This is a genomic window from Marinobacter sp. CH_CUG1437-1 (genome assembly GCF_037029655.1).
Classification (GTDB): Bacteria; Pseudomonadota; Gammaproteobacteria; order Pseudomonadales; family Oleiphilaceae; genus Marinobacter; species Marinobacter salsuginis.
Genome location: NZ_JAYMEW010000009.1, coordinates 1 through 57,671, shown reverse-complemented (window position 1 = coordinate 57,671; position 57,671 = coordinate 1). Strand labels below are relative to the sequence as shown.

The 57,671-nt window shown below is 51.6% G+C and carries 48 protein-coding genes and 4 pseudogenes (1 of these 52 running past the window's edge); 22 read left to right on the top strand and 30 right to left on the bottom strand.

Annotated elements, in window-relative coordinates; all coding sequences use genetic code 11:
* The 6 genes and pseudogenes from trmB to WA411_RS17940 all read right to left on the bottom strand — a co-directional run.
* Positions 1–84, bottom strand: partial view of a tRNA (guanosine(46)-N7)-methyltransferase TrmB gene (gene trmB, locus WA411_RS17965; protein WP_136630829.1) — the beginning only. It extends 648 nt beyond the left edge of the window; only the first 84 of its 732 coding nucleotides appear in the window; its start codon is at positions 82–84; the stop codon falls past the left edge of the window.
* A gap of 71 nt (positions 85–155) precedes the next feature.
* Positions 156–1,502, bottom strand: a complete 1,347-nt coding sequence (locus WA411_RS17960; RefSeq protein WP_418766816.1) for a YifB family Mg chelatase-like AAA ATPase — start codon at positions 1,500–1,502, stop codon at positions 156–158.
* 516 nt (positions 1,503–2,018) lie between these two features.
* A complete protein-coding gene (locus WA411_RS17955) occupies positions 2,019–5,774 on the bottom strand; it encodes an SIR2 family protein (RefSeq protein WP_291910119.1) in 3,756 nt (1,251 codons plus the stop codon).
* Between the two features lie 490 nt (positions 5,775–6,264).
* Positions 6,265–6,561: pseudogene (locus tag WA411_RS17950) on the bottom strand (integrase core domain-containing protein); the annotation flags it as partial.
* A 16-nt stretch (positions 6,562–6,577) separates the two neighbouring features.
* Positions 6,578–7,657 (bottom strand): IS110 family transposase, encoded by a 1,080-nt coding sequence (locus tag WA411_RS17945; RefSeq protein WP_069185208.1) that lies wholly within the window; start codon positions 7,655–7,657, stop codon positions 6,578–6,580.
* Between the two features lie 275 nt (positions 7,658–7,932).
* A pseudogene (locus WA411_RS17940) lies at positions 7,933–8,532 on the bottom strand (IS3 family transposase); the annotation flags it as partial.
* Positions 8,533–8,590: 58 nt separating this feature from the next.
* On the opposite strand from WA411_RS17940, the gene WA411_RS17935 reads away from it, so the two are divergent.
* Positions 8,591–9,760: an IS30 family transposase gene (locus WA411_RS17935; protein ID WP_014575753.1), complete on the top strand. Its 1,170-nt coding sequence runs from the start codon at positions 8,591–8,593 to the stop codon at positions 9,758–9,760.
* Here WA411_RS17935 and WA411_RS17930 read toward each other — a convergent pair.
* Positions 9,737–10,036, bottom strand: a pseudogene (locus WA411_RS17930) (transposase); the annotation flags it as partial. The gene WA411_RS17935 and the pseudogene WA411_RS17930 sit on opposite strands and share 24 nt — an antisense overlap.
* Positions 10,037–10,323: 287 nt before the next feature.
* On the opposite strand from WA411_RS17930, the gene WA411_RS17925 reads away from it, so the two are divergent.
* A complete protein-coding gene (locus WA411_RS17925) occupies positions 10,324–11,010 on the top strand; it encodes a response regulator transcription factor (RefSeq protein ID WP_014575751.1) in 687 nt (228 codons plus the stop codon).
* A gap of 124 nt (positions 11,011–11,134) precedes the next feature.
* Here WA411_RS17925 and WA411_RS17920 read toward each other — a convergent pair whose 3' ends face one another.
* Entirely contained in the window at positions 11,135–11,863 is a 729-nt protein-coding gene (locus WA411_RS17920) for a TorF family putative porin (RefSeq protein WP_041644866.1), read from the bottom strand.
* 535 nt (positions 11,864–12,398) lie between these two features.
* Complete coding sequence (locus WA411_RS17915) at positions 12,399–12,629, bottom strand: hypothetical protein (RefSeq protein WP_014575748.1); 231 nt, start codon at positions 12,627–12,629, stop codon at positions 12,399–12,401.
* Positions 12,630–12,976: 347 nt separating this feature from the next.
* Here WA411_RS17915 and WA411_RS17910 point away from each other — a divergent pair, with 347 nt between their 5' ends.
* Positions 12,977–14,299, top strand: a complete 1,323-nt coding sequence (locus tag WA411_RS17910) for a sensor histidine kinase (RefSeq protein ID WP_041646046.1) — start codon at positions 12,977–12,979, stop codon at positions 14,297–14,299.
* Between the two features lie 87 nt (positions 14,300–14,386).
* On the opposite strand, the gene WA411_RS17905 is transcribed toward WA411_RS17910, so the two are convergent.
* Genes WA411_RS17905 through WA411_RS17895 form a run of 3 tightly spaced genes read right to left on the bottom strand, consistent with a single transcriptional unit; the run spans position 14,387 to position 20,088 of the window.
* Positions 14,387–17,584, bottom strand: a complete 3,198-nt coding sequence (locus tag WA411_RS17905) for an efflux RND transporter permease subunit (RefSeq protein WP_014575746.1) — start codon at positions 17,582–17,584, stop codon at positions 14,387–14,389.
* A gap of 14 nt (positions 17,585–17,598) precedes the next feature.
* Positions 17,599–18,846 carry an efflux RND transporter periplasmic adaptor subunit gene (locus tag WA411_RS17900; RefSeq protein ID WP_062785126.1) on the bottom strand — a complete coding sequence of 416 codons (1,248 nt, stop codon included), beginning with the start codon at positions 18,844–18,846 and terminating at the stop codon, positions 17,599–17,601.
* Between the two features lie 24 nt (positions 18,847–18,870).
* Positions 18,871–20,088 (bottom strand): TolC family protein, encoded by a 1,218-nt coding sequence (locus tag WA411_RS17895; protein ID WP_041644864.1) that lies wholly within the window; start codon positions 20,086–20,088, stop codon positions 18,871–18,873.
* 417 nt (positions 20,089–20,505) lie between these two features.
* Here WA411_RS17895 and WA411_RS17890 point away from each other — a divergent pair, with 417 nt between their 5' ends.
* The gene (locus tag WA411_RS17890; protein ID WP_041644863.1) at positions 20,506–22,647 is read left to right on the top strand and encodes a TonB-dependent receptor family protein; all 2,142 of its coding nucleotides are present in this window, start codon (positions 20,506–20,508) and stop codon (positions 22,645–22,647) included.
* A 424-nt stretch (positions 22,648–23,071) separates the two neighbouring features.
* Here WA411_RS17890 and WA411_RS17885 read toward each other — a convergent pair whose 3' ends face one another.
* From WA411_RS17885 to WA411_RS17865, 5 genes are all read right to left on the bottom strand, one after another.
* Positions 23,072–23,416 (bottom strand): P-II family nitrogen regulator, encoded by a 345-nt coding sequence (locus tag WA411_RS17885; protein WP_014575742.1) that lies wholly within the window; start codon positions 23,414–23,416, stop codon positions 23,072–23,074.
* Between the two features lie 17 nt (positions 23,417–23,433).
* Positions 23,434–26,541: an efflux RND transporter permease subunit gene (locus WA411_RS17880; protein WP_014575741.1), complete on the bottom strand. Its 3,108-nt coding sequence runs from the start codon at positions 26,539–26,541 to the stop codon at positions 23,434–23,436.
* 14 nt (positions 26,542–26,555) lie between these two features.
* Positions 26,556–27,740: an efflux RND transporter periplasmic adaptor subunit gene (locus WA411_RS17875; RefSeq protein WP_014575740.1), complete on the bottom strand. Its 1,185-nt coding sequence runs from the start codon at positions 27,738–27,740 to the stop codon at positions 26,556–26,558.
* Between the two features lie 49 nt (positions 27,741–27,789).
* Complete coding sequence (locus WA411_RS17870) at positions 27,790–29,091, bottom strand: TolC family protein (protein ID WP_041644862.1); 1,302 nt, start codon at positions 29,089–29,091, stop codon at positions 27,790–27,792.
* Positions 29,092–29,417: 326 nt separating this feature from the next.
* The gene (locus WA411_RS17865) at positions 29,418–30,668 is read right to left on the bottom strand and encodes a DcaP family trimeric outer membrane transporter (protein WP_014575737.1); all 1,251 of its coding nucleotides are present in this window, start codon (positions 30,666–30,668) and stop codon (positions 29,418–29,420) included.
* 336 nt (positions 30,669–31,004) lie between these two features.
* Here WA411_RS17865 and WA411_RS17860 point away from each other — a divergent pair, with 336 nt between their 5' ends.
* Both WA411_RS17860 and WA411_RS17855 read left to right on the top strand, forming a co-directional pair.
* A complete protein-coding gene (locus tag WA411_RS17860) occupies positions 31,005–31,301 on the top strand; it encodes a hypothetical protein (protein WP_041644860.1) in 297 nt (98 codons plus the stop codon).
* A 186-nt stretch (positions 31,302–31,487) separates the two neighbouring features.
* The gene (locus WA411_RS17855) at positions 31,488–32,801 is read left to right on the top strand and encodes an ATP-binding protein (protein ID WP_014575735.1); all 1,314 of its coding nucleotides are present in this window, start codon (positions 31,488–31,490) and stop codon (positions 32,799–32,801) included.
* Positions 32,802–32,831: 30 nt separating this feature from the next.
* Here the strand turns inward: WA411_RS17855 and WA411_RS17850 are convergent, their stop codons facing one another.
* The 6 genes from WA411_RS17850 to WA411_RS17825 all read right to left on the bottom strand — a co-directional run bounded on the left by WA411_RS17850 (position 32,832) and on the right by WA411_RS17825 (position 39,685).
* Entirely contained in the window at positions 32,832–34,370 is a 1,539-nt protein-coding gene (locus WA411_RS17850) for a hypothetical protein (RefSeq protein WP_014575734.1), read from the bottom strand.
* A gap of 73 nt (positions 34,371–34,443) precedes the next feature.
* Positions 34,444–35,850, bottom strand: coding sequence for a hypothetical protein (locus tag WA411_RS17845; protein WP_014575733.1), 1,407 nt, complete (start codon positions 35,848–35,850; stop codon positions 34,444–34,446).
* Between the two features lie 248 nt (positions 35,851–36,098).
* Positions 36,099–37,088, bottom strand: coding sequence for a porin (locus tag WA411_RS17840; RefSeq protein WP_227514626.1), 990 nt, complete (start codon positions 37,086–37,088; stop codon positions 36,099–36,101).
* A gap of 47 nt (positions 37,089–37,135) precedes the next feature.
* Entirely contained in the window at positions 37,136–38,326 is a 1,191-nt protein-coding gene (locus WA411_RS17835) for a saccharopine dehydrogenase NADP-binding domain-containing protein (protein WP_291910141.1), read from the bottom strand.
* Positions 38,323–38,898, bottom strand: a complete 576-nt coding sequence (locus WA411_RS17830; RefSeq protein WP_041644859.1) for a hypothetical protein — start codon at positions 38,896–38,898, stop codon at positions 38,323–38,325. Before WA411_RS17830 ends, WA411_RS17835 begins: the two co-directional genes overlap by 4 nt.
* A 319-nt stretch (positions 38,899–39,217) precedes the next feature.
* Positions 39,218–39,685, bottom strand: a complete 468-nt coding sequence (locus WA411_RS17825; RefSeq protein ID WP_041644857.1) for a hypothetical protein — start codon at positions 39,683–39,685, stop codon at positions 39,218–39,220.
* Positions 39,686–39,850: 165 nt separating this feature from the next.
* Here WA411_RS17825 and WA411_RS17820 point away from each other — a divergent pair, with 165 nt between their 5' ends.
* The 7 genes from WA411_RS17820 to WA411_RS17790 all read left to right on the top strand — a co-directional run bounded on the left by WA411_RS17820 (position 39,851) and on the right by WA411_RS17790 (position 45,221).
* Complete coding sequence (locus tag WA411_RS17820) at positions 39,851–40,747, top strand: cation transporter (protein ID WP_014575728.1); 897 nt, start codon at positions 39,851–39,853, stop codon at positions 40,745–40,747.
* Positions 40,748–40,751: 4 nt separating this feature from the next.
* The gene (gene lspA, locus WA411_RS17815) at positions 40,752–41,267 is read left to right on the top strand and encodes a signal peptidase II (RefSeq protein ID WP_062785137.1); all 516 of its coding nucleotides are present in this window, start codon (positions 40,752–40,754) and stop codon (positions 41,265–41,267) included.
* A gap of 97 nt (positions 41,268–41,364) precedes the next feature.
* Positions 41,365–42,273 (top strand): cation diffusion facilitator family transporter, encoded by a 909-nt coding sequence (locus WA411_RS17810; protein WP_041644856.1) that lies wholly within the window; start codon positions 41,365–41,367, stop codon positions 42,271–42,273.
* Positions 42,274–42,348: 75 nt separating this feature from the next.
* Complete coding sequence (locus WA411_RS17805; RefSeq protein WP_014575725.1) at positions 42,349–42,921, top strand: hypothetical protein; 573 nt, start codon at positions 42,349–42,351, stop codon at positions 42,919–42,921.
* Between the two features lie 176 nt (positions 42,922–43,097).
* Entirely contained in the window at positions 43,098–43,736 is a 639-nt protein-coding gene (locus WA411_RS17800) for a DsbA family protein (protein WP_014575723.1), read from the top strand.
* A gap of 22 nt (positions 43,737–43,758) precedes the next feature.
* Positions 43,759–44,601 (top strand): cytochrome c oxidase assembly protein, encoded by an 843-nt coding sequence (locus tag WA411_RS17795; RefSeq protein ID WP_014575722.1) that lies wholly within the window; start codon positions 43,759–43,761, stop codon positions 44,599–44,601.
* Positions 44,598–45,221, top strand: coding sequence for an SCO family protein (locus WA411_RS17790; protein ID WP_014575721.1), 624 nt, complete (start codon positions 44,598–44,600; stop codon positions 45,219–45,221). Before WA411_RS17795 ends, WA411_RS17790 begins: the two co-directional genes overlap by 4 nt.
* 61 nt (positions 45,222–45,282) lie before the next feature.
* Here WA411_RS17790 and WA411_RS17785 read toward each other — a convergent pair whose 3' ends face one another.
* Positions 45,283–45,690 carry a MerR family transcriptional regulator gene (locus WA411_RS17785; RefSeq protein WP_041644855.1) on the bottom strand — a complete coding sequence of 136 codons (408 nt, stop codon included), beginning with the start codon at positions 45,688–45,690 and terminating at the stop codon, positions 45,283–45,285.
* 69 nt (positions 45,691–45,759) lie between these two features.
* Between WA411_RS17785 and WA411_RS17780 the strand changes: the two genes are divergently transcribed.
* The 7 genes from WA411_RS17780 to WA411_RS17750 all read left to right on the top strand — a co-directional run bounded on the left by WA411_RS17780 (position 45,760) and on the right by WA411_RS17750 (position 50,812).
* Positions 45,760–46,485, top strand: coding sequence for a cation diffusion facilitator family transporter (locus WA411_RS17780; RefSeq protein WP_062785141.1), 726 nt, complete (start codon positions 45,760–45,762; stop codon positions 46,483–46,485).
* Positions 46,482–46,916, top strand: coding sequence for a disulfide bond formation protein B (locus WA411_RS17775; protein WP_014575718.1), 435 nt, complete (start codon positions 46,482–46,484; stop codon positions 46,914–46,916). Before WA411_RS17780 ends, WA411_RS17775 begins: the two co-directional genes overlap by 4 nt.
* Positions 46,913–47,590: a DsbA family protein gene (locus WA411_RS17770; protein ID WP_014575717.1), complete on the top strand. Its 678-nt coding sequence runs from the start codon at positions 46,913–46,915 to the stop codon at positions 47,588–47,590. Before WA411_RS17775 ends, WA411_RS17770 begins: the two co-directional genes overlap by 4 nt.
* 80 nt (positions 47,591–47,670) lie before the next feature.
* Positions 47,671–48,393, top strand: a complete 723-nt coding sequence (locus WA411_RS17765; protein WP_041644854.1) for a cytochrome c biogenesis CcdA family protein — start codon at positions 47,671–47,673, stop codon at positions 48,391–48,393.
* 57 nt (positions 48,394–48,450) lie between these two features.
* Positions 48,451–48,807: a DUF3703 domain-containing protein gene (locus WA411_RS17760; RefSeq protein WP_014575715.1), complete on the top strand. Its 357-nt coding sequence runs from the start codon at positions 48,451–48,453 to the stop codon at positions 48,805–48,807.
* 17 nt (positions 48,808–48,824) lie between these two features.
* A complete protein-coding gene (locus WA411_RS17755; RefSeq protein ID WP_041644852.1) occupies positions 48,825–49,451 on the top strand; it encodes an SCO family protein in 627 nt (208 codons plus the stop codon).
* 641 nt (positions 49,452–50,092) lie between these two features.
* A complete protein-coding gene (locus tag WA411_RS17750) occupies positions 50,093–50,812 on the top strand; it encodes an HNH endonuclease family protein (RefSeq protein ID WP_291910154.1) in 720 nt (239 codons plus the stop codon).
* A gap of 607 nt (positions 50,813–51,419) precedes the next feature.
* Here WA411_RS17750 and WA411_RS17745 read toward each other — a convergent pair.
* From WA411_RS17745 to WA411_RS17735, 4 genes are all read right to left on the bottom strand, one after another.
* On the bottom strand, positions 51,420–51,827 hold the full coding sequence (locus WA411_RS17745; protein WP_291910157.1) for an antitoxin Xre-like helix-turn-helix domain-containing protein: 408 nt from the start codon (positions 51,825–51,827) through the stop codon (positions 51,420–51,422).
* Between the two features lie 47 nt (positions 51,828–51,874).
* Positions 51,875–52,156, bottom strand: coding sequence for a HipA N-terminal domain-containing protein (locus WA411_RS19115; protein ID WP_366674208.1), 282 nt, complete (start codon positions 52,154–52,156; stop codon positions 51,875–51,877).
* A 173-nt stretch (positions 52,157–52,329) separates the two neighbouring features.
* Positions 52,330–53,727: a DEAD/DEAH box helicase gene (locus tag WA411_RS17740; protein WP_291910159.1), complete on the bottom strand. Its 1,398-nt coding sequence runs from the start codon at positions 53,725–53,727 to the stop codon at positions 52,330–52,332.
* Complete coding sequence (locus WA411_RS17735) at positions 53,724–54,275, bottom strand: hypothetical protein (RefSeq protein ID WP_291910161.1); 552 nt, start codon at positions 54,273–54,275, stop codon at positions 53,724–53,726. The genes WA411_RS17740 and WA411_RS17735 overlap by 4 nt, the downstream gene beginning before the upstream one ends.
* A gap of 117 nt (positions 54,276–54,392) precedes the next feature.
* On the opposite strand from WA411_RS17735, the gene WA411_RS17730 reads away from it, so the two are divergent.
* Entirely contained in the window at positions 54,393–54,623 is a 231-nt protein-coding gene (locus WA411_RS17730; RefSeq protein WP_291910163.1) for a helix-turn-helix domain-containing protein, read from the top strand.
* Positions 54,624–54,907: 284 nt separating this feature from the next.
* Positions 54,908–55,369: pseudogene (locus WA411_RS17725) on the top strand (IS3 family transposase); the annotation flags it as partial.
* Between the two features lie 152 nt (positions 55,370–55,521).
* Here the strand turns inward: WA411_RS17725 and WA411_RS17720 are convergent.
* Both WA411_RS17720 and WA411_RS17715 read right to left on the bottom strand, forming a co-directional pair.
* On the bottom strand, positions 55,522–57,012 hold the full coding sequence (locus WA411_RS17720) for a tyrosine-type recombinase/integrase (RefSeq protein WP_291910165.1): 1,491 nt from the start codon (positions 57,010–57,012) through the stop codon (positions 55,522–55,524).
* Entirely contained in the window at positions 57,002–57,523 is a 522-nt protein-coding gene (locus WA411_RS17715; RefSeq protein ID WP_291910167.1) for a hypothetical protein, read from the bottom strand. The genes WA411_RS17720 and WA411_RS17715 overlap by 11 nt, the downstream gene beginning before the upstream one ends.
* Positions 57,524–57,671 lie beyond the last annotated feature (148 nt).

Sequence of the window (57,671 nt, the reverse complement as noted above, 5' to 3'; positions counted from 1 at the left end):
AACGAAGCTACGCACACCGCGACGGGTCGTGACCGGGGAATCGGCGGAATCTTTGGGATCTTGCGGTTCTTTCTGGTCTGTCATCTGCAATCCTTAACCGCAGGCAGCGGGTCTGTTTAACGGTATTTGCCAACAGTTTACCAGAGTGTCGTCGCTCAGGCGGATACCACCGAGTTGCGGCCCTGTTGTCGGTCCAGTTGCCGGTAACCCAGCGCTTCAACCAGATGGCTCTGGCCTAGCTCTTCACAGCCCTCCAGATCCGCAAGCGTTCTGGCAACCCGCAATATGCGGTGCAACGCCCGGGCAGAGAGGCCCAGCTTTTCCATCGCACCGGTGAGCAGTCGTTCACCGGTGCCATCGAGTCGGCATGCGGACTGCAGATCACGCCCGGACAGTGCGGCATTCAGGCAACCCCGCTCTGCTTGCCGGGCCCTCGCAGCCAGTACACGCTCCCGGACGGTGGCACTGGTTTCGCCGTCGCCGCCCTGCCGCATCAGTACGTCCCCACCCTGCACAGGCACTTCAACGTGGAGATCGAACCTGTCCAGAAGCGGCCCGGAGATTTTCGACCGGTACCGCGCGACCTGTTGTGGCGTACACTGACACTCAATGGTGGGATGACCGCTATAACCACAGGGACAAGGATTCATTGCACCCACCACCTGAAATCGGGCCGGAAAATTCACCTGCCGCGCCGCGCGACTGATCGAAATCTCGCCGGTTTCCATCGGTTCCCGCAACACCTCGAGCACTCGACGCTCGAATTCTGGCAACTCGTCGAGAAACAGTACGCCCCGATGCGCGAGGGAGATTTCACCGGGCCTCGGGCTGCTTCCACCGCCCACCAGAGCGACGGCCGATGCGGTGTGGTGAGGCGATCGGAACGGCGGCTCCCGCCAGCCCCCGGAGCGAATCGGAAGCCCGGCCACCGAATGGACGCTGGCCACTTCCATGGCCGCTGCATCCTCCAGCCCCGGAAGAATGCCGGGCAACCGACTGGCGAGCATACTCTTGCCGGTTCCCGGTGGACCGAAGAACAGAAGATTGTGGTTGCCAGCCGCAGCGACCTCCAGAGCCCTTCGGGGTACCCGCTGGCCACGCACATCCGACAGATCCGGCACCTCACCCTGAGTGGCCGGCGCCTGTTCCAGCGAGGATCGCGGCACTGGCACCAGGCGGGCGCGGCCACCCAAATGCTCGCACACCGCCAGCAGGTGGCCGGCCGCCAGAACGTCACCCTGGCTGGCCAGGGCCGCCTCCTCGGCATTGCCATGCGGAACCAGCAAACTCCGCTGATCTTGCCGGGCCGCCAGCACAGCCGGCAATACACCCTTGAGCGGCCTCAATGCACCATCAAGGGACAATTCGCCCAGAAATTCGCAATCGGAAAGACTCTCCACCGGGATCTGTCCCGAGGCTGCCAGAATGCCCAGAGCGATGGGCAAATCGAACCGACCTCCCTCCTTGGGAAGATCGGCAGGCGCAAGATTAATGGTTTTCAAGACTCCAAACAAAATCTGTCAGTAAAAACCAATCACTGTCATGCCCTGGTTTGACAAAGGGAGACCAAAACATAAATTAATCTCTAGCGTTAACTCACATATGGAGATTAATAAACTGGGTAACCCTGAAGGAAGAGTATCGTTGCTGCCACCATCATCAGTACCTCACACTTTTCACACCTGTATATAAAGTGGTGCTCCTAGAGGATACGCCCTAGGGCCTATGTTGACGATTGAGTCTGACCCCATATCAGGTACACCCAGAGTCGGAAAAATCCAGCTCCAACAGCAGGAGATTGAAGATGGGGTCACCAGAAGATTACATCACTTATTTACAAGATAAGTTCAGTTTACTCCTCACTCAATTCGCCAGCTCGATGCAAATGGCTCTTGCAGAAGCAGGCCGAGAGTAACGTGAAACGAAGATTCTAGTTGGAGACGCGGATAGCGAAAATCCTCACAGAGCTTGAGGCAGCCTCTTGTTCGTGGTGGCCAGTGGATAGTGCCGTCAAAGCCCTAGGTACTCTCAACTAAACCCTGCAACCTTAGGAACCTCCCATCACCAGCCAACTCCGAACTAGCCTCCTCGATTAAATCAAGTATTTGTGCGAGCTCATAAGGAGCGCGTCTCGTGTGTCGAGAGAAAAGCAATGCGAGCAGCTCTAATACCCCCTCCGGGTATTTCATAGTCAATGGTGCTCCTCGCGCAGCGCGGCTAAACGAATATAGCCAATGGCTTTCCCGCTCGACAGGGACGAGAAACTTTCGCAAAGTCCTAAGGGTAAGTAAGAAGCTGTCTCCTGTGCGCTCAAGAAGAGAAACCCAAGCCATCGTTAGGGTGGCTGTTTTTAAACGAACATCCCTGGGCCAAACATTTTCGATAAACGGGATGACACTTGTAGACCAAGCACCCTCAGACTCCACACCTACCCGGCGCAAGTGTTCAACAGCATCTTTTCGATTCTGATTTGTCATATTGCGTATGCAATGACGCGCCTCTTTTGGTTGCAAAAGAGCCTCTCCGCCGCTCCTCTTAATAGCCAAAGCTACCACCATCTGAGAGGCAATCCTGGTGGCACCATCTTCCCAATGCCAGGCGTAAATTCTGGGAAATAGATCTTGAAAGGTAGGCTTTAGCCGCATCATTAAATCACTATTAGGAATGTGAGCTGAGCTAAGAAAACCATGCCAACTAGCTGAGGAATGTGGATGCTCGAACTTCATGCGGGGCATAAGATGCTGAAAAACCCAAGCTGGCGAAAGAAGATAGAGTTGAGAAATACTATGAGCTAAAACCGCAGCTGCACTCTCACCACTTTTCGCTGGCGCATCAAGCAGCAATTCAAGGCGCTCACTAAACTCCTCGTGTATTCCCCCTTTCTCGAGCCGTTCTCTTGATGAAACAAAGCGGACAAGTGTTTGAGCGAGAATCCCAACAGGATGATTAGTCGCGTGAGAATGGGGGCTTTTGATTCTGTCGGTGTTATGACCAACACCCGGATCGTCTTGATTCTGAGCAGCTTCAAGAATCCCGTGCATTAAGTGGTCGAAAACCCTCAACATGCGATCTTCGCTGCTTCGAAATCCAAAACCAAACCATTTTTCCAACCATCGCGCAAATGGATCCTTAATTTCTACCACAAAATTTTCGGGCAGCCTTGCTAAACGTTCCGCTAGAACACCAGTCAGACGAAGAGACGCTGCCTCCGGCCAGTGCCTTAACAACGCAGCCCAAAGTAGTTTGGGGTAATTTCCGTTTTTAGACGCATGCGATAACGCAGCCAACGCTTTTCGAGGGTTTTCTTTTACCAGCCCATCAAATGGCCGTGGATCCAAACCTGAGAAATAGTCAGCGCGCTGCATCGATATAGCTCGGTCGGTGATAGCATTAATTGGCAGATCGCTGAGACTCTCGGTGCTTTCATCAGCCTCAACATTGATAGCAAGGAGCCCGTCGTAATTCGTCAGATTTTCCGCGAACGTTTCATCCCAATCAGGTATCTCAGCAATCTTTCGCCTAAAAGACTTCAGTATTATCTTTGGCAGAGCTTTTCCTTGAAGGAGTAACCACTGCAGATAGAGCAGGCCTCGATCCTTTTCCAGCCGCGAAGCATATCGATTTTCGTCGCCTCTAACCTCGTCTGGCCCTTGCAAAAGTAGTTGAGCAACCTCAGTACGCTGCTCTGAAGTAAAATCGTCCCAACGATCACCCAAATAAAAGAGCACTTCTCTACAGATGTCGTGCTCCCAGAAAATTCCGGAGGAAACGAATGCTGGCAATACTTCATATGACTCAGGAGCTGAAAACAAAGCGGGCTGATTGAGCGAGTAGGCTTTTAGTCGTCTGAAATAGTATGAGTATTCCGTGGGCCAGAGGAGCGACCTTGCTATCGCATTTCCAGGGAAAAGGGCGACCAACCTATCGAATAACTCAAGAAACCAGTAAAACGTTCCATGATCTTCGCGGAGCTCCCCTTCTACCTCCCTATTCGGGTAACACGTCGGATTCGAAAAAAAGATCTGCTTAGTCTCCTCCAACAAATTTTCTGCCATTCGCAAACTACCCTCGAGAATCTCAATGGTACTTATCAGTGACTCGTCTGGGATCGTTAGCTTTTCCCCATGCCATTCGGGGAATTTCACTTCCCACCTCGCTATGTCCGAGGGAGAGGTTTCATCCCAGGTCTGGAGTGGAGGAAGGTCATTTGGCAATGGTTTCTCACAGATAAGAATCGGTGCGACCACTTCCTGTAACAGCCTCAGTGAACTCAAAGACCAACCATCTCTTCGAATCTTGTCTTTGAGATCAAAACATCCTCTTCGCGTGCTCCAAGCCGCCCCCCTATCATCTGAAGCGCTTAGGAAAAACAGCTCCCAAAGCCTTCTTGCTTCACTATTGAGATCGTCATCTCTGGAGACCTTTTGCTTCAAAATCTCCATGAGTCTTGGGTTTACGTTATTCTGTCGAACCATCCACCAAAGGCAAACCGGGCTATTTGCTTGTTCGGCTATCCATCTCGCGAGGTTGAAGAGCCTAGGAGGCAACTCAGTCCATTGTTCAGGCCACGGTCTGGCTAAGTCGTAAGTACTGTGAGACGCAAAATCTCCACGACACCACTCAAGAACCCCACCATCGCCTGAACCTTCTTCTGTGTTCTCGTTGACAACGGTTTCATCGTCATCAAGGCCATAGTGCTCAGATGCCGTTACAGTGTTTCCTGATTTACTTACCCTGTACCGGCTGTCAAAGACACATAGCCACTCCGCTGGAGGCCCAGGGTCAGCTTTAGCAAAGGTTCGGGCTCCCGCCGCAGTGCGAACAAGATGAACTACCTGGCCTCGCTCGTAATCAGCCAACTCACGCGGGCCTCGCAATGCCATATCAACAACTCGAGACCGCCATAACTTGGGGTCATCCGCTCGCTCAGCCCAGGCTTCTAGCGATTGCCATAGGTCCGGGAAGTCGTTAAACGCGATGCCAGTCACTCCACGATCAAACCACTTATCGCAAACATCTTCCTGTGATCCTCGATCGAACGCATAAAGTCGTGAGCGATCAAATGAACCATCATGATTAAGCCCTTGTAAAAGATACTTAATCGGCGGATCTTCAGCTTGATACCCGACAAGGACGACGGTGTATTGATCTAACAGCGAACGCATAAATCTGGTAGCCCACGCCTCGGACAAGTACGCCCTCCCAAAATCGGAACTACTCAGTACATAGTCGTGCGTTCCTTCGCTCTCCCGCTGAAGACGGCCATGGAGGTAAGTTATCCCAGATACTGGAACCCCAACATTAATATCTGGAAAAGCGGGTGGCGTGTGAAACTCCAAAGGCTTGCCAACGGGGATCTGCTCGAAAAGTCGATCAAAATTAGTGGTTACGATTTGTGGATTGCGCTCTTGATCAGCAGACAGTCGAGAAATAATTTGGTGCTCTTCACTCACTTCACTGGGGGTACGATCAAGGAGCCGTGCAACAATGCTTCGAACTTCGTCTCGACCAAACTCCTGGTAGAGTAGTTGGAATATTTGATCGAGAGGAGCACTCTCTTTAAACGTACCGTCATTGCCCCACGTGTACTTTTCAGTCAGGGGACTGGTTTGAGCCGGATCAAAAAACTCAATTACTTGGCCAGTCAATTCGGAAAAGTTGGGCAGTCCCGCTCCCACGGATACGCCTGCACCGCAAAGGAAAACGACCCTGCCTTTATCTCTTTGCTCAAGTAACAGATCTGGAATGTTCGGACCATTTGGAAAAAAGCGCACACATCCTCCCTGAAGTCGTTTTGATCCACCCTAAAAACGAGAAGAACGCTCATGCTAGTGTTGGACTGGAGCCTACTCCAAACCCAAGGTCTCCAACGAAGGAGACTAGCACTAATTGAAACTCAGGCCTCTATGGAGCACCATTCATTTTTTGGGGCCCGGCGATTTCGCTGCATGAACTTACATCTATGATACAAGCTTGGTGTCTTTGATTTCCTTGGCAAACTTTGGGCGCGAGGGCTTGCCAAAAAGAAAAATCATTTCCTTGCTCCGCGCTCCCAAGCCCAAGCCAACGGACCCACATGTTTTGTTCCCCAAAAAGTGCGACCATTCGGTAAATTGCCCTTGGGAGATATCGGAACGAGCTATTTTCTGGTCGGTAAGGTCGCAAAGCGGATATTCAGACAGATAGACCAAGACTCTCCCTAGAAGAAATTCGGACTCTTTTTAGAAAGGTGCGCAGTAACGGGGTAGAACCCCTTTGTAGTGGTCAACTAATCCCGGACAGTATTTTAAGGTTTTCCTCTGCTGCAACGGGAGAAATGCCGCCGTTGAACGTATGAGGTCTTTGCTGGTTGTAGTAGTCCATCAGATAGCCACCAACATCTTTTTTGGCCTCAGGCAGATTTCGATATCCCAGGGCCGGTATCCATTCAGATTTCAGACTCCGGAACAGCCTCTCCATCGGTGCGTTGTCCCAGCAGTTGCCACGTCGGCTCATGCTTTGTGTCATTCGATAGCGCCAGAGCCGCTGACGGAACTTTCGACTGGCATACTGGCTTCCCTGGACGCCCTTCTAAGAGTCAAGCAGCAATTCTCGACTGGCCAATCTCACGTTGCCGGTGGCGTAAAAGATAGAACAGCTCTCGCGCTATGTAACGTTTTAGACAACGGATAGCTTCCAACTTTGAATGCCCTTCTGTTAGTCGTCTTGCAACGTACTCCTGGGTTTTAACATCAAGCCGAAGCCTGCCGATCGCAATTATGTGCAGTGCACTGTTGGCTGCGCGATCGCCTCCTCGGTTAAGCCTGTGGCGCTGCGTCTTTCCGGAAGATGCCGGTATGGGATTGACCCCGCAAAGCGCAGCAAAACTGGCTTCGGAGCCAAGTCGATCAGGGTTGTCACCTGCGGTAATCAACAGCTGCGCCGCCGACTCATAACCGACAGCTGTTCTTGCAACCAAGTCGGGCGCAAGTTCGTCCACGATGGCCTTGATCATGGTATCCAAGTCCGCGATCTCGTCATGTAGCTCTACATATCGGCGAGCGAGGGACTTCAGGGCTATCCGATAGGCCGTCATGACGTCTCGGTATCCGCCTAGATCGGGACGCGATGATGCCAACGTCCGGATAAGTTGCATGCGCGTCATGCTCCTGAGCTGGTCCCGTAACTCCTCCGGTGCGGAGACAATCTGGGTTTGAATCATCTGAAGCGCTACCCTGCGGGCTGCGATCGCTGTCTTTCGACAGACTTTCAGAACACGCAAGGATTCAACCATGCCGTCACGTGTCTTCGGTGTTACCGTACGAATGCCCGCAAAGGCCGCGTGCGCAGCATTCTCAGCATCAATGCTGTCGTCTTTGCCCCGCTTGCGGCGGACGGATTTATCGGGACTTGTAACCTCCAGAGTCGTGATGCTGGCCTGCTGTAAATAGCGCAACAGACCCGCGCCATAGGTTCCTGAGCATTCAATCCCTATTCTGGTGACGTCGCCAAAGCTGCGCATCCACGCCAACATGGTTTTATAACCATGGCGCGTCGCTGGAAAGGTGTTTGTTCCGAGAACCTGGTCATGACCATCAACCGCGGCAGCAACATGCAGATCTTTATGGGTATCAACACCACCGACAATCACCGGGCGAACATCCTGCTGTAAAGACATGACGAAGCTCCTGGCTATCTATTTGAAGATGGCTTCACCATGCACGATAGCCTGGACACGACAGTAACGAGACAGGCTGTCAGGCCCTTCTTGAGTCACATGCATCGGCGGGGTGAAACCCCTGCCGCTAGGTGTTCTCGGAATTCCGACAGGTCCAGGGAAAGACACATATCTGGGTCGATCGGAGTGCGGGTCAGGAAACCCGAGAACACTTGCGACACCCAGTATTTCAAGTTGAGCCAAAATCAGAAATACCCGGCACTGACAGTATTACTATCCGAGTGGAACATGACTTTTTCTGGTTGACCACGCTGTTCCCAGGAGTGGTCTAGAGCTTTGACCACCAAATCGGCATCGGGGCTGGATGACATCGCCCAACCAACGACGCGTCGGGCATATAAATCCAGAACGACAGCCAGATAACTCCACCGCTGGCCGCTCCATACGTGGGTGATGTCACCACACCACGCCTGATTCGGCCGGTCTACCGTAAACTCACGAGCCAGATGGTTCGGGATATCCGGTCGCTCAACGGTCGCCTGCTTGTAGGCGTGAGGACCCGGCTGCTTACAGATCAGCCCCAGCTCACTCATCAATCGTCGAACCTTGAAGCGCCCGATGACAACGCCGTCGTCATTGAGCATGCCCTTGATCGTTCTACTGCCGGCAGAGCTGCGGCTCTTGGTAAATAGGCGGTTTACCTGAGCCTTTAGGGCCAGACGCTCAACATCCACGTGCTTCCGCCGTTGGCGGTACTCGTAATAGCTGGAACGGCTTATATCAAACGCATTGCAGACCATTTCAACAGGCATTTGCTCACTCAACTGGTCTATCAGCGCGTACGATTCATGTCGTCCGACATCAAGAGAGCGGTGGTAGATTCAACCGGTCAGTGCAACATAATGCACACTGGTAACTATCGGGGCTTTCAGAATGTCGCAGCAAGTATTAAAGACCAGAGGGCTGACCTACCAGCAGAAGCAGGAGCTATGGGCTCGATGGAAGAAAGGACAGTCGCTTAGCGAGATTGGCAGAGCCCTTGGGAAGCATGCTGGATCGATTACTGGAATGCTCGCCATACATGGCGGCATTGCCCCTCTGAGACGTTCCAGGTCGGCGAGGGTGCTTAGTAGCTCTGAGCGCGAAGAGATTTCAAGAGGCATCTCAGCGGGACTGACATTGACTCAGATTGCCGACTCGATGGGACGGTCTGCCTCAACCATCAGTCGAGAGGTCAGTCGTAACGGAGGAAGAAGTCGGTACAGGGCGAACGTGGCAGATCGGCGTGCCTGGACCCAATCAAGACGTCCGAAAAAATGCCTTCTCGCATTGAATGAGCCCCTCCGTGCAGCCGTTGCCGAAAAGCTGAGCCTTGACTGGTCTCCAGAGCAAGTAGCAGGCTGGCTAAAACGCCAGTTCCCGGACGACAAGTCGATGCATGTGTCCCATGAAACGATTTACCGAAGTCTCTTTATTCAAGCCCGAGGTGTTCTGAAGAAGGAACTTATCAAACACCTCCGATCAAGACGCGGTATGCGTCGATCACGGCACAGAAGCTCTGAAGAGGCAGAATCCCGCACCAGCATCACAGATTTAGTTTCTATCCGTGCTCGGCCAAAAGAGGTTGAAGGCAGGGCTGTTCCTGGCCATTGGGAGGGAGACCTGATATCCGGATCCAAGAACTCACATATTGCGACGCTAGTAGAGCGGCAGTCCAGATTTACGATGCTCGTTCATGTCGGCGGAAAAGATACGGAAAGCGTTGTTTCGGCGCTTTGTCGGGAAGTCGGCCAACTCCCCGAGGAGTTGAAGAGAACCCTGACCTGGGATCGAGGAGGTGAGCTGGGTAACCACAGGAAATTTACGCTTGCGACCGACATGCAGGTTTATTTCTGTGACCCGCAGAGCCCCTGGCAAAGAGGCAGCAACGAGAACACCAATCGTCTGTTGCGCCAGTACTTCCCGAAGAAGACCGATTTATCGGGCTATTCCCAGAAGCAGTTAAATGAATTTGCAAGGAAGCTGAATGAACGACCGAGGAAAACACTCGACTACCTAACACCTGTGGAGAAGCTACAAAGTATATTTGCGTTGACCGGTTGAACTCATAGTAGCCTTTTTTAGTATGTCTTTCTCCTGCTCAAGGCGCTTGCAGCGGGCTTCCAGCTCCTGAATACGGCGCTGCTCCGGGGTTAACGCCTTGCCCTTCGGGGTGACACCGTCACGCTCCTCGGTCAGTTGGTTAACCCAGCGCCGGATAGCGCTTTCACCAATTCCCAGGGACACGCTCGTCTGGGGAATCGTGTAACCTTGATCCAGCACCAGGCTGGCTGCTTCCTGTTTGAACTCCGGAGAAAAAGAACGTCGCTTTCTGGTCATCAGACACCTCGTTTATGGTGGCGATATTACCACCTACGTTGGTGTCCGGAATCATTGAACCACTACACTTGGTGCATCTGTCACGATAAACGGTGGAAGACCAACTTGCCTCAGCCCATGCTTTGTGGATTGCCAACCTGTCCGAAAGGTAATGTGCTTTTCAAGCTGAATTCAGGTTCGTCTGTTGAAATGCCGCGTCGCTTGAAATCCATTTTTGAGCTATTTTGATTTGCGCACGAGATAGGTGGCGACCAAAATCATCCAACATCCAGAAACGGCGTTCATAGATGAAAGTTCTAATTGTCGAGGATAACGCGATACTCGCAGAAAAAATTTCTGGTTGGCTTGCGAAGGAACACTTTACTGTTGATGTAGCCAAAAACGGCGCAGAGGCCAATTCTTTCGTAGAAACATGCAGTTATCAGGCGATTATACTCGATATCGGACTGCCCGACCAGAACGGACTTTCCTTGATGCAGAAGTGGAGAAGCGGTGGCAAAGATGAGGCTATTCTTATTTTAACTGCTCGCTCCAACTGGACAGAGAGAGTTGAGGGCTTGAATGCCGGCGCAGACGATTATCTTCCAAAACCCTTCGAATTCGATGAACTAAAAGCTCGACTTAGCGCCATAATACGAAGAAAAGACGGGCGAGCAACTGATAAGATTATCGTGGATGGCTTTCAACTTAATGCAACCTATAGAACCCTAACAACTCCCGATCATAAAGAGTTCAGACTAACCGCAACGGAGTACCGCCTTTTACAATGCCTTCTTCGCTCTCCTGACAGAGTCTTCTCGCAGGACGAACTTGTTGAAGCACTCTATAATATCGAAAGGTGCCCAACCAGAAATGTCGTTCAAGTCTACATAGCTAGGCTCAGAAAGATACTCGGTAAAAAACGAATAAAAACATTGAGAGGACAAGGATATTTCTTTGCAAGAGATCCTCTTCAAAAAGGGGTTGAAGGTTAAATTATTTTACTGTGATTTAACCATTTTTCCTCAAGGGCCAAGGCTCGCCAGATAAATGCGCTGGCCCAAAGACCGGGCCAGCTTTCTCAATGTTTAACCGTTTCGGTGAAAAATACCAAATAGATTAAAAGGACTTAGTCCAGCCCAGCCAAAACTTCGGGTCGTCCGAATTGACCGAACCAAGTGCGTTACTTGAATCGATATCAGCGTACTCCAGATTAACACTAAAAGCTCCAAAGCTCTCCGCATCTTTGGTGATGTTGACAGCTGCATGTCCGTAGCTCGCCTCGCCAATAGACGCCTTGCTATCATCAGTGAAATCATAATAGCCAATCAAAACACCTGTGCTGAAATCGTCTTCCAGCGGCACATCAACAGATGCGTAATAATAGATATCGCCTTGAACGAACAGCCCATCGCCGCTTACGTCGCTGTTTGCTGTGTAAGCAACACCTATAGATGCAATGCTGTAATTCAACTCTCCGTATATTTCGCCAAAATCAATAGATTCAGGAGCATCAGGGTAAGAGTAATAAATGTACCCAACATCGTAACCAATATCCTCGATTGCACCGGAGAAGCCAGCATAAAGATCAAGCTCATAGCTCGTCCCATCGCCGAAATCCACATTGGAGCCCCAGCCGCCAAAATAAAGCCCCGACGCATGTTCGTAGTCAAGCCCGCCTTGCGTCGCCGTTGAGCCATCTGTTTGTGTCACACCACGAAATAAGTAGTTGCTTGTTACACCTAAATTTGCACTTACATTAGCGTTGGCAATTAACGGGACCGCTTGGAGGGTTACGAGCAAACCAACACTTAGCAAACAATCCTTAGTCGAGATACGTCTTTTCATCGTTTTCACCTTAAATTTTGACAGCTTAGTTATTCGCGCATCGAATAACGCATCTACAATGACTGCATATTTTGCGCCAACTTTTAGAGACTTAGTTTATGAGCAATTATTGTCAAATCAGGTCCATAGTTAATAAAATCCGTTGAATATTTAATCATTCAATGCAATGAACATTTTGCTTCATAGTTTCGCATTGCTCGACGATAGTGCACTCATTAATAATGCGCACCAAATAGGAACAAAAACTGAAATAAAAATATCACTAAAGTAGAATATTTTTAACGCAAAAATTCGAGATAAGATATGGTTCTATTAGGAAAATAGAGGTAGGTCTTAATTGGTCATGAATACTACTAAAAAAACTCTGAGTAAAGAATGCAAATTTCCAACTTTTTGCACTCTGTCTTTTTTTCGAAATTGATCAGCCTTAAAGCGCGACTTTCGCCGTTTTTGGAAAAATTAACAAAATCTATCATCAAACTAATCTTGGAGCCACGCAATTGCGCGCCTGGCTCCAAATAAACAACGATAAATGTTATTGCTTTGCCAAAAGATCCCCAATCAACTCTTTAATCAATCTATGTTCTTCCTTCAGTTTTTTGATGGTCTCGATCTCTTCCACACGATACTGGGAGGAACGTTCATCTATGCTCTTATTAGGATAGGTTCTTGCCTCGTTGTATCTGTCCGCTTGCCCTCCTGCGAGGGCTATTGAAGCACCACTTGCCAGGAAAGAAGCTACTAGAATCATGGATACTTTCTTCATAAAACGGCTCCGATATTTATTCCAATTAGACCGACAAAATTCAATGGCCTCGGATGATCAGTAGAACATCGAAACTTTAAACACACTTGAAAATCTATGGTGATGAAACGTTTTTTTAGCGTTTACCCCTAGCTCAAAAGCCATTCAGGTCGGCTTTGATGACACTAAACCTAATTTTTCAATGCCTGAGAAAATAAGACTAGGCCAGACCTATCTGAAGGCCAGAGCCGCCCTCCCTCAGGTTCGCACCCGTTGCGGCACGCTTCGATTCCAACTATGCTTTCGGACCGGAACACCTCTGTTTGCTTTCAACTGAACCCTTCCGCTCAATCGACAAAAGCACCCTCATGACAGCGCAGAAAAGCATCCGAAAAACTGCACTCCAATATGGCATGGTTTTTAGCATCCTGTATTTTCTGCTTATTTTTTTCTCACACACCTATGTGATAGAGGAGCTTTCGAACGAGTCCAGAAAACATCGTCTTGACAAAGAGGTGGAGAGTTTTCAAACCATCATTGCAAACGAAATGCCGACGGCCGACGAGATCGGAAGCATGATCGATCAATTCCAATTGCTACTGGAACACGCCCTCATTGTTGAAATGAAAGATGGAAGCGTCATTGCCAGTAACAACGTAAATCAAACGAAGTTGCGTATGATCTCAGAAAAGCCGGCGGGCTTTGTCGAAATATCCCACGGTGCGGATCGCCTTCTCGGATTAAAACGTGGTGTCGGAATTGATAGTTCGCTTTCGTCAATCACCATCTTGGAAATGGAAAGCGGACTAGCTGAGCGATCCAGTGGGGCTCACCTGACCTTGCTGGCTGCCTCCGCAATATTACTTGTTGTTCTCTTGGCTCTGGTAGGCACCACTACTTACCTGGCTTTGAAACCGATCGAACACATCAAGGAAGACATGAGGAGACTGCAATCTGGCAAACAACCTCGTTTGAATCCTGACGCACCAGAGGAGTTCAGTCCGCTGATCAAACAGTTCAATAACCTACTTGAACTAGCAAGTCGTCGCCTTGACCGCCATCGCCGCCTCAATTCCGATCTTTCTCACATGGTCAAGACCTCGATCTCTGCCAATCTCGCAATCTTGTCAGACACTGGTTCATTACCTCCGTCCCGCGACGACATAGAGTTCATGACCTCCAACCTAAAGGATCTAAGCCGGTCCTTGAACTACCGCATGAGCAAGGCAGATATCTCCGGCAGGCAGATGGGGCAAACATGTTTGCCGATTGAAATAGCGAACAACGTCATTTCTGTCATGGAAAAAATCTTTCCCGATAAGAGTTTCCGTATTAATACATCCTTGCCGAATAACTTCAGTTGGCCCATGGAGCGTCAGGACCTATCAGAGTTATTCGGTAACCTGCTCGAAAACGGCGGGAAGTGGAGTCAGGCTGAGATTGACGTTTCAATAAGCCAGACCGATTCCGGGCTAACGATAGAAGTTGCAGACGACGGCCCTGGGATTACTCCAGAAGCGGCCTCAAAAGTGATGGATAGAGGTTCCCGGCTTGACGAAACCGTTTCTGGATTTGGATTGGGACTGTCCATCGTGTCCGAAATACTAGAAGACAATTTCGGACGGATGAACATTGGCCCCTCAGAAACGGGGGGCGCCAGAATTACAGTTGTGCTTCCTTTCCCAGAGTAGAGCACAACCATAATTCCTCCGCCCCGCTATGACGGAGGGACTACCCTCCCCTGCTCGCGATCAAAACTGTGTATTTCCACCTCTTTTCTACCGTTGCATATCATCGAGTTTAGCCCTTGAGAAGCGCGTGAATAGAGCCGGCAAAACAAAAAGCGTTAGGAAAGTCGCAGTCACGAGACCACCTACAATCACGCTGGCCAATGGCTTCTGGATTTCCGCACCCACGCCCGTCGACAATAGCATCGGTATCAAACCGAGTGCCGAGGTTATTGCTGTCATCAAGACAGGACGCAAACGGGAGACGGCACCTTCAAACACCGCGGCATCCACGCTTAACCCATCCTGTATTCGCTGATTGATGCTTTCGACCATAACGACTCCGTTAAGCACCGCCACACCAAACAGTGTGATAAATCCAACGGAACTGGGCACGGAAAGGTACTGGCCGGAGATCCAGAGTGAAAAGACGCCACCAATGACAGCAAGCGGTACGTTGACAAGAATCAGCAGCGCCTGACCAACCGAACTGAAAGCAAAGTACAACAACAACGCAATCAGACCCAAGGATACAGGAACCACAATGGCCAATCGCTTCTGAGCTCGCTGCTGGTTTTCAAATTGACCACCAATATCCACCGAATAGCCGGGGGGAAGGTTCACTTCTGACGCGATGGTATCTTGAATATCGGCAACCACACTGCCCATGTCACGACCCTGCACATTGGACTGAATGACCACACGGCGCTGCACGTCATCGCGGCGCACCTGAGGCGGGCCGGACTCAATAGACACATCGGCCACATCACCGAGTCTCACCCAGGCCCCGGACGGCGCTTGTAACCTGAGATCGGCAATGGCATCCCGGTCCTCCCGGAAACGTTTGGCCAGACGCACATAGATATCGTACCGCTCATTTCCGTTGATGATCTGGCCTGCGGCGGCACCACCCAGTCCATCCCGGACGACACTCATCACATCAGACACGGCGAGTCCGTACCGGGAGAGTGCCTGACGGTCAGGCTGAACCACCAACTGCGCTTCACCAGCAATCTGCTCCATGGCGACGTCTCGTGTTCCCTGAACTGTTCGGACCGCCGCTTCAATCTGCTGGCCTTTCTCCGCCAGTACGTCGAGATCCGGGCCAAAGAGTTTGATGGCCAACTGCGCACGAACACCTGACAACAATTCATCAACCCGAGTCGCGATAGGCTGAGAAAAGTTAAACAGTAGCCCCGGGTGCTGTTCGAGCTTCTCCTCAAACAGGGCCTGCAATTCGTAGCGATTACTGGCGCTGGTCCACTCCGAAGTTGGCTTTAAGCCAATATAGATCTCTATGTTGTTGACGGGCTCCGGGTCGCCCCCTATTTCTGCTCGACCAGCCCGGGACAGAGCGTAAGTCACTTCTGGAAATTCCATCAACATGGCTTCCAGTTTTGGCGCAACTTCAATCGCCGTATCAAGGCTTGATGAAGGGGCCAGCGTCACCCGGAGGTTGATCGTCCCTTCTTCCAGTTCAGGGACAAACTCAGTGCCGAGTCGCGGCACGACCAGGGCCGCCAGCACCACAAGAACAGCGGCAGCACCGACAACAGATCGGGTGTGTTTCAGCGACCAGTCAAGGCCCTGGCGATAAAGCTTCTCAAGAGGTTTTAAAACGAAGCTTTCCCGTTCCCGGATACCCTTGCGAAACACAAACGAAGCCAACGCAGGCACGACGATCAGAGCAACGATCACAGCGGACACAATGGCCAGCATGATGCTGATCGCCATTGGCTGGAACAGCTTGGCTTCCACACCTTCAAAGCTGAACAGAGGCATGAAAACGACCAAGATAATCGCCGTGGCGAAAAAGATGGGGCGCGCCACTTCCCGGCCGGCTTCCTGGAGTCTGAGCGCAATGCCATGATCATCGTGTGACGCGTCCAACGGATCGGGGTCGTTTTCAATCAATTCATCTCGATGGGCGTCATGCTCAGCATCGGGATGCGTCAGATGTTTGAACATGTTCTCGACCATAACAACAGAGCCGTCCACCAGCATGCCAATTGCCACAGCAATGCCGCCCAGAGACATCAAGTTGGCCGAGAGACCGAACCAGGCCATGATCATCAGGGCAATACCGATGGAAATCGGTATTGAAAGCAGCACGAGCGTTGTTGCTCGCAGATTCATCAGGAAGAGAGCAAGCACAATCGCAATAAACACAAAAGCCAACAAAAGCGCATTCGTCACCGTCTCTACTGCCTTGGTCACCAGATCCGCCTGGTTGTAATAGGGCTCAAAACGAACCCCACTCGGAAGCGCCTGATTTATGCGCTCAATGCGAGCCTCGATGCCGTCGATGGTGGCTTTTGTGTTGGCCCCCATTCGTTTGAGTACAATGCCAGAAACCACTTCACCCAGTTGTTCAACTTGACCGTCTTCGTCCTTCCGGGTCATGGTCACCGCACCCTGGCGAATTTCAGTGCCAAGTCCCACCTGAGCGACATCGTCCACGGTTACTGTGATGCCGTCACTGGTTTTAACGGGTACCTGACGGATCTGCTCCAGCCCCTGCTCGCCATTGCCCAGCCATCCCATACCGCGAATAACCAACTGCTCCTGTCCGCGGCCCATATACCAGCCCCCAACATTGGAGTTGTTGTTTTCCAGGGCATGCATGACGTCATTCTGTGATAAGTCATAGGACAACATTCGAGCCGGATTCAGGTTCACCTGGTACTGGCGAACTTCTCCGCCAAACGACAGGATTTCTGTAACCCCTTCGGCCGGTATCAGCAACAGTTTGACCAGCCAGTCGTGCAAGCTGCGCAATTCCATTGCGTCGTACCCCGAATTCGGGTCCGCTATCAACAAGTACTGGTAGACTTGGCCGAGACCGGACGTATTCGGGCCCATTTCAGGCACCCCGACCCCGTCCGGAATCAGCTCCCGCGCGGCCTGCAACCGCTCGAACACCAGTTGACGCGCGAAATAGATATCCGTGCCCTCTTTAAAGACCACGGTGACACCGGACAACCCGGTTTTGGAAATGGATCGAACCTCCTCAACATCCGGCAACGCATACATCACCGCTTCAATGGGATAGGTGATCAGCTGCTCGACCTCCTCAGCCGCAAGTCCGGGCGCCTCTGTGTTAACAGCGACCTGGACGTTTGTAACGTCAGGGAAGGCATCAAGATTCAGTTTTGGGATCTGAAACGCGGCCGTGGCGATAAGCACTGCTAGCGCAATAAGAACCAACAGGCGGTTCTGAACCGCCCAGTCGACAACTCGGTTGAACATAATGGCTCCCGGAATCAGTGGTTGTGTGGGTCAAAGCCGCCTTTGGCAATTTCAGAGGCCACAAAAAATGCGCCCCGCGAAACAATCCGCTGGCCTGCAGTCAGGCCGGAAATTTCACGGAGTCCGCCAATTGAGCGGCCCAGTTCCACTTCCACAGGCTCATACTCCCCTTCAGCCTCTTCCACATAGACCGTCCAGTCGCCATCGGCCCTTCGCATCAAGGCGCTCTCCGGCACCGCAAGTACCGGCTCCTTGGTTTTAAAAAGGAAATACACATCTGCAAACATTCCGGGATGAAAACGATCTTCAGGATTGTCCAGCTCCAACCGAACAATCCGCGTGCGGGTCACAGCGTCAATGGTATGAGCTTCTTGGGATACCGTTGCCACAGCTACACGACCTGCAACTCTTACTTCCGCTTCTGCTCCTTGCTTAAGGACAATGTCGGAGTTTGCTGGCAGGTGAGCCTCTACCCAAAGTTCGCTTTCATTAGCCAGAGTCACCAGCGGTTGGCCTGCCTCAACTCTTTGTCCTTGCTCAAACTCATCGGTCAGCACTGCGCCGTCCACGCGAGCCCTGAGCGTGTATTCACCGAGACTACCTACGCCGCTGGCCTTCAACGCACCAATGTCATCATCGTTTAGCCCATAAGCAAGCAGAGTCGCCCTCGCCGCTTCAATATTGGCTTTCGCGGTATTGAACCGTTGATCACCCACCACGGAACGACCCAGCCCGCTGATTCGCTCCCATTCAGGAAAAGCCTTCCTGTAATCAGCCTGCGCCTGTGCCACCGTCTCACTGAACAGGGTTACCAGCGGCTGACCTTTGGTTACGTGCTCACCCAATTCCACGTGACGTCTCAACACCACCGAGGCAACTCGGGGGGACACGTGATAGCTGGTATAGCCGTTGGTCAGCAGCTCACCGGGAGCGTAAATTTCATAGTCAACGCGCTTGCTCTCGAGGGTTGCTACTTCAATGCCGGCAAGCTCTTTTTGTTTGGCATTGATGCTTGCGGAGGTTGCTTCTTCATGACCACCATCGCTCTCCTCTTCGTGGCCATGACCTTCTTCTTCATGCTCACGTTCTTCAGCATGTCCGCCCTCATGCTCATCCTCTTCACCGGTGCCTTCTCGATGATCGTCGCCACCGGCGGCATGATCGTGGCCCGCCTCGTTATGAGCATCTTCCTCGGCCTGCACCAGTGAAGGGGGAGCTATAAACAGCGTCAAAACAAATACTGAAATCAGAGTTTTTTTCATGATGAATATCCAGTTTCCAGAATATTATTGGAAGGGGGTGATCAGTTCGCCAGACTGGCTCAAGAGCTCAATCAGGCCCAGCTGCGCCAGCTTTTCCAGTTCAATACCGGTTTTCAGACTCTCCGCGCGCTGGCCCAGCGCCTGGAGATACTCAGAGGTGGAGAGGTCGCCGACCTGCCACTGCTTCTCAAGCAAATCGGCACTTCGCTGTACACGCCCCTGGGATAGTTCTTTCCATCGACGGAGTTGCTTGTCGTATCGCTTCCAGGAAGCGCGAGCGCCTGCCAGGTCATATTGTCGTTTCCGGTAGAGCGCCTGAAACCGCGCTTCCGCCTCCAGAGCCCGTCGATTCGCAGCCCGGGTTTCAGCGCTGTAGTTATTACGGACGTTCAGAGGGATCGAGAATGTCAGGCCAACCACGTTCTCGCCGCCGTCACGCCCTCCGCTCAGCCCTACTGTCGGCGATGCTGTGGCTTTGCGTCTGGCAACCTCTGCCTCACTTTTCAGCACCTGCCACTCGGCTCGAGCGGCAGCAATTGACGGGTGTGCCAGCAGATCAGCATCACCAATCTCGGACTCCAGCGCTGACCATATATACTCGGGGATTCCCCCATCCTGAGGCCTCCAGTCCGGCAGACGTTCTCTAACTTGAGTTTCTGCTCGATCAACTGCGGCCTTTGCCTGGGCGACTTCGCTCAACTGACGGGATAGATTTAAAAACAGAAGCTCTGCGTCGGCACGCCCCAGATCACCTGCCTGCTGGCGCTGTTCAACCTGGTCCAGCAAGGCATCCAGGCGCTGCTGTTGGGATTCAGCAATTTCCTCTAACAGCGTAGTGGTGCGCCACTCGACAAGCGCAAACAATGATTCAGACGTTTGTGTCAGGACTGCTTCGCTCAAGCCAGCTTGCGCAGAAAGCCTGATCAGCTTTGCCTTCTCCTTTAATGCGCCCTGTTGATCAGACCAATCGATCGTTTGTGACAGCCCTGCCTCAAAGTTATTCTCACTGCCCGTTCTGTCTGCTCCCACGGATAACTCCGGGTTATACAGCGGTTGTTCGCTTGCCTGAGCGTCCTCTTTCCGCGCTGCCGCCTGCTCTGTCGCTGCCAGTACCTCCGGGTGCTTACTTATCTGGCCTGTGAGCCAATTCGCCCAATTGACAGTCTCCGCTTGACCTAACAGAGGAATGGACAATAGTACTGAACACAGCAACGCCCGAGGCGAGTGCTTGCTTGCCTTCATCATCGTTCTCCCGAAGCAATTAGTAGCCAAAAATTATGGGCGGTAAGAAGCCCGTGACGAGGTAGGAAGTGATCGGAATCTTAAGTGTGAACTTTGAAATGAGTTTGAATTTGCAGCCTATTTTAGAAAAATCGCCTAGGGCCTGCGCGACATAAGCTTTTGACCTGCCATGTTTTGAACCGGTTCATCGCCCGACTGGCCAGCAGGTCAACCGGGGCGCCAGGATGGCTCACGGCATAACCCTCAGACCGAGTAATCAGGGAAAGGCTGTTAACCGTTTTCAGCCTGGTGACACCTTCCCGCACCATGAGCATTGACTATTGACTCGATAGTTACAGAGCCGTAAAGTTTATAGACAGAAATGCGAATTGTTTGCACCTGCATTACCACCAGCAAATGATAACGGAGAATAACCACATGTTTAAACCTTGCCGACTATCACTGGCCGTGGCAATCAGCCTTGCCCCGGGTCTGAACTGGGCCGCCGGAGATAACCAGCCCCAGATGCTTGAACCCATGGAAATCATTGGCGATGCTTCTGCCGTCCAGACCTTGCCAGGGTCAGGCTACGTTGTTGGTGAGCAGCAGATGAAAACCGAAGTTGAGACCGACATCAACCAGGTACTGAAAACCGTTCCGGGTGTCTATGTGCGGGAAGAGGAAGGCCTGGGTCTGCGACCTAACATCGGCATCCGCGGCGCCACGGCCGAGCGCAGCAGCAATGTCACCCTGATGGAAGATGGCATTCTTATCGCACCGGCGCCCTACTCCAATCCGGCCGCCTATTATTTCCCGACGCTGAAGCGGATGTCCTCGCTGGAAGTGCTCAAGGGTGCCCCGCTGCTGCGCTATGGCCCGCAAACCACCGGTGGTGTCGTCAACCTGATTTCCACACCCATTCCCGATCAGCGGCAGGGCTATATTGAGTCCGTCACCAACGACCGCGGCTCCACCGACGTTCATGTAACCTACGGTGACACGGCCGGCGACTGGGGCTACCTGCTTGAGACCGTCCAGCGCTCCGCGAAAGGCTTCAAGGAAATTGACCGCAGCAACCGCGATACCGGCTTTGATATCGAAGACTATGTCGGCAAACTACGCTGGCAGGGAGAGCGCCAGAGCGTGACCGCCAAGCTGCAATACTCCGAGGAAACCTCCAACTCCAGTTACCTCGGCCTGACCGATGCGGACTTCAGCCAGGATCCGAACCGGCGTTACGGGTTGTCCAGCATCGACCAGATGAACAATACCCACTCCGGTATCAGCCTGACCCATCAGTTCGATTGGAGTAACACCGTAAGCAGCACGGCCACCCTCTATCGCAACGACTTCAAGCGGAACTGGTTCAAGCTCAGCGGCGGCGGAAGCATCATCGACTCGGCAAACGGCGGCGACGCCAATGCCCAGGGTATTCTGGACGGCACAGTTGATGCCAGCGGTCTGGATTACAAAAACAACGCCAGGGACTACCTGTCCGAGGGCGTGCAGGTAAACTTTGATGTCGACATGGGCAGCCACCAGTTTGATTTCGGCGCCCGCTACCACGAAGATGAAATGGATCGTTTCCAGCCAGTCGATGTTTATGACCAGGTCAACGGCTCTCTGGTGTTCCAGAACACTGTCGCCCCCACGGGCAGCAATAATCGCTTTGAGACCGGCGAGGCCCTGAGCTTCTGGGCGCTCGACACCTGGCAGGCGACGGACAAGCTCAGCGTTAACCTCGCCCTGCGCTACGAGGATGTGAAAACCGGTCGCACCCAATACGCGGATCCCGGCCGCACAACCATCGACAGCACCCGCGCCAATGAGAGTGCTGAACTCCTGCCCGGCACTTCCTTTACCTATGACCTATCCCAAAGCTGGCAGGTTCTGGGTGGCGTACACCGGGGTTTCTCACCTCTCGGGGGTGGTGCCAAGGCAAACGAAGAGCCGGAAACCAGCAAGAACTGGGAGGCCGGCCTCCGGTACTTTGGCAATGCGTTCTTCGCGGAAATGATCGGCTTCTACAGCGACTTCTCCAACAAGGCCGAAAACTGTTCCGTGGGATCGCCGTGCAGCAATGGCGCCACCTCTGGCAGTTTTGTAACCGGCGAGGCTGAAATTTCCGGTGTTGAGTTCCAGCTCCAGACCGGCACGCGGGCGGGCGAGTTCTACCTTCCGGTTAGCCTTACCTACACCTTTACCCAAGCGGAAATCAGCAAGGACAATGCTGCCTCGGGCCTGACAAAAGGTGAGCAGCTCAAAGACGTACCTGAAAACCAGATGAGCTTCCGGACAGGCATGGAACACCCAAGTGGCTGGGACAACTACCTTGTGGCCACCTACGTCGATGAAATGTGCGTCAGCGCAGGTTGCAACAACACCGCCACGAAACTGGACGAGACCGAGTCCCTGTTCCTGGTTGATTTCATCAGCCGCTACGCACTGACCGCCAGTGCGGATGTCTTCCTGAAAGTGGACAATGTGTTCGATGAGCAGCAAATTGTCTCACGTTTGCCCGATGGCGCCATGGCAAACCTACCACGCACCGCTTCATTGGGGATAAGCGTCAACTTCTGACGAACAACCGGATGGCGCCTGATTTCCGGGTGGCTTCGCGTTTACGTCACGACAGCAAAGAGCCCGAGGCTGGGGCTCAGATTGCTGATAAACCCTCGTCATTACGGCGGGGGTTTGTTGTAGTTGGAGCCTCGACTTTTTAGAGACTGACCCATTCTCAAAGCGCCGCTTCCGCCGCAACACGAACATGAAGTGGTCGGCCGGCGCAACTCGCCGCTCAATCCACGGACGATGCTAAAGTTACTGATTTATGCCTACGCCACCATTGTCTTCTCTTCGCGCAAGATCAAACAAGCAATTTGAGCTTTTCGACTCGTTGCGGGCGGCCTAGGCGAGGTCTGAAATCTTTCAGCCGGGAATGGAGCTGTGATGGCGGCTCGCGCGACCAGCACAGCCGCGATGCCACCATCCAGCTTAAATAGAACTAGCTTGAAGTGGGTTGAAGTGCGCTTTCGTTGGCCGCACCATCCTCGATGCGAACAGCCCGAACCAGGCGGGATACCAGTACCTTGCCGTCCCCCGGGTGTCCATCCCGGGTCCTGCTCGTTCGCACAATGATGTCCACAACTTCATCGGCAACAGTTTCGGTCGCTACATCTACTTCCAGCTTGACCATCTTCACTTTCTCCAGAGGCGACTCATCACCGACCAGATGGCCAAATTCGTTGAGAGACACGACGGCAATGCTTGCCACTCCTTGGACTTTTGCTAGAGCATCAACCACATGCTCCGCCATCACCTCTCTGACATAAGCCTTTATTTCGTACATAAACCTTCTCCTGCCTATCAGACTTCAACGTCACGACGTTCGGATGCAAACCACTGGTACACACTGGGCAACACCACCAGCGTCAGCAGCGTTGAGGTGATCAGACCGCCAACCACAACCGTCGCCAGCGGCCGTTGGACATTGGAACCAATACCGTCGGCCAGCAACAAGGGAATCAGCCCCAGAATAGCCACCGAGGCTGTCATCAGAACCGGCCGCAAACGGCGTTGAGCACCCAGCTTGACTGCTTCAATGACTTCGTAGCCTTCGTCCCGCAACTGATTGATGTAGCTCACCATCACCACACCGTTCAGTACGGCTACGCCAAACACAGCGATGAACCCCACCGCTGCAGGCACGGAGAGGTAAAGCCCCGTCACAAAAAGCGCGACAATGCCACCAGTAACCGCAAAGGGCACATTCATGAAGATCAGCGCCGCATAGCGCAGACTGCTGAATGCGGAGAAAAGAAGCAGGAAAATAAGCGCCAGGGTAATCGGCACAACAATCGCCAGCCGCGCCATGGCCCTTTCCTGGTTCTCAAACTGACCACCGAACTCCACGAAATACCCCGGCGGCATGTCCACTTGCTTTTCAATCCGATTGCGCAAATCCTGAACAACACTGCCCATATCGCGACCACGTACGTTCATCTGCACGTACTGTCGCCGACTGGCATTGGAGCGTGAAATTTTCTTGGGTCCCGCGTACATCTCAACATCTGCCACCCGTGAAAGCGGTATCAGCTCGCCGCTGTTGCCCCTAAGGGGAAGCTTCCTGATTTCATCGATGGACCCGCGATAGGACTCTTGCAGCCGGGCGAAAATCTCAAATCGCCGGACACCGTCGAAAACCAGCCCGGCGCTTTTACCGCCAATACCGGTTTCAACCGTACTCATCAGGTTATCGATGCTGATGCCGAACTGCGCCAGCACTTCACGGTCGGGGCGAATAACGATCTGTTTTTTACCCGCACTCTGCTGCGCGCGCACATCCGTTGCACCCGGCACATCATTCGCCAGGGCCGCTACCTCCCTGCCGATCCGGCCCAACTCGTCTAGGTCATCGCCGAAAATGCTGGCAACCAGTTGCGCCTGAACGCCTGACAGGAGTTCGTCGGTTCTGAGCTGAATCGGTTGGGACAGATTGTTGGCAAGCCCCGGGACCCGTTCATCCAAAGCCTCTGCAATCCTGCTTTGGAGATCCTCATAGCTCACGTCCTCTCGCCACTGATCCAGGGGCTTCAGATTGACAAGCGTCGCGACAACGTTCACAGGTTCAGGATCACCACCCACTTCGGCACGACCGATCCTGGCATAGGTGCCGGTGACCTCTGGAAATTCATCTACAACGGACTGAATCCGTTTGCCATATTTGATGGCGGATTCAAGACTGGCTCCAGGTGGCAGTGTCGAGCGAATCTGGAACGTGCCTTCCCTGAGCGTGGGAACGAATTCGCTTCCGAGATAGGGAAAGAGCAGAAGACTGCCTGCAAAAGCAACGACGGCCACGCCCATCACAATCTTAGGGACTTTGACGACAGTATTCACCACCGGCTTGTATAACCGGTTCAGGAACAGAACCAGCTTCGGCTCCTTATGTTGCCCACCCATTTTGAATGAGAGCGAGGCCAGAACCGGCACCAATGTCAACGCGAGTAGCAGCGCACCAATCAACGCGAAGCTGATGGTGTAGGCCATGGGCGAAAACAGCTTGCCCTCAACGCCCTGCAGGGTAAACAGCGGCAAAAAAACAATGATAATGATGCCAATCGCAAACACGATCGGACGAGCCACTTCCCGAGCGGACTCACCTACAAGCCTCAAAACGCTGACCTTTTCATCGGATCGCTCCTCAAGGTGTCGGAAGATGTTCTCTATCATCACGACAGCGCCGTCCACCATCATGCCGATGCCGATAGCCAGCCCCCCCAGACTCATCAGGTTGGCCGACAGGCCCGACATGCGCATGGCAATGAACGCAAAGAGTACAGACAACGGCAATGTCGCCACCACGATCAGTGTGGAACGAACATTTCCGAGGAACAGATAGAGAAAAACCAGTACCAGAACCGAACCTTCAAGCAGTGCTTTCTCGACAGTGCCTATAGCCTTGCCCACCAAGTCTGCCTGAGAGTAATACGCTTCAATCTTCAACCCCTCTGGGAGGGACTTGTTCAGATCGTCGATTTTCGCATTGACGTCCTCAAGCACCTGACTGGTGTTGGTGCCAATCAATTTCATCACGTAACCGCCCACGGATTCCTCACCCGAGGACACCTCTGCCCCACGGCGAATCGCTGGCCCAAGCCCAACCTCCGCCACATCCTTGACGTAAATAGGGGACTCACCCTCACTCTTGGACACAATGATGTTCTGGATGTCTTCGATGCCTTCGTAACCTGAGTCGACCCAACCGTAACCGCGAACAATGTACTCTTCACCGCCTCGCGTAATGAAAGAGGCGCCGACGTTACGATTATTCTGGGTGAGAGCGCCGCGAATATCAGACACCGTCAAGTTCCTTGCCTGAAGCTCCTGCGCATCGATATTGACCTGGTATTGTTTTACCTCGCCGCCGATGGACAGGACACCGGTTACACCCGGCACGGTTCTGAGCTGTGGCTTGACAATCCAGTCTTGGATCGTGCGGATTTCCTGCAGGCTGTACTGCTCTTTATCCTCAGTTTCCAAGGAATACATCAGGATGCGCCCAAGACCGCTTGCGATGGGCCCGAGTTCGGGTTCCCCCATCCCTTCGGGAATCTGGCGCTTGGCCTCGGATAGCCGTTCGTTAACTAGCCGCCTGGCGAAGTAGATATCGGTGCCATCTTCGAAATAGATGGTCACCCGCGAAAGTCCGAAAATCGACGTGCTCTGCACTTTTTCTAACTTGGGAATTCCATACATGCTGATCTCAACGGGATAGGAAATCAGCGTTTCGATATCAACTGGCGACAAACCAGGACTGGTAGTGAACACCTGAACCATGGTCGGTGTCGCGTCCGGAAACGCATCCACCGGCAGTTTTTGAAATGAAAATATGCCGGCAACGATCACGGCGATAGCAAAAACAAGCGTCATCAAACGATTGTTCAGCGCATAATTCACAATTGCGTTGATCATGCTCCCCCCGAGTATTAGTGTCCGTGAGCGGCGCTGCGGCCACTGGCGGTAATGGCCGACATCAGATCAAAAGCGCCCACTGAAACCACTTCCGTGTTTGCGCTGATGCCGGACTTAATCTCTATCCAGTCGTTAGCCTCCTTGCCAAGAGTGACTGGAACCGCCTTGTAGGCTCCCCTTTCATTACCCGGAACAAATACAACGGACTCGTCATCGATGGTTTGCACGGCATCGTGTGGAACCAGGGGCAGTGATGCCGCCGATTCAGTCATGATTCTGGCCGTGGCGTAGGTATTTGGACGAAGGTCGCCGTTGGGGGATTCGAGTACAACGCGAACCGGAATGGTGCGGGTTTCCTCATCAAGCTCATTTGAGATCCAAGACACTTCTCCGGTGTGAAAGCGGTCTTCAACCGACTTTGAGAAGACCTGAACTTCATCTCCGACGGATACCCTGCCAATGTCAGTTTCGGCAACTTGCAACATCACCCACACCACAGAGGTATCAGCCACGGTAAAGGGCGTATCTGAAGAGCTTAAGGTTTGGCCCAACCTGGCATCCATGCGCTCAATACGCCCCTGAATAGGAGAACGGAGCGCGTACTGTGCGAGACTGCTATCAGCGCCTGACGAATCACTGCCAAAAACCGCCAGTTGCTCACGAATTGAATCGTACTCCGCTGTAATTTCAAGATAAGCAGCCTTGGCGTCCAGGAACTCTTCTTCGCTGGTGAAGCTTTCACTCCGCAATTGCTTTTCTCGCTGATACTCCGCAGTCGCGGCTTCTTTCCGAGCTTTCAACGAGTTTAGGCGAGAACGAATGCGAGCCAACTCAACGCTGTTCAGCGCGGCCAACAACTGGCCTTTTTCAACCTGGTCCCCAAGATCAACAGCCAGTCTCGTAAGCTTTCCCTGCAGGAGCGGCCCTACCTCAGCGACGCGATCCGGAACGTAATGAACTTCAGCTGGCGCAGTCACGATATTGTCAGCTCGGCCTCGGGGCACCGTTACAGTCTGCACGGAAAGCAACTCCCTCTGCTCTGGGGTGAGATGAACTTCGCGGGCCTCACTGCCTTCAGCCGAGTGCCCAGCCTCACCCTTTTGGTGCTGCCCTCCTTCGGCTTCCTCGGCGCCGTGCGCCAGTGGCTGATAGACCAGAAAACTGATCGCGACAAACATTATCTGCATATTTCGAATCATCTAAACACCTTCGATATAAGAGAACGTTCAACCATTAATTTTCTTGCCATCAGGAACCGGATGACATTGAAAGGGCACCACCGGTGCTCACTTCCAACGCCCGGACGGCATCGATATAGTCGTGTTGCACTTGGACATATTCCTTCCTCACCGACAAAAGATTGTCCTGGGCAGCTAGGACATCGGAGGCATCGACTTTTCCCGCTTGAAGAGCTTTCTGCATCAGTTGCAGCGTTTCCTCCGAACGTTCGAGAATCGACTCGTTCATCTGGCGCAGTCTGCGTACGGCGGATTCGTACTGAGCTACAGCAGACACGACCTGGCGTTCAGTCGCCAAACGCAGCGCTTCGGCCTCAAGCTCGGAGATTTTCAACTGAGCCGAGGCCTTCCTTTTTTCACCGGAATAGTCATGAAACACGGTCAGAGGCATCGACACACCCGCACCAAAAAGGTTGGATCTTTCCTCCCGCTCGTAGAACCCGAACACTTTCAGGTTCGGAATCGTTAGACTCTTGGCCAGTTTCAGGCCGGACTCATTCGCAGCAATTCTGGCTGCTGCCGCCTTCAGATCCCCTCTCTGGCGCTGAGCCATCGCGACCAGGCGATTAGTTGGTGGCAAGTTGGCACGAGCTACATTGAGCTCTCCCAAGACCTCTACCGCATCAGAGGGGGACACCCCAAGAACTTCCGTCAGGTCAATTTTTGATTGCCTAAGCTTTTGCTCCGCTTCGGCCTTCTGGTTCTTAGCTCTTGCCAAGCCAATGACAGCGGTATTGAGGTCAATTCGGGTCTGTTTGCCCCGCTCAACGGACACCTCAACCAGCTCTTTGGTTCGCCGCATTAGCTCAACGGTGCGGCTTGCCGTTTCCAGCTCTTTCTGTGCAAGCAGAATCTTGAAGTAGGCCGACCGCACTCGGGCCTTGGTCGCCACCTTCAGGTATTCAAGTTCCTGCTGTTGAGAAGTGAGAGTGCTCTGAGCACGCGACTGACCGAGATCGCCCCGATTGCCCATCCAGACTTCCTGAGTGACCCGAACCTCGTAATTCAGTGCCTGATCCGCCTGATCTGGATTGTCACGGCCACTCAGCTCAAGCTCAGGGTTGCTGGGCGCCCAGCGGCTGGCATGATCGAGGTCAGCTTCCTGCATGGACACCGCAGCCCGCCTCAAAGCCAACACCGGGCTATTCTCAAATGCCATTACCATTGCCTCATTCAAGGAGACAGCCTGGCTGGCCTTGGCTTGCTGGTACTCCTTGAGTGAAACGCTCTCCCCGGTGGTGGCTGCCGCCGAAGGCATGACGTTCAAGACTCCGGGTACTATCAGCACCCACAACAACAGTCGTTTGTTCATTCAATATCATCCTGGCTATTTGACTGAGATACATGAATCAGCGTTTTCGCCGTAAATTCCAAGACGACCTTACAGACAAACCTTTAAATCAGTCTGAATGCCGCTCCATAAGAGCTACATTGCGACTGAACGGACATTACTAGCGAACTTTTGGATTAAATGCCGAGGGCAGGTCGAATCGACGAGACAATGGCAGGGATAACGTCGTAAAAGGAGGAGAGGTGAAAGAGCCCCTGACGGCATCGCGTGTAAGTGAACAATAACGTACGACGGGCCTACTGAGGCCCGTCGTGGGGTCCAACTATGTGAAGCAATGTAATAATGAATTAAAAGCTAAACTGCGCAGCCAACTGAAGACGGGTGTTGTCAGCTGACTCACCGTTTGCAAGTTCTTTGTTGGCGTACGACAGCTCAACCCCTACAGTCACCGGATCAGCTACTTGGTAGAAGTTGCTGAAGTAAGCGCTCTCTAGGGTTTGGAAAGAGTTTGGAAAGAGAGTCTCGTCCTGATCACCCTCTAAAAACCCATAGGCCACACTCGTGGTGAATTTTGGCGTCCACTTATGGCTCGCCGCCACGTTGAAGCCGTAAGCCTCGATAGTTTCGAGATCACCATCGGAAGTTATATATGCCTCACCGATGCCAGTCCGACTCGCAGTGCTGTCGTTGTTACTGTACGAGCTGTAAAGATAACGACCTACACCATCACCCAAAACAACTCCGGCCATGAGCGAGGTTTCTGAAGTGACGTTGAGTCGACCAGCCGCCATGACGCCATATCCAAACGCAGCGTCGTCACCTGTAGCACTGACGTCGTCGGTCTTGAGAGAACGGGCCAGGCCAGCAACCTCAAATCCACCACCAGACCCTGCCCACTTGTAACGGGCGGTAAGGTCAGGAACGGTATCACGTGAACCTTCAAACCCACTGGTTTCAGGGTTTTCAGCTGACACCGAGAACTGTCCGTCACCTATTCCCATCGTGTAACGAATCTGTGCCTGACGAATAAAGCTCACACCTACCGGCCCATTAAAGTCCAGTGTGGTCGGGTAAGCCGTAAAGTGCATAAAGTTACTCCACGTCTGACCCGCAAGCCAGCCGTTGAGCTCGCCATAGGCGTGACGAATACGAAGCCCCCGTGAATTGGAGAACAGTTCGTTGCCACCACCGCCGTAGAAGTCTGCCTCAACAACCGTCTTGGCTTCTCCAATATCGGTCGGGGTACTGGTTCCGAGACGCACTCGTGATTGACGGGCATGCGCTCTCAAAGAGCTATCACCATCCTCTACGGATGTATCGAGAACACTCGGGTCGTGCAAGTCACCGATATCCTGGTCTGTGTCGTAAATCATATCCAATTTTACGTAACCACCAATCGTAACCGAAGTGTTAGTGCCGGGCAGCAACCACCCCTTGGAATCATTGGTCCCCGCCATCTGATCCACCTGACTGCGCAAGTCATTGATCTGCTTTTGAAGTTCCGCAGTTGATTGCGCCAAAGCAGATGGGACCACCAGGCCCATGGTTGATATCGCAAGTGTTGCTCTTATCGCTAACCTGAGTTTTTTAGTTTGCATTATAAATCAGTCTCCGTGAGCTTTCGTTATAAGATCCCCTACCGGCGATCGACACCTCATAAACCAAACGCGAAGGCGCTTCGGTTACAGACCACCACCGGTAAGTTGCTGGTTATGCCGGCACTTTCGGCCAGAACAACGCATCGCCATTGATAGCAGATGAACTTGAAACGAAATTGAAAAAAATACCCCCTTAATACCTTTGTATTAACGACCCCATCGCAACCGTTCTTACACCCGTGTCCTCTTTTCATGATTTAATTTTATTTTTTCAAGCTGAGTTAAAGTTCATCTGGTTCCATCAGGGTGCACATCATTCAACTTAAAGGTGACTCTATGAGGAACTATCTCTGGCTCACATCGTTAGCATTAGCCTTGGCGGCAGGAAACCTCCATGCCACTGAGGCCAAGGACGATAAGTTAGCACAAGGCATGCTCTCCAAAAGCAGCATTCAGGATATGAAGAGACAACATAAGGTAATGACACAGGCGGCGTTATCTGAAGTGGGCATGGAGGCACGCCGAAAATTGATGTTATCGACTAAGGACGATATCTATCACGAGATGATCAAATCGGGAGATATCAATCTATCTCAATTGGACCAATTTTCAAAAGATCAGTTTATTCATTAGAAATAATGTCGCATTAATAGAATTTTTGATTGAACAATAGAAACTTGTCGACAAAGATCGTTTTAAAACCAGTTGCATCGTGAATGGTCTCCACCATTCCGTCTTGCCGCACTACTTTTGTAGTGCGGCTTTTTTAGGCCTAGATTTAGTCGATAGCAACTTCCAATTACCTGCTTGGCAGACCACATGCCCAGAAAAAAACAACGCCCTTCAATAAAACGGAAACTGCTTACTTTCCTGACACTAACGGGTTTCGCGTGTACCGGGGTAATATTCTTCTCACACACCCTTTTAATCGACTATATCCATGACGAGCTTCACAGGCAGCAGCTAGAGGCTGCAGCTAACCGGCTCTCAAAGACACTAACAAATGATAAAGAAGAAATTACAAAATCTTCTCTCAGAGATTTTTCATTGTCCCAATATTCTGTTCACATCGAAGACAGTCAAGGTCGGAGTTTTACAAGCGAGAACATTGAACCGAAATTACAGGTGGTAGAATCGTTCAGAAATCCTGGAATTTTTCACATATCGTATAATGATCGATCAATCCTTGGATACTACAAAATATTTAATAACAGACAAGATAAGCTAAGCGTTACTATAATTGAAAAAAGCTCCTACTCCCCAAACACTCTTGACAAAATCCACGGTCTTATATGGATCATATCATTTACAATTCTCGTTACGATATCAATGATCATATTTATTGGGGTAACTATCGCACTAAAACCTTTAAAAATGATGAGCTCCCAATTAACGTCGCTTAAAAATGGTGAGCGTAATAGACTGGATGAGAACGTACCTGAAGAATTCACTGAACTTGTCAAACATCTTAATCGTCTATTAGAGTCGTACGACAAAAAACTTTCCCGTTCACGCCACCTAGCCGCAGATATTTCTCATAGCTTAAAAACCCCCCTTGCCGTCATAAACTCCATGATCAATGACGAAGCCATTCCCACCACAATCGCGAGTCAAATTAAGTCTCAACTGTCTGAAATGCACGAGCTGATCGACACTCAAATGAGAAAAACCGAAATGTCCGGTCAGTACATTGGAAAGGCGACACCGATCATTGAGAGAACTCTGGCACTGGTGGACGTAGTCAGTCGAATCTATCCTTACAAACAGATCCATCTTCAAGAAACATTACCCAGAGAGCTTGTCTGGCCAATTGATGAGCGTGATTTTAATGAGATCTTGGGTAATGTCCTTGATAACGCAAGCAAATGGTGCTCTCAGGAAGTTCATCTACACTTGAAACTTCACGATGACACTTTGACCATTCTTGTTGAAGATGACGGCCCCGGAGTAGCGTCACACCAGCTTGCCGATCTTACCAGGCGCCAGAAAAGACTGGACGAAAAAACTCCTGGCTATGGCCTTGGCCTATCAATCGTTGAGGAAATCACCAATGACTACGGTGGCGCCATGCATTTTTCTATATCACCCAAAGGTGGTCTGCGGGTTCTAATCGAGCTTCCCAGAAGCATTTGACGACTACAAGGGCAACTTATCCAGCTTTAGTCAGCGACCAGCAGGCATAGCAGCCCGATACACCAACGTCTCAACATCAAAACTGTTGCTTTGAACTGAGTTCTCATCAGGCGACATAAAGAACAACCCTGTATTACCTGATACGGGCGACACCGGAGCCGACGTTAGAAGACTTGTTGACTGCGTTTGGGGAGATTTCCCGGATCTCAGCGTCAACCAATCAACTCGCGTATCATAAACACCTATCATATCTTCGGCTGCACTGGATTTCTGTGGAATCCCGATATTAACTGGGTCCTCACCGGAGCGTACGAGCAGGTTCGGCAAAAATAGTGTTTGCCTCGGACTAAACACCAGCTCAGGCGACACGTCGTAAGTCATACTCGTGCCTGCCACCCGGTTTCCAATTTCATAGTCCAGCTGTGGGCCCTCAGTGCCAGCAGGGAAAAATGAAACCTTCCCTTGGGAGACGGTCACCATATTCAAAGGTCCCGGTTTGCTCTGAACAACAGCACCGATTACCCGAAACACTGACGTGTATCGACTTAACTTTTCATGATCGGCCTTATAGAGGTCAGGCCCGTTCGGTGAGATTAATATCTCATAAATCTCTGAACCAAACCCCTGCTCTGAGTAGAAAGACTGCCCGAGAATAGTTTCCCGGCGTCCGTCAGCATCCAAATCCTGCAACCCCAAAATTAAGGGAATGAAACCGATGGCTTCGGCCTCCCCCTCGGCCAACTGGATCAAAGAACTTGAAACGCGACGGCCATTCCACTGATTTAAAATGAGGTAGTATGAGTTCTCTGAAACGTACCAGTCCATTCGGATGACTTTCTCCCGACGGGGCACCTCAATGGACGCCAGGCTCTGAACAGCCCCACTGGAATTAACATGGAAAAAGCTGAGTTTGTTTCCATGCTCCGCCGCAAAATAGTAATCGCTGCCAGAACGAAACGCGGACAACGACTTTGCGTTGATGGGCAGTCTGGCAAATGGAGACGCTAAAGCCTCCTCCTCAACCGGACCTACCCGACCTTCTTCAGCATTGGTCTGTACGATGCCGACCAACCAGGTGTTATTGTAAGTCGCAACGGCTTGACCTCTCCCGGTAACCTGAAAACGCACCAATGGCACATCGTTTGACGCCTCTGGCTCGTCCCGCCACAAAAGATCAGGAAATCGGGCTTTCAACGCCGGCGTTACCGCCCTGGGGTCGCCGGCTCTATCAGTAAACACCGCCGGGATACCGTAAAAGCGTTTCGATACAGCGCCAACGGAGGGCATCGTTCCAAACAGCAATTTCCCTACCGCCTGATCCTTTCCGATACTCTCGATACCGATGACTGCAAGGTTTTGCTCCAGGATGCCTGCATGATCAGGCTCCCACAACACAACAAATAAATCACCTACCTCAACAGTGGCATCGTCGACTGTGAGGGAAAGCACTTTTTGATCACGATCTACCTGAGTGACCTTTGCCTTTGCTGGATGCTCACGCTCAACCGCCTGTACCGCACCAGCTAGTAGTAGCATCAGGAACACAAATACTGCAGAACGAGTCATCATAGGAAAAAGTCACTTAATGCGGATTCATTTTGTATAACAAAAGCGGGGTGGCGCTCCCACCACCCCGTTCTTGTTAGAACTTGTACCTTACCCGACCGGCAACATGAACAATGTCCTGATCGCTTTTGCCGTCCTGCAAGGCAGTTTCTTCCAGCGCATCCATAGCATCGCCTGATGCCAGGTATGCAGCTTCTGCCGACAGCTCAAGCGAAGGGTATGGGAAGTACGAGACCTTGGAGCCAAATTCCAGTCCGAGATCTTTTGAGGACGATCCATCGGCAAGTGCAATGTCCTCAGCCAAGCGGTTGTAGACAATCATTCCGCTGACCGTAATATTGGCCGCTACTTTATGATCGAGCTGTAGCTTGTTCATGAAATACCCTTTGTCGAGGATATAGGGTGTTTCGGCGAAGTAGTCATCGCTCGTCATGTTTTCCTGAAAAATCATACTGTCGCTGAAGTCGACATCCGTGGCGATGAAGGCGTCGAAGTCCCCGTCTTGCTCATTGCCATCGCCCGATGCGTAGAGCACGGTGTACGTCAGTTGGTTTGGTCCAAATTGCAGCCCGAGCTCGCCGCGTCCCAGAAAGGTCGAAAGGTCATAGTTCGTATTGGGATTCGTAGCACCATTCAATGGGACGAAATTTACACCTTCTATTGTTCCGCTTTGGCCAATCACCGTACCCTTCACGAACATGCGGCCTAGCGACGTCTCTTGACCGTAATCCATCTCCACCCCAAAGCTGGAAACGGAATATTTGGAGTTATCAGCGATACTCTTCAGTTCATACTCCCTGCTATTTACCGTACCTATTCCCTCAGCAATTTGATCATTCATCTGATAGAGATAGAAGAGGCCCGCGCTCAGGTTCGGTGAGTAACGCTTGTTCAGGTTGATCGCAAAGTTGTCCGCGCCATCCCAGCCTTCGTCCTGTTCTGAGTCGACGCCGCTCTCATTGGAAGAGTCACCTCGCCCCCATAACAACTGATAGTCAAATCCAGAGCCCAGTGAGCCTTTCCAAACAGCGGCTGTGGCGGTTTCAGTCCAGACATGTCGGTTCACTGACACCGGCTGCAAGCCCAGCGATACGCGCTGGTCTAGCGTGTTGGGCACCAAAAAATCCACATAAGCCCACCGTGTTTCGATGTTCACACCATCACCGGAATAGTCGCCACCCGAACCCTCACCGTAGCGGATGCCTCCAATCTCCGTCGCGAATACACCGGTAACGTTTTTGTCGTCGGAAGTTGCCTTCGCCCAGAAGCGATATTTGACCTCGCCGAAGCTCTCGGTCGGCTCGTCATCTTTCAGCGTACCGCCACCTGAGTTACCACCAGAAAACCAGTCTCTTTGATTGGTGTAAGCCTGAAAGCGGTTATCCATATCACCGTGGAATTCAATCTCCGCTGCCGTCGCGGCCCAACTTCCCGACAGTGTTGTCATCCCCGCAATCGCAGTGGCCAGAATGTTGCGTTTCAACGTAGTCTCCTCCAGTTTCTTTCTTGATTGTTTGTGATGTTCGATTCGTACGGATAGTGGCGTAAATCTTAAAACCAGCTAGAACACCGGACGAAAGACCAAAAAAAAGGCGGGAATGAAGCATTCCCGCCATTAAATAACCTTAGTTAACTCGCAAGTAGGCTCTCACACGAACCTTAAATGAACTTGAAATCCGGAAAATATTTTAGATACGTCGGTCTCGCCATATTCAGCGATCACGCTCGACCCTACATGGAAAACTTATGCTCGAAGCCCACACCAAATGTGGAGTCCTCAGAGTCAGCCAGGTCCGCCTCCACCTGAGACACGTAAGCATAAACCTTACTCTTGCTTGCCAGTTTATAATCGAACCCCAAGGCCAACAGGGTTAGCTCCTCGTTTGTTGTCTCGGCTTCTGTCAGTCCGTACTGAGCCTTGATCTTCCAACGCTCAAGGTTAACGGCACCGCCAACCAGATAAGACGTATCTTCTCCAGGGCCATCGCTTTCTTCTGCCAACTGGTAAACTGCGCCGATCTCGAAGTTGCTTAATCGGACCTTCCCTACGGTTCGCAGGATATTGAGACGACTATCGCCACTTGAATCGGCTTCCAGTGAATCGTCGATATCAGAATCGTAGGCAATACTTCCGTAGAAACGATCATTCTCAAACGTAAAAGAGCTGGAAACTGCATCCGCAGGTCCGTCGTTCTCTGCACCAGCTGACTGCTCTTCACCCGGGATGACGGCAACACTGACGCCCACAGCATCGAACAGACGTGGGGAACTGTATTGAACAATGTTGCTGGTCCGATTTTCACCAGCCATGATATTTTTTATATCCGCCTGTAGGTCGTTGAACTGGTCAACCTTGCCCTGCGCTGACTTTAAAGGTGTGTCAAATTTTCCCGCAATCAGTGCACCGAGGTTCGCCTGTTTGAAGCCGCCGTATATATTACGCTGCGAGAAGGTTTGGCCATCTTTATCTCCATCATCAATCGATATTTCAAATTCCGCCTTGTATATCGCCTCCAGGCCTGCGAGGTCGGTATCGAACGCCCCTTTTACACCAAGACGGGAAGCATTGCTCTGAAGCTTCCAAGTATCGCTATTACCGTCGTCCTGGTTTTCATACGAAACATTGGCTTTGCCGTACAGGATAGGACCGTCCGCCGCGAGTGCATTTATTGAAGTAACGACAAATCCACCAAACACGAACATCGATAGACACTTTTTCATGGACACCTCTTCAGATTAGATAGATTCAAAATGACACTTGAAGTCTTTCAAATGCTGAGAAGATGGTGCTTTGTATCTGTTGCAAAATTATTACATTGAAATATTTTTTCTTTTATTTTCAAAAATATAAAATTAAAACCTTCTATTATATCCTTTGACACTGAATTGAACTTGAATATAAGCAGCCGTTTTCGTACATCGCGTTGTGAGCATGAAAGCGATTCCCATCTGACCCCAGATTCATCCCCGGAACCTTCCAAAAGCGACTCACAATGAATCGCGGCAGGGATTGCGGTTGCGCGATAAAGATCATGATGGCCAATTGATACTCGGCGCGATGCGCGGTCACCTCGGCTCTCGGCAGTCAATTCAAGGCCGAATGGCTTGTTAGTGAAGCGTTTAAGAGCTGAATAAAATGCGCGCTGGCGTGACTTGAAGGAAAAGCAGCCAAGCATTCCCGTTCTCTCAAATGTCATCAGCACATCGGTAACCGGGTTGAGACCGGCGTGATAGAAGCTGAAGCATTCCAGTGATAGCTCCTGCGGTAAGCCATGAAGTTCATCCAGAAAAACCGGAACACAGATGCTGCTTCCCAACCCGCCTTCGAACCTTCTATAACGGACGTCCCAAAAACGGGACTGTGTCCATCCGCCATTATACTTCCACCCCTGGCGATCAGCGGCACTCAGGATGTCGGCAACACCGCCCCAGCCTATGTCGGTGGATCGATAACGCCCATACATCTGAATATCCTTCACTGTCCCCGGAGAGGCCTGACAAAGCCATCGAGCCAGCCACCCGGGCAGCCCCGGATCAGCACCTGCATCCAGTACAAATCGGCTGTCGCTGGTCTCGATGAGTGTCCGCATGCCTTGGAATACCTCAAGCTTGCGCGGATTTGGAGTGATATCGATGTAGTCGGCTCGATTCGCGATACAACCGTGAACCAGATTCTCAAGAGCAGACACGGAAAGGTCACATGCCACAATAACGACATCTTGCTCATGCGAGCATTGCCTGGCCTGTGCAGCGTCAGCCACATCAATTGATCTGGCGTTGAAACGACCTGTGACACCGGCTTCGCGATCTAACTGTTCCGCTCGTTTACGCCCTTTTTCCAGTGAACGCCCTGCCAAGACAATATTGCCGTCGATCCGTTGCCCCAAGAAAGTCGCAGTAGCGGTCCCGGCAGCTCCGTAGCCACCAAGGACAAGTACGCTCTTGTCGCCCTGTCTCATCGTTTCTCAAGCTCCCTTTTGACGTACTCCAACTCAACCCGGGTGTGTTGCGCAGCGTCTGACTCGATGCCCATAAAGGCTGACATGAACCAACTCAAGGCTCTGCCTTTAAAGGAATCGGGGAAGACACCGTATACCCGGTGAGAGAGACGCCATCCTTTCTCAGAGTTGGTCTTTTCAATTCGTAAATCTCCCCCCTCGAACACGTCAACGATATCGATCCCCAAAAGGCTGTAGGTAGTTTCGGCTGACCATCTGTAGCGTGTTGGCGGAAAGACGTCGTACACACGCCCGTCCAGAACCCCTTTTATTCCACCAACCGTTTCAACCTGGAGAAATCTAAGCCCGTCAACAAATCCCGTACCGGGTCGGCTCGTTATCTCAGTCAAAATATGAGCGTCATTTGCTCGGTGAAAGATGCCTTCGAAATCCGTCACTGCCCCCCAAATCTCCGTGCGGGGCGCATCAACAACAACGCTCTCGGTAACATCCACTTTCCGAAGATCAAAGCCTGCAAAGATCAAGAGTCCGACGAGCATAAAAGTTGCGCAAGCCATTATCATGCGGTTCATACCAAGCCCTCTTTTTCTTCAGATCAGACATCCCTAAACCCTTTAGCAACTACAGGGTCAAATAGAGATCTAACGCAGAAAGTTCGATCAAGAGCTTAGATTGTTCGGAGCGATTGAACGCGTTCGCCATAGCTGATGAAGAGCATTCTGTGCTGAATGGGCGAGAGCGCACTTTAAATAATTGGACGCTTTGCCTGACCGGGGATAAAGAATCTAGCAACTGATGCAAGGTTCGAAACAGTAATTCATATAGAGATGTTCAGTCCCCCAATTCAGCCACACGCTTGGTGGTCGAGTTGGGGGCGAGTGCCACGTCAAATCACTGCACGTTCAAATTTTTCTGGTGTTGCAACATCTGCTCCATCATCAGCTGCATTTGATCCATGCGCTCTTGCATCATCTGAATTTGTTGCTCGTTAGACAGACTACCACCATTTTTTGATTTACCGCCGCCGTTCATCAGGTGCTGACCTCCCATCATGTCGTTTTGTCCACGCATCATGCCAGGTCCCATCATGCCGCGATGCATATAATCCATTTGTTCTTGCATCGCCTCCCTGTGTTCTCGCATCAATCGTTGCCGCTCTTGCGGTGATGCTTCATCAGGTATGCGTTGCATCAGCTGGTTCATGTGAGACCAGTTCTGGTGCATCTGCTGCATTTGCTCCTGATCCATCATCATGCCGGGACCATGCCCTTGCCAGGGGCCTTGGTCACCATGCGCTATTACCAATGCTGGAAAAACCAATAGCGCAGCGGTTGCAGCAAGCCCTTTAGATGAAATCATAAAGTTATCCCCCAAAAATGAGATGCCCACTCCATTTCACTTATCATTGTAGATCTTTATCCAGATAAACGCCGATCTTAACGACTAGAGTAAATTAGTCATTGACCCTGTAGTAACTACAGGGTTTTAAATTGCATCATTTGTACGAGAACCGGAGCCGAGAAAATGAGCAACACCTGTGACGGACAGTGTGGCAGTGAGGAAGCTGGCACAGATAATTACACTCGGAACCCCGTTATCACCACACATGGAGCCCAGATCAGCACCTACAAAGTGCCAAAAATGGACTGTCCTTCGGAAGAGCGAATGATTCGAATGGCGCTCAATGGCTTTGACAACATTCGGTCACTCTCATTCGACCTATCGAATCGAAATCTGGAAATTATTCATCAAGGCGAAGCCGGACCTATTACGAGCAAGCTGGAAACCCTGGGGCTGGGCGCTTCCTTGCAGAAGTCAGAAGAGGCCAGCGCTGAATCCGTCAGATCGGCTGAGTCGTCTAATGCCAACGAAACCGAGGAATCCGGCACTTTATGGATACTGCTGGCAATCAACGGTCTGATGTTTCTGGTCGAAATGACGATGGGCCTGATCGCCCAGTCCGCTGGCCTGATTGCTGACTCGCTAGACATGCTTGCCGACGCTGCCGTCTACGGTCTTGCGCTTTACGCCGTCGGGCATGGCATCAAAATGCAGGTCAGAGCGGCCCATGTTGCTGGCATTCTCCAGCTCATCCTTGCCGTCGGTGTACTAGTTGAGGTTGGCAGGCGTTTTCTGTTCGGCAGTGATCCGCAGTCGCTGATGATGATGGCCGTCGCATCTGTGGCCCTTATTGCCAACGTCAGTTGCCTGCTCCTGATCGCCAAACACCGTGAAGGCGGTGCTCACATGAAAGCCAGCTGGATATTTTCGGCCAACGACGTGGTCATCAATCTAGGGGTTATCCTCGCAGGGCTTCTTGTCGCCTGGACCGGCTCCAACTACCCGGATCTGGTTATTGGCGGCATTGTGGGAGGCATTGTACTCATCGGTGCCAAGCGCATACTTGCACTAAAAGGATAATTCGATGTCTGGAGACCGTTCTCGCTTTTTTACGCTGAACTTTCTCGGCTTTTCCACGCTGATAGCGTTGGCTGACCAGGCCATTAAATGGCTGGTCCAGCAATCCATGGCTTACGGGCAATCGGTTGAGATCACTTCTTTCTTTAATTGGGTGCACGTATGGAATAAAGGCGCTGCCTTTAGTCTCTTCGCCGATGGCGGGGGCTGGCAGCGATACTTTTTTATCGCAATAGCCGTTGTCGTCTCAGCTGTTCTGGTCAAATTGATTCGGGACAGCCATCAACGAACAGAAGCCCTAGCTTACGCCATGGTTCTTGGAGGCGCACTGGGAAATGTCATCGACCGAGTTTTTCGAGGCCACGTTGTCGATTACCTGGATTTCCATTGGCAATCCTGGCATTGGCCGGCGTTCAACCTTGCCGACGTGTTCATCGTCCTGGGCGTGATCATGATTTTGGTCACGGGCTTCACAGCCGAGAAAGGTGTTGGGAACAACACGAAAAATCGCCAGAATGACTAGTTTTCGCGCGGTCGCATCACTCGCTAAGCCCTCTGAGTCCGGCTTAGCGAGTGTTGCGACTACGTTTAATTGAACAGCAACGACCAAGGAGAAAACAATGGGCCACGAGCATGTTCACATGTCACCGGATACTAAGGATAAGAGAGTTGCAGTAGCTATCTGGGCGAACGGTATCCTAACCTTGGCTCAGATCGCTGGAGGGATCTTCGCTGGCAGCTTGGCGCTGATAGCCGACGCTATACACAACTTTTCGGATATGGCGTCACTATTTATTGCATTTGCGGCGCGGAAGATTGCACGCCGCCCGGCCGACTCGAAGATGACCTTTGGCTACGGGAGAATTGAGATTGTTGCGGCACTTATAAATTACACCACTTTGATTATGATCGGGGCATATTTAATCTACGAAGGTGGCATGCGATTCCTAGATCCCCCGGAAATCAAGGGCTGGTGGGTAGTTTGGCTTGGCATTATCGCATTGGTAGTGGATGGTTTGACCGCGTTGCTCACTTACTCCATGCAAAAGGACAGCGTCAACATCCGTGCGCTGTTTCTACACAACTTGTCTGATGCGTTTGCGTCAATTGCAGTCGTTGTAGGCGGCGCCCTGATTCTCCTGTACGACATGCGTTGGGTTGATCCCGCGATCACAATTGGTATCGCAAGCTATATTCTCTACCTGGGCTTAACGGAAATCGGCGGAACCATCCGGACACTCATGCTGGGTAGCCCAGTGGATATCGACACAGATTCTGTCATCGAGGCTTTATCAAACGTAGAAGGCGTTTTAGACCTTCACCACGTACATTTCTGGCAGATGGGTGAGCATGATGCCTCCCTCGACGCCCATGTGGTGGTCGAAATAAGTGCATGGAATGAACTTGAAAAAGTCAAGGGCCGGATAAAACGAACTTTGGATAACGAGTTCAGCATCACTCATTCAACATTGGAGTTTGAACACCCTGATCACAGTCACAAAGATGCCCATACTTATGGCCATGGCTAACAGGGCTGCTGAAATGGGTGCCGTGTGGCAGATCGACTGCGAATGGCCGACATGCCACACGGTTAAGAACACCTTATGCGAGACGTAATTGAACGCCATCAGGTCTGGGCCTACCTCATCGCTGTTTTTTCCGGCCTCATTGCCGGATGGACCTCTTCCCTCGGCGACAGGGTGCAGGAGTGCCAGAGCACCCGAGCCATTGCGGCAACGCCGGTTCTGTTGATTGCTCAACTGGCTCTTCTTGCACTTTACCTCTGGCTTTTCCTGGGCAATCAGTTCGACGTAAATCTTGAGCTTGGGCGACACCTCCTGCCGGCCTTTGTCGGGCTGCTTGTTGTCCCCCTTATCCTGGCATTTCTGACTGAAAAATGGGCGGAAAAGTCCGAAAAAGCCACCGGGTTGATTCGCTTCATGGGTCTGATGCCGGTCCCTCTGCTGACAGTCGTACTTTTCATCATCTCAATGACACAAGTCAGCCAGATCGACAGTACCGGCCCACTTATCTGGCCCTTGATGATTCTGTTTCCGGCCTATTTGCTAGCTGAGGCTCCGGTTGGAAAGACTCTGCGCCGGGTCTTTCGATTACCGGTAGCAACCGGTCGCACCGTCATTTTCAGCCTTGGCACCCGCAACTCCTTCGTGGTTTAACCTCTGGCATTGTCGCTACCAGAGGCCTGGGCCGCGGCTGTCGTGGTGATTGTCGTGCAGTCCCTGGTGGAACTTATTGATATGATGTTTTATCTGAGGTGGCTTCCCAATCGGCTGCTACCGAATACCGGAAAATCTGACACTCGTTAAACTTATCTAAAATAGGAAGATCTTACGTGCGTACCCGAACCCTGGTCACAAGCCTCGTTCTTTTTTGTCTGGTTGTCTTCGCGGCCGCTTTCGTTTATTACGATCGTTCTCAAGGCATTGATGAACCCGCCGTTGTTGAAAAAACGCCGCTGGTGAGAGATTACTCTCCCGTTATCGGCCCTGAGGACGCGCCGGTAACCATTGTCGAATTCTTCGACCCATCCTGCGAAGGCTGTCGCGCCATGCATCCCTATGTGAAACAGATTCAGGCTGCATACCCGGACAACGTGCGTCTGGTCCTGCGCTACGTATTGTTTCACAAAGGCTCGGAAGAGGCCGTCAGAATTCTGGAAACCGCCCGCGAACAGGGGATCTACGAGCCGGTGCTTGACGCTGTCATGGAAGCCCAACCCCAGTGGCATGACGATCCAAAGGTCGCCGCAGCATGGGATGCGGCGGAGTCAGCCGGGCTTGATTTAGAAGCCGCCCGGGCCGGTATGAACTCGCAGGAGATTGACCGCATTATTCAACAGGATGCGGCTGACGTGAAAGCGGTTGGAATTTCTGGAACCCCAACCTTTTACGTCAACGGGGACACCTTAAGTCGGCTGGGACCCCAAGAACTGTACGACCTTGTCACCTCCAAGGTAGAGTCGCCTCAATAACAACTTCAGAACCGGCAACGCTATGTCACTGCTTGACTACTTATTACCTTACGATTTCTCGCCGCTGACCATACTGAGCTACATGCTCGTGATGGGGTTCTATGGCGTTGGGCTATTTCGGATGCCGGAACAGGACCGGCCAGGCGCACTGCGGATCTTTGCGTTCACCCTGGGGGTGATGATCTGTTATGCGGTGATGCAGACCCGCTTCGATTACTACGCGCAATACATGTTCTTCGTCCATCGGGGCCAGCATCTGATCCTTCATCATATTGGGCCTATCCTGATCGCGCTTTCCAATCCCTTGCCGGTCATGCGGTTCTGGTTTGAAAAAATCAGCCCAGGCTGGAGGCGCACGCTCCGGCCTCTGGGTTGGTTTTATCAGGTCCTGCAACAACCCTTCATCGCCCTATTCCTGTTTGTCGGGCTCATTTATTTCTGGCTGTGGCCATCAATCCATTTCGACGCCATGCTCAGCCGGGATCTGTACTGGGTCATGAACTGGAGCATGTTACTGGATGGCCTGCTGTTCTGGTGGTTGATCTTCGACCCGCGACCGCCTGCGATCACCTCATCGCTGGGGTATGGCAGACGCATGTTGGTTCTGGCTGCCGCAGGTGTGCTTCAGATGTTTCTTGGGGCGTGGATCGTGTTCTCACGTGACATGGTCTACGACGTTTACGAAGTCTGTGGCAGGGCCTGGCCGCTGGACCCGGAAGTCGACCAGCTCCTGGGCGGCATGCTGACCTATATCCCTCCCGCTATGATGAGCATCCTTGGCATTCTTCTGATGCTTCGGCGAGCCATGCATCAGGACGGAAAATATGCCAATCAATCCAAACCACTTGAGGAAACAGCGTCATGAGAACTCGCTTCTGGCGACAGCGCACCAACATCATATCGGCGACCTTAACGCTGATTGCATCCCTATTGCTGACTGGTTGCTTTGCCAATGACGAGGAAGACTGGAACGGTAAAAACATCAGTGGCTTGATGCCTGAGCTGGAATTCGACCTGATCAATAGCCAGGGCGAGTCGGTATCTGGCGAGGATTACAGTGGACGGGTGAGAATGCTGTTTTTCGGGTTCACCTCGTGCCCCGATGTTTGCCCAACCGCCCTGCAAAAGCTCAATCAGGCAACCAGTGGCCTGGCCCCGACGCTTCAGGATGAAGTACTCACTTTGTTCGTGAGTGTCGATCCGAAACGTGACACGCCTGAGCGCCTCGCAAAATACGTGGATTTTTTCGGTGACAATATTGTAGGACTCACTGGAAATGAACCCCAGCTTCGTGAACTCGCAAAACGATATAGAACCACCTTCGGTTATGACGAACCTGACCCCGATGGAAATTATGCGGTGTCACACAGCAGCGCGATTTATGTATTTGATCGCGAGGGTAACCCCCGCCTTTTAATTCGGCCCGATTTGAGCGGGGAAGAAATTCGGCATGATCTCGTTGCTCTTATTCAGGAGGATTCCTGACTGAATAGACTGTCCCAACTCGAATTGGGACAGTCCTGATTGGCGGGCAGATACAAATTGGTTAAGCAGAGCCGGAGAGTGTCTCAATAATTCGGCAATCCATAATAACCCCGCCTTCACAACACGCACTCAGTCTTTCCAACTCGTGTTCCATCGCACGCAAATCTTTCAGTCGAGAGCGCACCTGTTCCAACTGTTGTTCAACTTTGGCGTCTACTCCAGCGCAGGACTCCTGATGTCGATCTGCTAGCGACAGCAGCTCTCGAATATCGTCAAGGCTGAAACCGAGCCCCCGGCTTCGTCGGATAAACAGCAGCCGCGAATAATCCGCTTTGGCGTACAGTCGATATCCGGAGTCCGAGCGGATCGCTTTCGGTAACAGTCCAATTCTTTCGTAGTAGCGGATGGTTACGGGCTTGATGCCCGTATCATCAGCCAACCGACCGACCGTGTAGGTTTTTTCGCTCATCATCATTGACCTTATAGTTACTATAACCCCTATTGTATCGTTGTATTGCAAATACTAGGAGGGTTCGTCGTGGATAGCTGCTGTGAAAACAAGGCCGGTGAACTGGCACAATTGCGAGCGAGCCAAAGCCGGGTGCTTTACATTGCGCTTGCCATAAACGCAGTGATGTTTGTGGTGGAATTCAGCGCCGGCTGGATTGCAAGCTCTACCGCGTTGCTGGGCGATTCGCTGGATATGTTCGGCGACGCGTCTGTCTATGCACTGACACTGTTCGTGCTGGACCGAAGCCGTCGCGCGCGTGCCGGAGCGGCTTTGTTCAAAGGCGGCTTTATGCTGTTGTTCGGGCTTGTTGTTGTCGCCGATGCCATCCGCAAGCTGGTGATACAGGAAGTGCCGGCCGCCGAGTGGATGGGCGCTGTCGGCGCTCTTGCTCTTTTTGCAAACGGCGTTTGTTTTGTGTTGCTCTACCGTCATCGTGCGGACGACCTCAACATGCGTTCCACCTGGATGTGTTCCAGGAACGATCTGTTCGCCAACAGCAGTGTCATCATTGCGGCTGGATTGGTCGCCCTCACCAATACCCTCTGGCCGGACATCATTGTGGGCCTCGCCATTGCTGCGCTTTTCCTGCATTCCGCCTGGCAAGTCATCAGTGAAGGTATGGGGGAATGGCGTGCCGGTGGCGCAGAATCCGCCAACCAATCGGACGAAGGTGAGGTCGCCACTACCGGAGACAACTGCTGTTCTTCATCGCAAAGCACGTGTGGCAGTGCATCGGAAGAGCCATCCCGGTGACCAACAATAACCAGGTGATTCCATGGGGGCTGCTGCTGTCGGCCTGGCTACTGGCGTTGGTGTCCTCGCTTTCAGCCATCTACATCGGGGAAGTTCTCGGGCAGGCTCCGTGCGTTCTGTGCTGGTTTCAGCGCGCCTTCATGTTTCCGTTGGCGGTGATTCTCGCAGTCGCCTGCTACTACTCGGATTTCAACGTTTGGCGCTACGCTATGCCGCTGGCTGTTATTGGCTCCCTGTTCGCTCTGGCCCACTCACTGCTTTATGTGGGGATAATTCCACAACCCATTCAGCCCTGCACGGCCACTGGCCCGTCCTGCTCGGGTGACGGAATGACGATATTTGGTGGGCTGCCGCTTCCGTTTCTATCGCTGGCCATTTTCGTTGCCATCATAATTCTGCTCTTGCTTGTCCGTCGGAGAATTCATTCATGAATCGTCGTGCCATCGTTGTTGTCGTGTGTCTCGTGCTGATCGCAGCCTTTTCGGCCGCTGTCTTGTTCAAGCCACAGCCCCAGCAGCCTCAAAAAACGGCCACCACCGGTGAAAAGTCTGTTGTCGCTTCCGAACCGATCGCGAACCAACAAGCATTGGTACGCTTCCATTCGCCCACATTCGGGCCTGCCGACGCACCGGTGACCATCGTTGAGTTTTTCGACCCCTCCTGCGAAGCCTGCCGGGCGTTCTACCCCATCGTGAAACAGATTCTTGCTGAGTATCCAGGTCAGGTGCGCCTTGTTTTGCGTTACACACTGTTCCATCAGGGTTCCGAGGAAGTCTCCAGAATTCTGGAAGCAGCTCGCCTGCAAGATGTCTATGAACCGGTGCTGGAAGCTGTGTTGGAGGTGCAGCCTGCCTGGCACGACGACCCGAAGGTTGCCAAGGCATGGGGAGCGGCCGAGGCAGCCGGTCTGGACCTGTCCCAAGCCCGTGAGGATATGCAATCCGAACGGATAAGCGCCATCCTTGATCAAGACATGCAGGACGTCAAAACCATCGGCGTTCGGGGCACCCCGACTTTTTTCGTGAATGGCCGCCAACTCACGGAGTTTGGTCCCAAACCGCTACTTCGCCTTGTTCAGGAGTCGCTCCCAGACGCACAGCAATAGCGACCGGTGTCGATTAAAACACGGATGGGCTTGATGCCCTCCACCGTCAACTGAACTCAGAAAGTTGAGGACTCACGGAAATGCCAGATCTTGCGACATGGGGAATGCTGGCTGCTTTTTTTGGCGGCCTGGTGTCTTTTTTCTCACCCTGCACTCTGCCGCTGGTTCCGGGGTATCTCTCGGTCGTTACGGGCGGCACCGTCACAGACCGTTCGAGTCGACTGCAATCTCTGTGGCTCAGTATCTGTTTTGTCCTTGGATTCAGTGTGGTGTTCATCGCTTTTGGTGCCAGCGCTAGTCTGCTCGGTCAGTGGCTGATGGCCTACCGGCAGGAAGCCAATCTGGTGGCGGGCATTCTGATCGTGCTGATGGGGCTATTTATGCTGGGCTGGTGGAGCATGCCCGCGCTACAGCGCGACTGGCGCTTTGGGCAAACCCTTGAGGGTGGACGGCCCACGGCAGCGTTTCTTCTCGGTTTGGCCTTTGCCGTCGGATGGACACCGTGTATTGGCCCGATATTGGGCGCTATCCTGGCTCTCAGTTCCACCCATGCGAATGCTGAAACCGGCATGCTGTACCTGGCCGTTTATTCGCTGGGGTTGGCAATTCCATTTTTGGCAACGGCTCTATTTATTGAGCACTTTCGGGCGCGAGTGCGCTGGATGAGCCGCTGGAGTCAGTCACTGAGAATTCTGGCAGGGCTGGTTCTGGTTGTTATGGGGGTAATGGTGCTGACGGGACAGATGACCCGGTTTGCATCATGGATGTTATCCGCATTTCCGGTACTCGGAAGACTCGGTTGATCCCGGGCAAATCTTTGCCCACCACTCAGCTGGCCGATAAGGCAGGAGAACCGAGCAGTGAACAGTGAACTCAAGGCGTTCTATCTGACAGAACTGGCAGCAGCCGCTGATGCAGACAATCAGGGCGATGTCGATACAGCGTTCAGACATCTTGAACGGGCTCATATTCTGAGCCAGAAGTTCGCGTTAGCGCACACGACAACACATTTGCGCATGCTACGGCTCGGCTGGCACACGCGCGATGCTCGCGAGGTTCTCGGTCAGCTGGCTCGGGCCTTCGCTGCGTTGCTGGTTTCACGAATCTGGGTTCCTGTCGGCAATACGGGACGTGCCAACGTCAGCGCATTTGAACCGATGGCGGTGCCGGAAGACTTGGCGATTGTTCTGGGACACCAGAAGCCTTCCAACACGTAACTGAAGGACACCACTTTATGATCACACCCTGCTTCCAACACCACACAAAGCGCTTTGCATCCATTGCATTAATGATGCTGGCAATCCTCCTTGTTGGCTGCATGGGCGATGATGCGCCGGATTGGCACGGAACAGACATCAGCGGCGTGATGCCCAAGCTTGAATTCGATTTGATCGACAGTCAGGGAGCACCGGTTTCAGGCGATGATTACAGTGGTCAGGTACGAATGCTGTTTTTCGGATTTACCTCTTGCCCTGATGTTTGCCCCACTGCTCTGCAAAAACTCAGTCAGGCCGTTAGCGGCCTGAGCCCGGAAAACCAGGAGGAGGTACTTACGCTGTTCGTCAGCGTTGACCCTCAGCGCGATACGCCCGAGCGCCTGGCAGAGTATGTCAATTTTTTTGGTGAAAGGATCGTCGGGCTGACCGGCAAAACCTCTGACCTACGCACACTTACCCAGCGATACCGGACCACGTTCGGGCATGAAGAACCGGACGCAGAAGGTGATTACGCCGTCACTCACAGCGGCGCAGTTTATGTGTTTGATCGTGAGGGTAATCCACGCCTGCTTATCCGACCGGAAGATTTAAGCGCTCAAGCCATTCGGCAGGACCTTGTTGCCCTTCTTGAAGAAAGTTCCTGAATGACTGAAGGATTCGATAGTGTTCTTTGCAAGGGCGTTTGTAAAGGCCCTGTTCGACAATCCTCAAGTCCGATAGTCTCCACGCATTCCTGTTCGCATGAGGCACAATAATCGCTGGCGCATTTTCCTTCCATCTCTGCCGTGCAATGATTTAGCGTTTCCAACTTGTTCCGGCAATGATACCGGATGAAATGGATGCGATTTGCCTGGAGGCACTGGAGGAAGCCCTGACTCGAATGTTCGCTTTTGTTTAGGTTCGGACAATTTATGGTTACAAAGCGCGGCCACTTTATGGTTTTACTACCAACGTTTTCCACAGGTACTTTAGCGAACTGAGTGGGCTACTTGAACTGCGCCTGATCTGAGGCTTTGTCGAAAGGAATTGAAGACAGAAATTGATACCAGTCCTCTCCCCGGCGAGTCACACCACTTGGCAGGTGTCGCGTTTGCCAGGCATCCTTGCCGGCGTTGAGTCTTGATCGTCCTGATCAAACGACTCGACGGCATTGTCTGGTTTTCAGCTGGCTGGCAAAAGCAGACAAATCTGTAAGGCGGGTGGGATTTATCCTACAGGGGATTGTATTGAACACCGGCTATGACATGACGTAATGGCCTGGGCATTTGAGATATAGGGGAAGTCAGTGAAGTATTTCCAGCATGCTCTGTTGGTTGTGGTGGTGTTCATCGTGCCCGGAGTTGCCAACGCTGAGATGGTCAAGAAGACGTCTTCTGGCATATGTCACCCTCCCGCAAGCTCCTACTACGACAGAACCAACAATTTCAGACCGTTTGATTCTGTTGAGGAGTGTTTAGCCAGTGGTGGCCGGTTACCCAATGGGCTGGCTCAAAAACACTCCATGCTGTCGTTGAAAGACAGCTCGAACTCCTACGACAGATCAACTTTTGGACATGGCTGGGATGACGCCGATGGTGACTGCCAGAACAGCCGCGCCGAGGCGTTGATCGCAACATCGAGCACAACCGTGCGTTTCGCGACTGACAGAAAATGTCGGGTTATTACTGGCCGCTGGATAAGCCGCTTCACCGGTAATGTCATTCAGAACAGTAGCGAGATCGATATTGATCACGTAGTTCCCCTGAAGTGGGCCTGGAATCACGGAGCAAAGGGTTGGTCGCAAGTGAAGAGAGAAAGGTTTGCGAACGATATGGTCAATCTCTGGCCGGTAGAACTGAGCCTCAACAGAAGCAAAGGAGCCCGCGGACCGGATGAGTGGTTGCCACCTTTAGGGCAGTGCGGATACGTGGCGAGGTTTCGGCGAATCGTGAAGCAGTATGACCTTCAACCTTCGTCATCTGAAACAGTATGGATAACGTATTTTCTGGATAAGTGTCGCGGCTGACGACTCGCTAAACTGAGTAGTATGAAACGGCTGCCACCCAAGCGAGGCTTTGTGAATAAGAAAGCGTTGACTGAGCGGGAGCTCTTGGAAGGCCTTGATGCTTAGTCAGCGCACGCTGACGAATTAGCCACACTGCTTCCTCAAGAACTTTCGCCACTGGAACGGCTGAGAGGTTCTGTTTTGAGCTATGAGCGGCCGACGGACCCAGTTTGGGAGGAGTATCCCGATTCAGACGAAGGTCTTGTGGACGATTTCATGAAATACAGGGAAGAGCCGCTCCGAAAGAGTTGAAAAGTGGGTACCAGTACAGGACCTAGCCGTGTTCATAATACTTTGCCTGGCTAGGACGGCGAGAAAACACAGAGCAAACTATCGACCTGTTTCCATATTAAACGCTCCTTCTTTCACAGCTCGTCTCCACCATAGGATTTTCAGTCAATGGCCGACTTGGAGGAGTATTCTGATGCTCTTGGTGAACAGAACGGAAGATAGATTATGGGTTTTCTCAGCTGATAAACCCGCATTAGATTACTAGGCATCTATTGGAGTGAGAGGACTCATTGGTTGGCTCGAGCATCGCATTCATTATTTAACTCGCAGCTGTCAGTCACGCCGAAACCTTTTTAGATTCAAAATACCGTCTTGTCTGCTTCAGATGCTGAATTGATCCGCTAGTCATGAATTCAATAGCCGATAACCCGGAAAATGGAGGCTCGCTAGTGGACAAACGCATTCTGCGACTCGCTCGTTCGTCATTTGGGTACATCGCTCGTAGTGATTTGTATATTCCCAGGATATAACTGATGCGTTCGAGCATCTCTGGAGAAAGCATCAGGTGAGGTAGTTTCAGATAGTCGTCGAGAGTTCTCTTTGAAACTCCACCCAACAATAATCTAATTTCCTCTTCCGAGCAGTCCCACTCACTGCAAATGCCAAAAAAACCTTTTAGCGCAATGTGGCCCTGAATCGCGCCTGGATCTGAATGCTCGGGTTTCTCATTGCTCATATCAAACATATTTGTTGCCTATTGAACTTATACAGACAGACAAAAGGATACCTGGACTAAACCGGTAGAATCGTTTCCGCTCCGGCCAAATCTCGACCATTATTTATCAATAAAGTGAACTCGTCAGCCGGATGGATCCTTTGCTCGAATGCTTGAACTCTACGTAACCAACCCTCGCTGACGAGACCGCTAAAATAGGCCGTTAGTTGCCCAACCTGCTCAAATGACTCAAGTTGAAGAGGAAGACTTAAACTAAGAGCAGGCTTACAACTCTGCACATAACCCGGGTCGTACTGAAACCAGATGGATACCCCATCTCTCTCAAGGTGGCCCGCCAGGTCTCCATGGAAAAAACTCGTGCGCGCGTCGACATTTCGTTTTCCCCGAAACTAATTGATCTTTTGGCTGATAGGAACTTAGTCGATACCTGCAAGCGCTTGTGCAGTCGAATCACGTCAAAAGGTCAGAATAATCCTTTAAACTCCTGGACATCACTTGATGTCCGGATAGGCTAAGTGCCAGTGGCAAAAAGAGAAAGAACCTCATCCCAGTATTGGCTGCTAACACGGAGATCGATTTTTTCTTCCTTTGAAAACCTATTATCATTATCAACGCTTTCAGCCAAAACTTGCTCGTCCAGAGCCCAACTGAACGGCAAATTCTCCTCTTGATCGAACTTCATTGCTTTCGATCGTTGAGTACCTCGAGACTCTGAATCCGGGAAGAATGAAACAACGTTTTCCCCTGGTAGATCCTCTCCGATCCGATGGGCAAATTCCGCCAAATTTGGTTCGGCCAACACATAGAGCCAAGCACTTGTATTCGCCGGATCCGTTTGCTGGCGCCTAAGAATCCGACCGAGCACCTGCCGGAAATGCAGTTCGGTTCGGACTCGACTGAGGTGACAGCAAACCTGAAGTCTCGGAATGTCGGTGCCTTCACTGATCATTCCAACCGAAATAATCCAACGGTTGGACGACGTCTTGAAATTGGAGATAATGCGCTGCGCTTCAAGGGTTTGGTAGGTGACTATAATTGGATGTTGCTCAATCATCGAAAGGCGCTTTGCTATTTGTTCAGCGTGTGCCACAGATGCTGCTACAACCAGCCCTCCCGCCCAAGGCGTATGTTCGCGTATGCTTGTTAATCTTGCTGATGCTTCCGAGAGAATCTGGTCAATGACTTCGTCTCTGAACAGGAAGTCCGGGTAGGTAATGTGCTCATTTTGAAGAGATTCGCTGATACTGGCGAAGGTTTTACACCCGGATTCCCCCGATCTAATGCTGATCTCGCGATTGTCTGTAAGAACGATCTTCGGTGCCCGGCATACGCCGTCCGAAACAGCTTGTCGCAGGCCGTACTCGTAATCACAGGATATCTGACCATTACATGTTGTGTAATGAGAAAGAACGATTGGACTGTCGTCAGTGCGCCAAGGAGTGCCAGAGAGCGCCATGGTGTAACGTGCCTTTCCCTGAATCTTATCCAGAATGGTTCGTCCCCAGCTATTGCCAATCAGGGAATTCTCCCAAACGACTCCTGAGCAATGATGAATTTCGTCGAGAACCACAAGGACGCGATGTTCGCGCAATACCTGCCATAACTCTTCGGGCAGGGTGTCCATGGATTGGTAAGTATAAGATCCCCCAGCTGCCCCGATCTGACCATTGAAACTCTTTCCAAGAATTTGACTGAACGTTAAAGCCACACCATGGGCTACGGCACGAGATGGCGAGAAGCACACGACAAAATCGATTTTGTCCTGCTGGAAGAGGGCCTTGGCAACAGATGCCACCATCACTGTTTTACCAGCGCCTGGTGTTGCGTGACAGAGGAAGTGAGACTGGTTATCAAAAACCGAAAGAGCTTTCTCTTTGCATTCAACCTGCCATCTGCGGAGTTGGGTCATGCATCCCATCCGATATCCGCAAGTACAGTTTCGACGGCACGTAGCTGGCCCAGCAATTTCGTACTTCGGTCGCGGGACTCAAGATATTGAGTTCTGACCGTTTGCTGAAGCGCGGGGAATTTGTTGTAAAGGCGTTGATACTCTTCTGCCTCGCCAATGCTAGCCACGAGTTCAACCTTTCGTTTCGAAAGCTCTTCTTTCAATCTTTTCAGTGTTGCGGGATCAATAGAGGACTCGTTTTTCTGCTCTGGTTGCGCAAAAGGGGAGCGTTTGTTTTCCAAAGAAATCGCGGAAGGCACGCCTCGGAAGATGAATTTGCAGCCTCTGCCTGTTTCACCATCGTGCCTTTCTATAACGCTCGCAGACTCTAGACGGAGTAATTCCTTGTAGATGTGTTTCCGAATCAAATTGCGATCAGGGTTCGTTGGGTGTGATATCTGAGCCAGGTAAAGATCGCGAATCGAAGTCGTTGAAAAGGGACTATTCGTCTGTTGCTTCATGAGCGAAAGCAAAATGTGATCGACGCGAATTTTTTTCATTTCGTTCATGAGAGAGTCCTAATTTGGTCTGATGGTCGATCGGCGCTATTTAATAAAATGGGTAGTATATGCCGTGGCTCCTGATGCCTCAAGAAAGCATAGTCTTGTCTTTTATGGGGACAAGAAATGCGATCGCTGGTTTGTAAGGCGTTTGGACAAAACCTTCGCTCAGTTCGCCAATTAAAAGGACTCTCTCAAGAGGGTCTGGCGCGTCTAGCCGAGATAGATAGAAGTTACTTAGGAAAAGTCGAAAGGGGAGAGGTCAATATAACCATTGAAAAAATTTACTTACTTGCAGAATGCCTACAGTGCTCACCAAAGACTTTGGTACTCGATGTTGATCAGTTGGGAGGATAACTCTAACTCCGATCATCGCTGAGTCTCATTGTATTGCCTTCAACGCACGCCGGGCCCCAACACCGCATCCCCGCAATGATTAGAGGGTGTCCTGCTCAGGTTCTCGGGTATTCAAGTAGATCCAGGCATTCCCTCCGAAGAACCAAAATTATGAAATCTCGACGCTCTACTTCCTGTATTTACCGTATGTCGAAAGCCCTCTCCATAGAGGCAATTGGGTACTACCCATTCTTCCCACTAAACTAGACAGAAGATTAAAAGTCACTCGTGGTCCGTGACCCTACCCCAATCACATCTGGGGCATGGATTTTGCCTCAGACGCACTGTTTGATGGTCGGCGACTGCGCCTGCTGACGATCATCGACCTATTCACCCGAGCGTGCCTTGGCATTGTGATTGGACAGAGCCTGAAGGACCGCGATGTTCAAGAAGCCCTGACGGCGATTGCGCGCTTCCGGGGCAACCCGGACGTGCTTAAGACCGACAACGGTTCGGAGTTCGCCGGCAAGGTCATGGATCGCTGGGCCTATGAGCGGAACATCGAAATCGACTTCTCACGGCCCGGAAAGCCTACCGACAACGCAACGGTAGAATCGTTCAATGGACGACTCCGGCAGGAGTGTCTGAATGAAAATTGGTTCTTGTCACTGGCCGACGCCAGGGAGAAAATCGAAGCGTGGAGGACGTTCTATAACCAAGTCAGACCCCATTCCGCATTGGAGTGGTGCACGCCCTCTGACTACGCCAGAAAACATGCGGTTTCACGAAGAAAGCAGAAGCAATTGGAGCCGGGTTTTTCCAACTCTAGGTGGACCCAATACGGGGTCAGGGTCATCAGTCTCGCGCGAAACCTGATAAGTAGTGTGACGCGCTAGAGAGGAGCGTGGCCGTGAATGCTTTATGGGGAGAGGGATAAACGCCTGACTGATTCGTACTCGCCTCCCAGGCGATCTTCCGCGGCTTTTCGAATTGATTCCAGTTCTGCCAAAACATAATAAATGACTTCACCGGCACCTTCGGATGAAGCGCTACTGTAAACGTTACTAGACAAAACTCTGAGTTTATCCATAGCTCTTTCAATTGAGGTTGTGAGCTCACGTGCAGAGCTTACATAGTCGAACACCTCGAGCTCCTCCCATGCCCAATCAATGTAGTGGAATAGACTATCTTCAGATCCATGCCCGGTGAAGGTCGCCACACGACGTAATATTGTTCGGTAGTCACCTTCACTGATTAACGCCCTGGTGGCTCCGGGGTGACTCTGGGAAAAGGCGATTAAATGCAGCTTTACCATATTGGTTACGAATCTGTGCCGAAACATGCTAAGGCACGCTCTCTCATCAATGCCTGAAGCTGCCGCAACCCGCTGGAATTCTTTAATCAATGATGAGCCAGTAATCGGCGCACCTGTTCGGCACCCCAAAAAAACTTTATCTTGCGGACGAACCTCAACCTTTTGACCTCTCAAACGTTGAAGCAACTCTCTTCTGTGCTTGTGTATGAAAACTTCAAGCTTAATCGCAGTTTCTTTATCTAGAGGTATACACCTTTTAGGATCAATGCCTTTTCTTCTTTTCATCGTAACAAGCGTTATCTTACCCTTTGAAACGCAGTTTTCATTGTCTGATGCGCTCAGCATCGCTGCCTCGCCCGGCCGACATCCTGTCGCCTCAAATAAAAGAAGCAATAGCTCGCGACGAGCTCGTAGATAGTTCCTTTGATCAACATCAAGATTCTTTTGAGCCTTGTAACAAAGGGTCTTCACCCCATCCCAAAGAAGATTTCTTAAGTGGCTTGTAAGGGGCTTTTTTGGATCAGCAGCATCCGGTGTAGGAGTAAATGGATATTTTAGGCTGAGAGAATGTTCACCTCTTCGGTTACTAAGTTTTTTTTCCAGAAGCGATATTTGTGGAGCAATTCGCCTTGGCCCCACGATGTTCCTGTCATGTACGACATGGGTTTGTAGCCAAATTAAAAACTCAATCGCGGTGTCAATGACACGAGCAACAGTATTGTCATTTCGTCGCTTTACAGCTGATCCGACACACTTCTTTTCTGCACGCAAAGATTGAACAAACTGGTAGAAGTTGTCGTCGTGCAAATCCCAAAATTCGATACCAACTTCCCAACAAAACCTCACGAGATGGGATAAGTCAGAAGCGACAACTTTTAGCGAGCCTCCGTCATTCGATCGCAGCTTTAACCGGCGTCCCTTCTCCAATAGAAACATCTCGGCGTAGACGCAAGGCCGCCCGTCGGGCCAATACATAGCGAAAACCGCATCAACTACTTCTGTGACTCCGTGAAAGCTTTTTCCCAAAGGGTCGAAATGGGCATGAGATGGTAAGACAGCTTTTCGGCAAAGGCAGAAAAGCTGCTTACTCGCCATCTTTGACACCACTTAACACCCGAAGCCCCAGAGCTTCTCCAAAAGTGGCGGTGTGTCGTTCTAGCTGTGCAGCCAACGATACATCTCGTGTTACTGAAGCCTGCAGAAGCGTCAAAGCGTCGAAATAGGCACGATTCAAAGTTACGCGAATCCTAACGGACTCGTCCAATTGATTTCTCAGCCTCTTGATCTCCGCAGCTTGCCGATCAACTCTGGATATCGAACTTTTTCTTTGAATTTTAGATACCTTGCGCCGAATACCGTCTAAGCCAGCCCATCCGCCATCTTCGATCTCACGATCTGCTGCTGCTTTCAATGTATTCAGGCTCACGGGAAAAATCCTGCGCTCTGGCAAGCTCCAAGCAGCCAGTCGAGACTGACTTCTACATATTTTGATGATGTCAACAGGAATCGTTTTACGTTCCGCTATGGTGCATAAGAAGCGGTAACGTTCTAGCGCAGCTTTCGAATTCGGAGTGCTCGGATTACAAGGAATACCTTCACGATCCATCTTCAACGACCTCGTTCACTCGAAAAGCAATTACAGTTTTGACCAGGTTATCTCTCGAGTGCATTTCATATTGTTAGTGGCCAATTAAAGTGACCCACTACTGGCCATTAATTTTGACCCACCTCCGAGTGGCCGTCAGGCCACAGAA

Bases quoted from the DNA above. Each gene is read 5' to 3' on its own strand.
- WA411_RS17855 (WP_014575735.1), top strand. From the start codon at position 31,488: ATGCCCAGAAAAAAACAACGCCCTTCAATAAAACGGAAACTGCTTACT.
- WA411_RS17755 (WP_041644852.1), top strand. From the start codon at position 48,825: ATGATCACACCCTGCTTCCAACACCACACAAAGCGCTTTGCATCCATT.
- WA411_RS17870 (WP_041644862.1), bottom strand. From the start codon at position 29,091: ATGAACAAACGACTGTTGTTGTGGGTGCTGATAGTACCCGGAGTCTTG.
- WA411_RS17925 (WP_014575751.1), top strand. From the start codon at position 10,324: ATGAAAGTTCTAATTGTCGAGGATAACGCGATACTCGCAGAAAAAATT.
- WA411_RS17715 (WP_291910167.1), bottom strand. From the start codon at position 57,523: ATGGATCGTGAAGGTATTCCTTGTAATCCGAGCACTCCGAATTCGAAA.
- WA411_RS17910 (WP_041646046.1), top strand. From the start codon at position 12,977: ATGACAGCGCAGAAAAGCATCCGAAAAACTGCACTCCAATATGGCATG.
- WA411_RS17730 (WP_291910163.1), top strand. From the start codon at position 54,393: ATGCGATCGCTGGTTTGTAAGGCGTTTGGACAAAACCTTCGCTCAGTT.
- WA411_RS17935 (WP_014575753.1), top strand. From the start codon at position 8,591: ATGTCGCAGCAAGTATTAAAGACCAGAGGGCTGACCTACCAGCAGAAG.
- WA411_RS17900 (WP_062785126.1), bottom strand. From the start codon at position 18,846: ATGAAAAAAACTCTGATTTCAGTATTTGTTTTGACGCTGTTTATAGCT.
- WA411_RS17735 (WP_291910161.1), bottom strand. From the start codon at position 54,275: ATGAACGAAATGAAAAAAATTCGCGTCGATCACATTTTGCTTTCGCTC.
- WA411_RS17895 (WP_041644864.1), bottom strand. From the start codon at position 20,088: ATGAAGGCAAGCAAGCACTCGCCTCGGGCGTTGCTGTGTTCAGTACTA.
- WA411_RS17850 (WP_014575734.1), bottom strand. From the start codon at position 34,370: ATGATGACTCGTTCTGCAGTATTTGTGTTCCTGATGCTACTACTAGCT.
- WA411_RS17920 (WP_041644866.1), bottom strand. From the start codon at position 11,863: ATGAAAAGACGTATCTCGACTAAGGATTGTTTGCTAAGTGTTGGTTTG.
- lspA (WP_062785137.1), top strand. From the start codon at position 40,752: ATGTCTGGAGACCGTTCTCGCTTTTTTACGCTGAACTTTCTCGGCTTT.
- WA411_RS17805 (WP_014575725.1), top strand. From the start codon at position 42,349: ATGCGAGACGTAATTGAACGCCATCAGGTCTGGGCCTACCTCATCGCT.
- WA411_RS17745 (WP_291910157.1), bottom strand. From the start codon at position 51,827: ATGTTTGATATGAGCAATGAGAAACCCGAGCATTCAGATCCAGGCGCG.
- WA411_RS17720 (WP_291910165.1), bottom strand. From the start codon at position 57,012: ATGGCGAGTAAGCAGCTTTTCTGCCTTTGCCGAAAAGCTGTCTTACCA.
- WA411_RS17770 (WP_014575717.1), top strand. From the start codon at position 46,913: ATGAATCGTCGTGCCATCGTTGTTGTCGTGTGTCTCGTGCTGATCGCA.
- WA411_RS17830 (WP_041644859.1), bottom strand. From the start codon at position 38,898: ATGAACCGCATGATAATGGCTTGCGCAACTTTTATGCTCGTCGGACTC.
- WA411_RS17765 (WP_041644854.1), top strand. From the start codon at position 47,671: ATGCCAGATCTTGCGACATGGGGAATGCTGGCTGCTTTTTTTGGCGGC.
- WA411_RS17905 (WP_014575746.1), bottom strand. From the start codon at position 17,584: ATGTTCAACCGAGTTGTCGACTGGGCGGTTCAGAACCGCCTGTTGGTT.
- WA411_RS17915 (WP_014575748.1), bottom strand. From the start codon at position 12,629: ATGAAGAAAGTATCCATGATTCTAGTAGCTTCTTTCCTGGCAAGTGGT.
- WA411_RS17825 (WP_041644857.1), bottom strand. From the start codon at position 39,685: ATGATTTCATCTAAAGGGCTTGCTGCAACCGCTGCGCTATTGGTTTTT.
- WA411_RS17740 (WP_291910159.1), bottom strand. From the start codon at position 53,727: ATGACCCAACTCCGCAGATGGCAGGTTGAATGCAAAGAGAAAGCTCTT.
- WA411_RS17840 (WP_227514626.1), bottom strand. From the start codon at position 37,088: ATGAAAAAGTGTCTATCGATGTTCGTGTTTGGTGGATTTGTCGTTACT.
- WA411_RS17785 (WP_041644855.1), bottom strand. From the start codon at position 45,690: ATGAGCGAAAAAACCTACACGGTCGGTCGGTTGGCTGATGATACGGGC.
- WA411_RS17865 (WP_014575737.1), bottom strand. From the start codon at position 30,668: ATGCAAACTAAAAAACTCAGGTTAGCGATAAGAGCAACACTTGCGATA.
- WA411_RS17795 (WP_014575722.1), top strand. From the start codon at position 43,759: ATGTCACTGCTTGACTACTTATTACCTTACGATTTCTCGCCGCTGACC.
- WA411_RS17810 (WP_041644856.1), top strand. From the start codon at position 41,365: ATGGGCCACGAGCATGTTCACATGTCACCGGATACTAAGGATAAGAGA.
- WA411_RS17860 (WP_041644860.1), top strand. From the start codon at position 31,005: ATGAGGAACTATCTCTGGCTCACATCGTTAGCATTAGCCTTGGCGGCA.
- WA411_RS17820 (WP_014575728.1), top strand. From the start codon at position 39,851: ATGAGCAACACCTGTGACGGACAGTGTGGCAGTGAGGAAGCTGGCACA.
- WA411_RS17885 (WP_014575742.1), bottom strand. From the start codon at position 23,416: ATGTACGAAATAAAGGCTTATGTCAGAGAGGTGATGGCGGAGCATGTG.
- WA411_RS17890 (WP_041644863.1), top strand. From the start codon at position 20,506: ATGTTTAAACCTTGCCGACTATCACTGGCCGTGGCAATCAGCCTTGCC.
- WA411_RS17875 (WP_014575740.1), bottom strand. From the start codon at position 27,740: ATGATTCGAAATATGCAGATAATGTTTGTCGCGATCAGTTTTCTGGTC.
- WA411_RS17945 (WP_069185208.1), bottom strand. From the start codon at position 7,657: ATGTCTTTACAGCAGGATGTTCGCCCGGTGATTGTCGGTGGTGTTGAT.
- WA411_RS17790 (WP_014575721.1), top strand. From the start codon at position 44,598: ATGAGAACTCGCTTCTGGCGACAGCGCACCAACATCATATCGGCGACC.
- WA411_RS17880 (WP_014575741.1), bottom strand. From the start codon at position 26,541: ATGATCAACGCAATTGTGAATTATGCGCTGAACAATCGTTTGATGACG.
- WA411_RS17835 (WP_291910141.1), bottom strand. From the start codon at position 38,326: ATGAGACAGGGCGACAAGAGCGTACTTGTCCTTGGTGGCTACGGAGCT.